The sequence below is a fragment of the Enterococcus sp. DIV0703 genome, assembly GCF_051711065.1.
GTDB lineage: Bacteria > Bacillota > Bacilli > Lactobacillales > Enterococcaceae > Enterococcus_B > Enterococcus_B hirae.
Genome location: NZ_JBIOLX010000001.1, coordinates 345,001 through 402,671, shown reverse-complemented (window position 1 = coordinate 402,671; position 57,671 = coordinate 345,001). Strand labels below are relative to the sequence as shown.

The 57,671-nt window shown below is 38.6% G+C and carries 51 protein-coding genes and 1 pseudogene (2 of these 52 only partly in view); 13 read left to right on the top strand and 39 right to left on the bottom strand.

What is annotated here, in order from left to right; all coding sequences use genetic code 11:
• The 4 genes from recD2 to IGK81_RS01855 all read right to left on the bottom strand — a co-directional run.
• Window positions 1-1,178: the start of an SF1B family DNA helicase RecD2 gene (gene recD2, locus IGK81_RS01870; protein WP_431393519.1), read on the bottom strand. It extends 1,438 nt beyond the left edge of the window; the window shows 1,178 of its 2,616 coding nt (coding positions 1-1,178); the start codon lies at window positions 1,176-1,178; its stop codon lies off the left edge, out of view.
• 19 nt (window positions 1,179-1,197) lie between these two features.
• Complete coding sequence (locus tag IGK81_RS01865; protein WP_034699484.1) at window positions 1,198-1,854, bottom strand: histidine phosphatase family protein; 657 nt, start codon at window positions 1,852-1,854, stop codon at window positions 1,198-1,200.
• Between the two features lie 263 nt (window positions 1,855-2,117).
• Window positions 2,118-2,621 (bottom strand): tRNA (uridine(34)/cytosine(34)/5-carboxymethylaminomethyluridine(34)-2'-O)-methyltransferase TrmL, encoded by a 504-nt coding sequence (trmL, locus tag IGK81_RS01860; RefSeq protein ID WP_034699481.1) that lies wholly within the window; start codon window positions 2,619-2,621, stop codon window positions 2,118-2,120.
• Window positions 2,622-2,842: 221 nt separating this feature from the next.
• Window positions 2,843-3,700, bottom strand: coding sequence for a methyltransferase domain-containing protein (locus tag IGK81_RS01855; protein ID WP_034699479.1), 858 nt, complete (start codon window positions 3,698-3,700; stop codon window positions 2,843-2,845).
• A 140-nt stretch (window positions 3,701-3,840) separates the two neighbouring features.
• On the opposite strand from IGK81_RS01855, the gene IGK81_RS01850 reads away from it, so the two are divergent.
• On the top strand, window positions 3,841-4,479 hold the full coding sequence (locus IGK81_RS01850; RefSeq protein WP_010720166.1) for a copper homeostasis protein CutC: 639 nt from the start codon (window positions 3,841-3,843) through the stop codon (window positions 4,477-4,479).
• A gap of 103 nt (window positions 4,480-4,582) precedes the next feature.
• Here the strand turns inward: IGK81_RS01850 and mgtE are convergent, their stop codons facing one another.
• The 4 genes from mgtE to IGK81_RS01830 are packed head-to-tail and all read right to left on the bottom strand — an operon-like array spanning window position 4,583 to window position 8,339.
• Window positions 4,583-5,944: a magnesium transporter gene (gene mgtE / locus IGK81_RS01845; protein ID WP_034699476.1), complete on the bottom strand. Its 1,362-nt coding sequence runs from the start codon at window positions 5,942-5,944 to the stop codon at window positions 4,583-4,585.
• A 17-nt stretch (window positions 5,945-5,961) separates the two neighbouring features.
• Window positions 5,962-6,861, bottom strand: a complete 900-nt coding sequence (locus tag IGK81_RS01840; protein WP_034699473.1) for an RluA family pseudouridine synthase — start codon at window positions 6,859-6,861, stop codon at window positions 5,962-5,964.
• 1 nt (window position 6,862) lies between these two features.
• Complete coding sequence (locus IGK81_RS01835) at window positions 6,863-7,660, bottom strand: NAD kinase (RefSeq protein WP_010720169.1); 798 nt, start codon at window positions 7,658-7,660, stop codon at window positions 6,863-6,865.
• Window positions 7,638-8,339: a GTP pyrophosphokinase gene (locus IGK81_RS01830; RefSeq protein WP_010720170.1), complete on the bottom strand. Its 702-nt coding sequence runs from the start codon at window positions 8,337-8,339 to the stop codon at window positions 7,638-7,640. Before IGK81_RS01830 ends, IGK81_RS01835 begins: the two co-directional genes overlap by 23 nt.
• A 130-nt stretch (window positions 8,340-8,469) precedes the next feature.
• Between IGK81_RS01830 and IGK81_RS01825 the strand changes: the two genes are divergently transcribed.
• Both IGK81_RS01825 and IGK81_RS01820 read left to right on the top strand, forming a co-directional pair.
• Entirely contained in the window at window positions 8,470-9,045 is a 576-nt protein-coding gene (locus tag IGK81_RS01825) for a CYTH domain-containing protein (protein WP_034699471.1), read from the top strand.
• A 117-nt stretch (window positions 9,046-9,162) separates the two neighbouring features.
• Entirely contained in the window at window positions 9,163-9,834 is a 672-nt protein-coding gene (locus IGK81_RS01820; protein ID WP_034699468.1) for a ClpXP adapter SpxH family protein, read from the top strand.
• Between the two features lie 288 nt (window positions 9,835-10,122).
• On the opposite strand, the gene IGK81_RS01815 is transcribed toward IGK81_RS01820, so the two are convergent.
• From IGK81_RS01815 to IGK81_RS01770, 10 genes are all read right to left on the bottom strand, one after another.
• Window positions 10,123-10,635, bottom strand: coding sequence for a type 1 glutamine amidotransferase domain-containing protein (locus IGK81_RS01815; protein ID WP_034699465.1), 513 nt, complete (start codon window positions 10,633-10,635; stop codon window positions 10,123-10,125).
• Window positions 10,636-10,751: 116 nt separating this feature from the next.
• Complete coding sequence (pheA, locus tag IGK81_RS01810) at window positions 10,752-11,597, bottom strand: prephenate dehydratase (RefSeq protein ID WP_034699462.1); 846 nt, start codon at window positions 11,595-11,597, stop codon at window positions 10,752-10,754.
• On the bottom strand, window positions 11,569-12,099 hold the full coding sequence (locus IGK81_RS01805) for a shikimate kinase (RefSeq protein WP_010720175.1): 531 nt from the start codon (window positions 12,097-12,099) through the stop codon (window positions 11,569-11,571). The genes pheA and IGK81_RS01805 overlap by 29 nt, the downstream gene beginning before the upstream one ends.
• A complete protein-coding gene (aroA, locus tag IGK81_RS01800) occupies window positions 12,096-13,382 on the bottom strand; it encodes a 3-phosphoshikimate 1-carboxyvinyltransferase (protein WP_034699459.1) in 1,287 nt (428 codons plus the stop codon). The genes IGK81_RS01805 and aroA overlap by 4 nt, the downstream gene beginning before the upstream one ends.
• A 4-nt stretch (window positions 13,383-13,386) precedes the next feature.
• Entirely contained in the window at window positions 13,387-14,466 is a 1,080-nt protein-coding gene (locus IGK81_RS01795) for a prephenate dehydrogenase (RefSeq protein ID WP_034699457.1), read from the bottom strand.
• Between the two features lie 12 nt (window positions 14,467-14,478).
• Window positions 14,479-15,642 (bottom strand): chorismate synthase, encoded by a 1,164-nt coding sequence (gene aroC / locus IGK81_RS01790; protein WP_034699454.1) that lies wholly within the window; start codon window positions 15,640-15,642, stop codon window positions 14,479-14,481.
• A complete protein-coding gene (gene aroB / locus IGK81_RS01785; RefSeq protein WP_010738524.1) occupies window positions 15,643-16,707 on the bottom strand; it encodes a 3-dehydroquinate synthase in 1,065 nt (354 codons plus the stop codon).
• A 15-nt stretch (window positions 16,708-16,722) separates the two neighbouring features.
• On the bottom strand, window positions 16,723-17,742 hold the full coding sequence (aroF, locus tag IGK81_RS01780) for a 3-deoxy-7-phosphoheptulonate synthase (protein WP_010738525.1): 1,020 nt from the start codon (window positions 17,740-17,742) through the stop codon (window positions 16,723-16,725).
• 638 nt (window positions 17,743-18,380) lie between these two features.
• Window positions 18,381-19,685: a DUF438 domain-containing protein gene (locus tag IGK81_RS01775; protein ID WP_034699451.1), complete on the bottom strand. Its 1,305-nt coding sequence runs from the start codon at window positions 19,683-19,685 to the stop codon at window positions 18,381-18,383.
• The gene (locus IGK81_RS01770; RefSeq protein ID WP_034699449.1) at window positions 19,682-19,915 is read right to left on the bottom strand and encodes a DUF1858 domain-containing protein; all 234 of its coding nucleotides are present in this window, start codon (window positions 19,913-19,915) and stop codon (window positions 19,682-19,684) included. Before IGK81_RS01770 ends, IGK81_RS01775 begins: the two co-directional genes overlap by 4 nt.
• 384 nt (window positions 19,916-20,299) lie before the next feature.
• On the opposite strand from IGK81_RS01770, the gene IGK81_RS01765 reads away from it, so the two are divergent.
• The 3 genes from IGK81_RS01765 to IGK81_RS01755 are packed head-to-tail and all read left to right on the top strand — an operon-like array spanning window position 20,300 to window position 22,453.
• The gene (locus tag IGK81_RS01765; RefSeq protein ID WP_181914787.1) at window positions 20,300-21,688 is read left to right on the top strand and encodes a Y-family DNA polymerase; all 1,389 of its coding nucleotides are present in this window, start codon (window positions 20,300-20,302) and stop codon (window positions 21,686-21,688) included.
• The gene (locus IGK81_RS01760; protein WP_034699446.1) at window positions 21,651-22,148 is read left to right on the top strand and encodes a hypothetical protein; all 498 of its coding nucleotides are present in this window, start codon (window positions 21,651-21,653) and stop codon (window positions 22,146-22,148) included. Before IGK81_RS01765 ends, IGK81_RS01760 begins: the two co-directional genes overlap by 38 nt.
• A gap of 59 nt (window positions 22,149-22,207) precedes the next feature.
• Entirely contained in the window at window positions 22,208-22,453 is a 246-nt protein-coding gene (locus IGK81_RS01755) for a hypothetical protein (protein ID WP_034699443.1), read from the top strand.
• 184 nt (window positions 22,454-22,637) lie between these two features.
• Here IGK81_RS01755 and IGK81_RS01750 read toward each other — a convergent pair whose 3' ends face one another.
• The 5 genes from IGK81_RS01750 to IGK81_RS01730 all read right to left on the bottom strand — a co-directional run bounded on the left by IGK81_RS01750 (window position 22,638) and on the right by IGK81_RS01730 (window position 30,303).
• Entirely contained in the window at window positions 22,638-24,218 is a 1,581-nt protein-coding gene (locus IGK81_RS01750) for a family 78 glycoside hydrolase catalytic domain (RefSeq protein ID WP_034699441.1), read from the bottom strand.
• 18 nt (window positions 24,219-24,236) lie between these two features.
• Window positions 24,237-25,568, bottom strand: coding sequence for an MFS transporter (locus IGK81_RS01745; protein ID WP_431393517.1), 1,332 nt, complete (start codon window positions 25,566-25,568; stop codon window positions 24,237-24,239).
• 302 nt (window positions 25,569-25,870) lie between these two features.
• On the bottom strand, window positions 25,871-26,842 hold the full coding sequence (locus IGK81_RS01740) for an AraC family transcriptional regulator (protein ID WP_034699439.1): 972 nt from the start codon (window positions 26,840-26,842) through the stop codon (window positions 25,871-25,873).
• Between the two features lie 111 nt (window positions 26,843-26,953).
• Window positions 26,954-28,294: an MFS transporter gene (locus IGK81_RS01735; protein ID WP_034699437.1), complete on the bottom strand. Its 1,341-nt coding sequence runs from the start codon at window positions 28,292-28,294 to the stop codon at window positions 26,954-26,956.
• Between the two features lie 17 nt (window positions 28,295-28,311).
• Window positions 28,312-30,303: an amylo-alpha-1,6-glucosidase gene (locus IGK81_RS01730; RefSeq protein ID WP_034699434.1), complete on the bottom strand. Its 1,992-nt coding sequence runs from the start codon at window positions 30,301-30,303 to the stop codon at window positions 28,312-28,314.
• A 462-nt stretch (window positions 30,304-30,765) separates the two neighbouring features.
• Between IGK81_RS01730 and IGK81_RS01725 the strand changes: the two genes are divergently transcribed.
• Window positions 30,766-31,746, top strand: a complete 981-nt coding sequence (locus IGK81_RS01725; protein WP_034699431.1) for an AraC family transcriptional regulator — start codon at window positions 30,766-30,768, stop codon at window positions 31,744-31,746.
• A 166-nt stretch (window positions 31,747-31,912) separates the two neighbouring features.
• Here IGK81_RS01725 and IGK81_RS01720 read toward each other — a convergent pair whose 3' ends face one another.
• A complete protein-coding gene (locus IGK81_RS01720) occupies window positions 31,913-33,292 on the bottom strand; it encodes an FAD-dependent oxidoreductase (RefSeq protein WP_010720192.1) in 1,380 nt (459 codons plus the stop codon).
• 459 nt (window positions 33,293-33,751) lie between these two features.
• Between IGK81_RS01720 and mazE the strand changes: the two genes are divergently transcribed.
• Both mazE and IGK81_RS01710 read left to right on the top strand, forming a co-directional pair.
• Window positions 33,752-33,982 carry a type II toxin-antitoxin system PemI/MazE family antitoxin gene (mazE, locus tag IGK81_RS01715; protein ID WP_034699428.1) on the top strand — a complete coding sequence of 77 codons (231 nt, stop codon included), beginning with the start codon at window positions 33,752-33,754 and terminating at the stop codon, window positions 33,980-33,982.
• Window positions 33,982-34,324 (top strand): annotated as a pseudogene (locus tag IGK81_RS01710) (type II toxin-antitoxin system PemK/MazF family toxin). The gene mazE and the pseudogene IGK81_RS01710 overlap by 1 nt, the downstream one beginning before the upstream one ends.
• 163 nt (window positions 34,325-34,487) lie before the next feature.
• Here the strand turns inward: IGK81_RS01710 and IGK81_RS01705 are convergent.
• The 14 genes from IGK81_RS01705 to IGK81_RS01640 all read right to left on the bottom strand — a co-directional run bounded on the left by IGK81_RS01705 (window position 34,488) and on the right by IGK81_RS01640 (window position 52,229).
• Window positions 34,488-35,654, bottom strand: coding sequence for a pyridoxal phosphate-dependent aminotransferase (locus IGK81_RS01705; protein ID WP_034699425.1), 1,167 nt, complete (start codon window positions 35,652-35,654; stop codon window positions 34,488-34,490).
• 29 nt (window positions 35,655-35,683) lie between these two features.
• Window positions 35,684-36,793, bottom strand: coding sequence for a M20 family metallopeptidase (locus tag IGK81_RS01700; protein WP_034699422.1), 1,110 nt, complete (start codon window positions 36,791-36,793; stop codon window positions 35,684-35,686).
• Window positions 36,753-38,102, bottom strand: a complete 1,350-nt coding sequence (locus tag IGK81_RS01695) for an aspartate kinase (RefSeq protein WP_034699419.1) — start codon at window positions 38,100-38,102, stop codon at window positions 36,753-36,755. The genes IGK81_RS01700 and IGK81_RS01695 overlap by 41 nt, the downstream gene beginning before the upstream one ends.
• Window positions 38,099-39,100: an aspartate-semialdehyde dehydrogenase gene (locus IGK81_RS01690; RefSeq protein ID WP_034699417.1), complete on the bottom strand. Its 1,002-nt coding sequence runs from the start codon at window positions 39,098-39,100 to the stop codon at window positions 38,099-38,101. Before IGK81_RS01690 ends, IGK81_RS01695 begins: the two co-directional genes overlap by 4 nt.
• 14 nt (window positions 39,101-39,114) lie before the next feature.
• A complete protein-coding gene (gene dapD / locus IGK81_RS01685; protein ID WP_034699414.1) occupies window positions 39,115-39,810 on the bottom strand; it encodes a 2,3,4,5-tetrahydropyridine-2,6-dicarboxylate N-acetyltransferase in 696 nt (231 codons plus the stop codon).
• A gap of 14 nt (window positions 39,811-39,824) precedes the next feature.
• On the bottom strand, window positions 39,825-40,532 hold the full coding sequence (gene dapB, locus IGK81_RS01680) for a 4-hydroxy-tetrahydrodipicolinate reductase (RefSeq protein ID WP_034699411.1): 708 nt from the start codon (window positions 40,530-40,532) through the stop codon (window positions 39,825-39,827).
• The gene (gene dapA / locus IGK81_RS01675; protein WP_034699408.1) at window positions 40,529-41,410 is read right to left on the bottom strand and encodes a 4-hydroxy-tetrahydrodipicolinate synthase; all 882 of its coding nucleotides are present in this window, start codon (window positions 41,408-41,410) and stop codon (window positions 40,529-40,531) included. Before dapA ends, dapB begins: the two co-directional genes overlap by 4 nt.
• The gene (dapF, locus tag IGK81_RS01670) at window positions 41,403-42,209 is read right to left on the bottom strand and encodes a diaminopimelate epimerase (protein ID WP_034699405.1); all 807 of its coding nucleotides are present in this window, start codon (window positions 42,207-42,209) and stop codon (window positions 41,403-41,405) included. Before dapF ends, dapA begins: the two co-directional genes overlap by 8 nt.
• On the bottom strand, window positions 42,206-43,453 hold the full coding sequence (lysA, locus tag IGK81_RS01665) for a diaminopimelate decarboxylase (protein ID WP_010738544.1): 1,248 nt from the start codon (window positions 43,451-43,453) through the stop codon (window positions 42,206-42,208). Before lysA ends, dapF begins: the two co-directional genes overlap by 4 nt.
• Window positions 43,454-43,823: 370 nt before the next feature.
• The gene (trhA, locus tag IGK81_RS01660; RefSeq protein ID WP_025480259.1) at window positions 43,824-44,471 is read right to left on the bottom strand and encodes a PAQR family membrane homeostasis protein TrhA; all 648 of its coding nucleotides are present in this window, start codon (window positions 44,469-44,471) and stop codon (window positions 43,824-43,826) included.
• 98 nt (window positions 44,472-44,569) lie between these two features.
• Window positions 44,570-45,397: a class C sortase gene (locus IGK81_RS01655; RefSeq protein WP_034699403.1), complete on the bottom strand. Its 828-nt coding sequence runs from the start codon at window positions 45,395-45,397 to the stop codon at window positions 44,570-44,572.
• A 33-nt stretch (window positions 45,398-45,430) separates the two neighbouring features.
• Window positions 45,431-47,317 (bottom strand): SpaH/EbpB family LPXTG-anchored major pilin, encoded by a 1,887-nt coding sequence (locus IGK81_RS01650; protein WP_438757414.1) that lies wholly within the window; start codon window positions 47,315-47,317, stop codon window positions 45,431-45,433.
• Entirely contained in the window at window positions 47,314-48,723 is a 1,410-nt protein-coding gene (locus tag IGK81_RS01645) for a SpaH/EbpB family LPXTG-anchored major pilin (protein ID WP_034699399.1), read from the bottom strand. The genes IGK81_RS01650 and IGK81_RS01645 overlap by 4 nt, the downstream gene beginning before the upstream one ends.
• Window positions 48,723-52,229, bottom strand: coding sequence for a vWA domain-containing protein (locus IGK81_RS01640; RefSeq protein WP_034699397.1), 3,507 nt, complete (start codon window positions 52,227-52,229; stop codon window positions 48,723-48,725). The genes IGK81_RS01645 and IGK81_RS01640 overlap by 1 nt, the downstream gene beginning before the upstream one ends.
• 354 nt (window positions 52,230-52,583) lie before the next feature.
• On the opposite strand from IGK81_RS01640, the gene IGK81_RS01635 reads away from it, so the two are divergent.
• Window positions 52,584-54,074 (top strand): helix-turn-helix domain-containing protein, encoded by a 1,491-nt coding sequence (locus IGK81_RS01635; RefSeq protein WP_412003935.1) that lies wholly within the window; start codon window positions 52,584-52,586, stop codon window positions 54,072-54,074.
• Between the two features lie 53 nt (window positions 54,075-54,127).
• Here IGK81_RS01635 and efp read toward each other — a convergent pair whose 3' ends face one another.
• On the bottom strand, window positions 54,128-54,691 hold the full coding sequence (efp, locus tag IGK81_RS01630; RefSeq protein ID WP_010720208.1) for an elongation factor P: 564 nt from the start codon (window positions 54,689-54,691) through the stop codon (window positions 54,128-54,130).
• Between the two features lie 357 nt (window positions 54,692-55,048).
• Here efp and IGK81_RS01625 point away from each other — a divergent pair, with 357 nt between their 5' ends.
• The 3 genes from IGK81_RS01625 to IGK81_RS01615 all read left to right on the top strand — a co-directional run.
• Entirely contained in the window at window positions 55,049-55,966 is a 918-nt protein-coding gene (locus tag IGK81_RS01625; RefSeq protein ID WP_010720209.1) for a PLP-dependent cysteine synthase family protein, read from the top strand.
• Window positions 55,967-56,021: 55 nt separating this feature from the next.
• A complete protein-coding gene (locus IGK81_RS01620; RefSeq protein WP_034699393.1) occupies window positions 56,022-57,170 on the top strand; it encodes a cystathionine gamma-synthase in 1,149 nt (382 codons plus the stop codon).
• Between the two features lie 163 nt (window positions 57,171-57,333).
• Window positions 57,334-57,671, top strand: partial view of an S-ribosylhomocysteine lyase gene (locus tag IGK81_RS01615; protein WP_010720211.1) — the 5' portion only. The gene runs 121 nt beyond the window's last position; the window shows 338 of its 459 coding nt (coding positions 1-338); it begins with the start codon at window positions 57,334-57,336; the stop codon falls past the right edge of the window.

Below are 57,671 nucleotides of genomic sequence, written 5' to 3'. Positions count from 1 at the left end.
GGAAAAATTTCTTGGGTATATTTGTTTGGATCTAATTCTAAGCCATTTAATTCTGCAAACAAGTTGACGATCCCATTGATAACTGTTGTTTTCCCTGTGCCGGGACCCCCAGTTAAAATAAATAAAGGTGATCGGATTGCTTCCGAAATTGCTTTTTCTTGCGATTCTCCATATTGGATACCAAATATTTTTTCAATTCGCCGAATGTTTTTCTGCACTTCTTTTTCGTCATAGTTGATTTCTTTTTTTCGACTAAGTAACCGTTGAATCGAGTTACCGATCCCCCATTCTGAGAAATACAGACTATTTTCATAGAGATTGGTTTCTTCTTGTTGGATCTTACCTTCTTCCACAAGTTGAATAATGACCGTCGCCACTTGATCAGGTTGGATCTCGATTGGTCGACTGGTTTCCAAAATTTTGATTGTTTGATGAAGAAGCGTTTCAGCTGGTACATATGTATCGCCAGTTTGAACAGCATGTTGAAAAATCTGATGTAAAACTGCAGCTCGAATCCGTCTTGGTGAATCAGCCGCGATCCCTAATTGTTCTGCAAGATTATCTGCTCTTTTAAATCCGATCCCTTCCACATCTTCGACTAACTGATAGGGATTTTCCTGGATGATATCTAAAGCTTCATTTTTATATGCTTGATAGATACTAAAAGCTAACTGACTACCAAAGCCATAACGATTCAAGCCCATGATCACTTGATCCATCCCATGGTTCAAACGAATCGTCTCAACGATCATATCTCTTTTGGCCTGATTCAAGCCTGCGATTTGTTCTAATACGGACGGCTCTTCGATGATTTTTTCAATCGCTTCTTCACCTAGTTGCTCCACGATCTTCTCAGCTGTTTTCTTGCCAATCCCAGGAAATTTTTCACTGGATAGATAACCCACGATCCCGTTGACTGTTGTTGGTTTCTCCTGCTCATAGCGTTCAACCTTTAACTGTCGCCCATATTTAGGATGATCGACTAATTCGCCGTAAAAACGATAAAGCTCATTTTCTTGGATCTCACCAAAGCTTCCAGTGACCACAATTTCTTTTTCACGATAGTCAGCTGTTGTTTCAGTGAGCCGAACCAACAGTACTTTATAAAAATTACTTGGATTTTGAAAAAAGATTGCGGCAACTGTACCAACAAAATAAGGCATTTCTTCTGGCTGCATCTTGCCGCCTCCTTTCCAATTAGAGTAATGGTTCTGGTTTTGTCTCTTTTCCTAAAAAGTCAATTTCGTTCCAAACTTTTAATTCATAAGGCAACAAATTGTTGGGTTCTCCTGTTTCTAAAATCGTCAAACTACTATTATATAAGCCACCCATTTCTCTTAGTTGACTCAGTTTTTTTCCTGTCAACCATTGGATCGCCGCAGTTAATGATGCCCCATGTCCAACAAACAAGATCGGTCCATCATGTAAAGCAACGGCATCAGCCACAGCTGTTTCAATACGAGTAATGGCACATTCGATCGCTTCTCCTTTAAAAGGTGTCGGATCATAACGATCTAAGTGGTTACGTAGATTGGGAAGGTTTTCCGGATAGCGTTCGTACATTTCATCAATTGATTGACCTTCTAATTCTCCTAAACCCAATTCTCTTAATTTATCAGTATAAATAATTTCGACTGGATGCGCTAATTCTTGGTTGATCCCTTCGGCTGTGTCACGGGCACGCTTAGCGGTACTTGAATAGATTGCTTTAAATGGTACATACTTCACTTTTTTACCAAATGCTTTGATTTCCTCATAGCTTTCAGGTAAAAGTGGTGAGTCGCCTTGGCTTCCTTGAAAACGGCGTTCGAGATTCCATTGTGTTTTTCCATGTCGGGTAAAATATAATTCCATTTATATCGGACTCCTTATAGGCTCATTTAGACAAAGATGATGCTACTATTTTATAAAATTTGTTCCTTAAAAACAAAGAACTCCTTCAATAAAAAGTCCTTGTGATTATTCGTATTGAATCAGAATACTTGATAAATGACCTCTTGATAAACGGTATTTTCCAAGTTGATTCTGTGCATTAAGTCTAAACCAAGTAAAACATGAAAAGCTGTTTTTCTTTGTTTCTCCTTAATGCTTGAATCAGAGCACTTGGAAAATGACCTCTAGTCTAGTTTATCATTTTCATAATGGTGCGTTAACTCTAAATTAGGAAATCCTTGTTGGCGCAATGCTTCATAGACGATCATTGCAGCCGTATTTGAGAGATTCAATGAACGGACATGTTCGTCATTCATTGGGATTCTTAAACATTTTTCTTCATTTTCACGCATAAATTCTTCAGGTAATCCTGTTGTTTCCTTGCCGAATAAAAAGAAATGGTCTTCTCCATCAGCAAAATTTTCGTCACTATATACTTTATGGGCAAACTTCGATACCAAATGAAGTTTACGTTCCCCTAAATAAGCCATATAAGCATCTAAATTTTGATGATAGGTAATATTGACATCGTTCCAATAATCCAATCCTGCACGTTTTAGATGTTTATCATCTGTTGAAAATCCTAACGGTTCAATCAAGTGCAAGGGCGTGTTGGTTGCTGCACAAGTTCGGGCAATGTTTCCAGTATTTGCTGGAATCAATGGTTCAAATAAAACGATATGGTTCATTAAGATCCATCCTCTCATCTATATGTTAACTAACTAGTAGTGATTTTGGCATAAAAAAAAACGTATCAACTCGGTGTCAGTCACTGCGAGTCGTTACGTTAGTGAAGCTCTTCTCACTAACTTTTATCAGAACAGGAACCTGATAAAAACCAATGAAAAAACAACTTGTCGTTACTATATCATCAACAAACTCTTTTTGCAACCTTTAGAAATGAATAATTTCATTGCAATCGTTTTCTCTTATTTCCTTTTAATAATTCTACGTCAATTGTAATCTTTTTCAAAGGATTCTGGTACACACGCTCTTTGACGTCTTGACTGACTTGCCATTCGAGCGGAGACATCGCTAACAAATCTTGCCGATTTTTTTCTGGGATATCAAATTCGTAGGTAACACGTTGACGTTCAGTCAATTCTAGGGACTCCGCAAACTTAGCCACCACTCGTTCATTTGAATACTGTTGTTTCTCAGGCTGGTCTGGATAAAACGCTTGGCGTAATTCTTTTAAATAATCTTGTTGCGGAACGATTTTCAAGACTTCCCCATCATCGGTTAGCACACGTTGAAATTCTTTATAGTGAGAAGGCGAAAAAATATTTAGAATCGTAGTAAATGTTTGGTCTTCAAAAGGAAGATTGGTTAAATCTGCTACACACCAAAACGCCTCGACCGGCTGAGCAGTAGCCGCATAAATACCTTCTTTAGAAAGATCAAAACCTACGGCCTTTTTCAATGGTTGCAGTCGTGCTAATTCATTTAAAAAGCTTCCTTCGCCACAGCCAACATCTAAGACCTCTGATCCCTGCGATACTTGTTGTGCTAACAAGTCGATCACAGGCTGATACATCCCTGCTTGGATCATTCTACGTCTGGGATCAAACATACTCTGATCATATTCCGTTTTTACCCCATGAGATAAAAAGTAAAGCGTGCCTTTTTTGGATAAGTCGAAGCGATGGTTCTGATGACAAACCAAACCGTTCTCAGTGACTGCTACTCCAGCATGGCAAAGTGGGCATCGGAACAGCTGTTGATTTCCCTTTAAAAATTGGCGACCTTGATCAATTTTTTTTAACATTTTTTTTGCTCATTTCTTGTTTTAATCGTTGAATATTGCTTTATTCCCTTTTCATCTTACCGTTAGAAGAAAACTTTAGCAACTACAAAAAATATGGTACAATTTTAGAAGAAGAAGGCGAATGATAAAGGAGCAGGCAAATGATCAAAGAATTTTGTGCAGAAAATTATACTTCCATTCCTCTAGCAATTGCTAAGGGAGCGAACCGGATCGAATTATGCGATAACTTAGCTGCTGGCGGAACCACACCTAGCACCGGAGTGATCGAAGAAGTTTTAAGCTATGCCAATGAAAAAGAAGTACCTGTAATGACAATTATCCGACCACGAGGTGGCGATTTTGTCTATAATGATATTGAATTAAAGATCATGCATACTGATTTAATCGAAGCGAAGAAATTAGGTACAGATGGCGTAGTTATAGGCTGTTTGACTCCTTCAAATTGGATCGATGAAGAGGCAATGGAATTATTGATCGAAACCTCAGAAGGTCTACAAATCACGTTCCACATGGCTTTTGATTGTATCCCGCAAGAACGACAATTTGAAGCAATTGATTGGCTGGTTGAACACGGTGTAGACCGTATTTTAACTCATGGTGGAGATGCGAACGCACCAATTGAAGCCAATTTTGACCATTTAAAAAAATTGATTGCTTATGCTGACGGACGTCTGATCATCTTACCTGGTGGCAAGATCGATTACAAAAATGCAGAACATGTTGCCAAAGAACTAGGCGTGAATGAAGTTCATGGAACAAAAATCGTTTCATTCGACTAAATTTTTTTAGTAATAATAAAAACGTAAGAAGCAAGTTGATTACTTTGCTCCTTACGTTTTTTATTTTTATCACAGACTTGTTGCACCATCTCAAAAGGAATGGCTACATAAAATACCCCATAAACAATGAAGCGATGTTGAAATAGATCAAGACACTAGTCAAATCACTCAAGGTGGTAATAAAAGGACCACTAGCCACGGCAGGATCAAATCCTAAGCGATCCATCAACATCGGAATCAAGCTTCCTGCCAAGTTGGCTACAGTAATCGCAAATAACATGGCAATCCCAATCACAAAGCCTAAAATAAAGTTATGCTTCCAAATTCCTACAATCAAAAAGATCGTCAAGCCAGTGATTGCCCCTGTCACAAGTCCTGTGAGTACTTCAGCTAGAATCAAACGGACAAAACCAGCATCTTTGTCGTCAGAAACAGCCAAACGGCGAACTGCAACCGCCAATGATTGGGTGCCAGCATTCCCCGCAGTTCCGGTGATCAACGAAATGAAGACGGCTAAAATACTTGCTTCACTCACCAGTTCTTCGTAATGGCTGATCAACGAAGCCGTAGACATCCCTAAAAATAATAAGGTGATCAACCAAGGAAGACGTCTAGCAGCTGACTTCACGGGATTTTCATTGATTTCCTCAACATTGACCCCTGCCAAACCAGAGTAATCACTTGCAGCCTCATCATCAATAACATCAATAATATCATCAACTGTTACGATCCCAAGTAGATGGTCATCGTAATCTGTTACGGGTAATGCTAGAAAGTCATAATCACGAAAGGTTTGCGCGACATCTTCTTGGTCATCCCCCACATGGACGGATAACACACGTTCGCTCATCAAGTCAGAGATCATTGCATCATCATCATTAACGATCAAATCCCGCAATGAAATAACTCCAACCAATTGTTCTTCTTGATTGACGACATAGATATAGTAAATGGTTTCAGCTACATCTGCTTCGTTTTTTAAGACATACATCGCAGAACGAACCGTTTGATTCGCCACGATCGAAACAAATTCTGTCGTCATGATCGCGCCAGCTGTTTCATCTTCATAGTGTAACAACTCTTTGATTTCACTAGCATCGTCAGCAGTCATTAAACTTAAATATTTAGCGACTTGTTTTTTATCTAAGGTATTTAGCAAATCTACCGCATTATCGGTATACATTTCTGAAAGCATTTCTGCAGCATAACTCGGACGCATTTCAGCTAAATACTCTTTCATATATTCATTGTCTTCTTCAATCACATCAAACATATCTGCCAATTCTTTAGGAGATAAGTAGGAATAGATCAGTTGACGATCCTCTTCGTTCAGAGATTGATAGAATTGCCCCTGCTCGTAAATATGCATTTCCAGGAAACTGTTTCTAAATTCCTGTAGGTTATTTTCTCTTAAATCCTGGAGTAACTGGGCAAATCGTTCCTCTAGTTCTTGATTTTCATCCAACTCTATCTCACCTCACCCTAACTTTCAAAATGCTGGAGAACAGTCGCCATATCTTTAGCCAAAGGCTGTTTAAATTCCAATCGTTCCTGTGTAAAAGGATGATCAAAACGCAGGTCGTAACAATGTAAAGCTTGTCTTGCTATTCCAAGATCCATACGCCCACCATACATTTCATCTCCTAATAGCGCACAGCCAATTTCTGAAAAATGAACTCTGATTTGATGGGTTCTCCCCGTATGCAGTTGGATATCTACCAAAGCAACCTCTGCGGTGTTTTTCGTTAACCAATATTCGGTTTGTGCGCTTCGCCCAGCTGTCGAAACCATCCGTTTCAGTAAAGAAGATTGGTCTCTCGCAATTGGAAGGTCAATCCAGCCGTGAGGTGCCAATTTAGTTATTTCGCCACTCACAAGTGCTTGGTATTTCTTCACAAATCGTTTTTCTCGAAGCTGTACATCTAACTTTGCATGAGCAAAGCCATGTTTGGCAAACAACATCAACCCAGAAGTATCCCGATCTAGTCTTGTCACCACATGAATGACTTGATTTTCGTAACCTTGTCGTTTGTAATAAGCTTTTACTCGATTAGCCATCGTATAGTTTGGATGATATTGTGCTGGAATCGAAGAGACGCCAGCTGGTTTATTCACAACTAAAAGATGTTCATCTTCGTAAACGATCTCGATCGGTGTTTCATCTAAAAGCACCGTTTCATGTTCGCCTTCTGCTGGAATGACAATCGTTACCTTATCATTGTACGATAGAGAAAACAAGACATTTTCAGTTTGACCATTTACTTTGATCTCGCCACCTTGAAATTTGATTTTCGCTAACAAACCTTTAGAAATTCCCTTTTCTTTTAAAAAATATTTTATCTGCTGCGGATGATTTTTTCCATACGTCCACACAAATTCCATGTTATCCCTCACCAATAAAGGAATCTTTTACACGATGCCAAAAATGCATATGGCGATAAGAAGCAAAATGAATTCGCTCTTTTGCAATGCGATAATAGATGGAACGAATATTCGATTCCTTAATATCCAATTGGTCGACTGTAACAAGATAATCCTCTGTATTTTCTAATTTGATTTCCAGCCATTCGTCTTGTGCGATGACCATAGGCGAACCGAGTGTACGAAAGACTCGATTATTTAATGAAGCAATTTCAGTTAACTGAAAGGCATTGATACTCGGATGAATAACTGCCCCGCCGATACTTTTATTATAAGCGGTTGAACCTGTTGGCGTAGACACAGCCAATCCGTCCCCTCTGAAACTTTCAAACAATTCATTTTTGATATATACATCGGCAACCATCGTCCGATTTGATCGTTTAATCGTGGATTCATTCAAAGCCAAGAAATGTTTTGCCGGCTTATCATCTAAATAACTGATCTTTATATCGAGCAAAGGATAACTTACACTTTGTTCTTGATTGGTCTGTAAGCTATTGACTAATTCTTCCAATTCATAGTCACGCCAATCCGTATAAAAACCTAAGTGCCCTGTATGGACCCCTAAAAAACGAACTTCATTTAATAGATGGCTATACTTGTGAAAAGCGGACAATAACGTCCCATCACCACCTACGGAAATCACTAAATCGGGGCGTTGTCCGTCGATTTGAATAGCCGATTGTGTCAAAAGAGCTTTCAATCGTTCGGTAACTTCAATTGTTTTCGCTTCTTGGTTATGAACGATCGCTACTTTCATCCGTGACCTCCTCTTTTTTCTCTCGATTTAATACGGTACGATAGTAAACGTCATCTCGTTTTCCTCTTCCATGGGAAAATAGACGTTGAGCTTCTTGGATTTCTTCCCGAATATTGGACATTTCTTCGTCCAATTGATAAGCCGCTTCTGCCGCACGTTGGAGTCTTTCACTCATTTCTTCAGGAAACACGCCTTGATATTTATAGTTCAATGAGTGTTCGATTGTTGCCCAAAAGTTCATAGCTAACGTCCGGATTTGAATTTCAGCTAAAATTTTCTTTTCGCCACTGATCAATTGAACAGGATATTCAATCACTAAATGATACGAACGGTACCCACTAGCTTTTTTATTTGTAATATAATCTCTTTCTTGAATCACTTTCATATCTTTTCTTTTACGAATGATATCTACTACTTGGTGGATATCTTCTACAAACTGACACATGATTCGTAATCCAGCAATATCAGACATTTCTTCTTCTAAACGACTCATCGGAATATGACGCAGCTGTGATTTTGTCACAATGCTATCGACTGGTTTGACTCGTCCAGTAACAAACTCAATCGGAACATGTCGGTTTTGTTCTCTGAATTGCTTACGGATCCCGCGTAACTTTACTTTTAATTCTGATACTGTTTGTTCATACGGTGCTAAAAACTCTTCCCAATCTCGTTCCATCGCTGATCCCTCTACTTCGTTAACATTCTTTTCTATTTTAACATATAAATGAAGTTTTTTTGTACCTCTCGGCTTTTTGTATTGACCAAAAAGGAAAAATTAGGCAGAATGAATGAAAGGGGCGATCATTATGTCTGAAATGTTAGAAATTGAATACAAGTCCATGCTGACGCAACAAGAATATAGTCAATTGATCCAGTATTATCAACTAAAACCAGAAGATTTTACGGTTCAAACGAATATCTATTTTGATACACCAGATGGACAGCTAGCACAAAAAAATTGTGGATTACGCATCCGATTACTTGAAGATCGGGCAGAATATACACTAAAAACACCTGCAAAAGAAGGAAAACTTGAAACCACTGATACTTTAAGCAAAGAGAAAGCACTCTCTTTCATTGAGCAACGTCAATTGCCACGTCAGGGTGCTGTTTTTCAAAAAATGTTAGAATTAGCTGTTCCTTCGGATGAATTGGGCAAGATTGGAGACATTACTACCAAACGTGCGGAATTTCACATTGAGGAAGGTCTTTTAGCGATTGATGAAAGTTTTGGAGAACAATTACATGATTTTGAACTGGAGTTAGAAGTATCTGATGCTACTCTTGGTAAATCTGCCTTTTTAGCGTTTTTGGAAAGACATTCTTTCCCTTATCGACCAGCTAAAAATAAAATTCAACGGATGCTAGCAGCGAAAAATTAAAGTTCTATCATTTTCACAAGGCACTTGAGTTCATTTTTTATCATTTTTCTGTTAAGTTATACGTTGTGAATAAAAGAATTCACGAGTTGTATAGAATCTATTTTGGGGGAGATTCATATGATCGAAATTTATTTATTTGTTAATCCTTTGGGGAAACATTGTTTTACACTAGAACAACAGTTATTACAATTTATTGAAGAAGAGTACGGAAAAACATCCAAAGAAAAGATGCAATTTCGTTTTCTGCCTTTAGTTAATTTGCAGACAATTGGGGATGTCATGCAACGTAACGGAATTTCTCAAAACGACCTCGTTACGCGTAACCACTTATTTTCAACTACCTATTCTGCTGCGTTAGACTGTAAAGCGGCACAGTTTCAAGGTAAGAAAAAAGGACGTCAATTTTTGATCAAAATGCAAGAAGCTGTAGGTTGTAATAAAGTACCGTATTCTCCAGAACTTGCTGAATCACTTTTTGCAGAAGTCGGCGGCGATATCGAGATGTTCAAAGAAGATCGTCAATCCGAGTTTGTTAAAGAAGTTTTTTTCTCTGATCAAAAAATTGCTCGAGAAATGGGCATCACCAAACATCCTTCTGCTGTAGTGTATAACTACTCCTGTGAACAAGACTTTGGTGTCTTAATTGAAGGCACAAATACAGTCCGAAAAATAAAAGAACTTTGTAAGACTAAAAATGATTCTTATCAAATTTTTGATGGTGAACATTTACATACAAATGATTCTCGCTTACAACCAGGAAGTAGCCATTTATATTTACTCTCTAACTAATCATGTCAAGAACCATTCGTTTCACTAACTAACCGTTTTTCAAGTACTTAGATCGCTAAGTATTCGAAAAACGGTTATTTGGTGCTTGTAGAAAAATATGGGAATCTTTACCAACATGGACTAATAGCATCGCATCGTCTGAGGTTGAGATAAAAGTGTGTAGCATCAAGAAATAAGAAAGAGTTTTTCGAAAAACGACAAAAAGCAATCGCATCCTTCAGAAAATAGCTGATGCCATTTTCGACCGATACGACTGCTTTTTTAATGTTTAGGACTAAACTTTTCAAATTAGCTTCCTAGTGCTTCAACGATTGCTTCGTTAAATGCTGGAATATCATCAGGATTTCGGCTAGTAATCAAGCCTCGATCAATTACCACTGGCTCATCCTTCACGACGGCACCGGCATATTCGATATCTGGACGTACCGTATCATAAGCTGTCATTGTCCGTCCTTCAGTTAAACCTGTTTGAATAAATAATTGTGGACCGTGACAAATTGCAAATAACGGTTGATCATTTTTTAAAAAGTAAGAAACAAAATCAACGAATCGTTGATCTGCTCGTAATTGATCCGGTGAAAATCCCCCTGGTATCAATAGCGCATCGAAGTCTTCAGGAGAAACATCTGCAATACTTTGTTCGACTGTGAATTCTGCGCCTTTTTTTCCTTTGATTGTTTGATTTCCTTCAAACCCAATCAAAGTCACTGTATGTCCAGCTTTTTCTAGTGCTTCTTTCGGTGACGTTAGTTCCACATCTTCAACTAAATCTGTAACGATTGCTGCAACTTTTTTTGCCATTTGTTCTCTTCCTTTCTTATCGCTTAATTCAAGCCTAAAGGAATTTATTCAAGTGTGCAAATCATCTGTTTGGACTAAAGATCGGTTTTTGTCTCCGTCCATCTTGTTTCTTTTAGTCATTCATCGATGTGATAAACCGGATAACAACCAACCAAATGCGTAGGATAGCCTTGCTCTTTTAGCACTTCAATCAGCTCATTCACCTTGTCGATCTTGTCATCGATAGCAACATCGATAACAAAAAAGTATTCGCCTAACCTCGTTTTTTGTGGGCGTGATTCGATTTTTGTTAAATTCACTTGATTATTAGCAAAGACCGAAAGAACTTGATAAAGCGCCCCTGGTTTATTTTCTGGCAAATCCACAAAGAATGTCGCTTTATGACTGTTTTTTTGTAATTTTGCATCAACAGGCGCGGCACTTAGAACCCAAAAACGGGTCTCATTAGTTGCAATGGACTGGATATCTGATTGCACGATGGTCAACCCAAATTCGTTTGCAGCTTCTTTGGAGCCAATCGCACCTAGACATTCTTCTGGATGGGTTGCTACTTGCTGGGCTCCTTGGGCAGTGGAACCTACTTGTTCAATCTCGACCTTTGGAAAATTTGCCCGTAGAAAAAGTTGTGATTGGGCTAATGCTTGCGGATGACTACAAATCTTTGTGATATTTCGCCAGTTGGCTTGTTGTGTTGGATGGACCATCAATTGTTGTCGGATCGGCAGAACGATTTCTCCTTGAATAGAAGGTAATGTCTCATACACATGATCAAGTGTTGGCAAAACAGAACCTTCAATCGTATTTTCGATTGGCACCATTGCATAAGTAATCTCTTTTTCTAATTGTGCATCGATCAAATCAATCAAGGAATCATAAGAAAGAAAAGTACCTTGTTTGAAATAACGTGTGGCTGCACTATAAGTAAAGGAACCTTTAGGACCTAGATACCCAATTTTCATCATTATTTTCTACCCACTTTATGATTTCTGTGATAATTTCGTCTGGCGATTTCTTAGACGTATCTATCGTGATTTTTGCTAAACTTTTGTATATTTTTTCCCGTTCCCACATGATCTCACGTAGTTTTGTGTCACTATTCTTTAACGCTAACGGTCGAATATTTGTTTGATCTTGTCGTATCCGTTCGATCAAGATATCGGCTTCTCCTTTTAAATAAATGACTTGTTGCTGTTTTAATAGTTCCTGATTTTCTTTCTGTAAGACAACCCCGCCACCAGTAGCGATCACTGCCTTTTTTTGTAAAATTGTTTTTAAAAGAGCGGTTTCGTGGTCGCGAAACGCGGCTTCTCCGAAGGTAGCAAAGTATTGCTCAATGGAACAGCCTAATTGTTGAACTAAATAGTCATCCATATCGATGACTGGTTGATCCAATCGAGCCGCTAATTTTTTACTGATCGTCGTCTTACCAGCGCCCATAAAACCGATCAATACAAGTGACGTCATGATGGGTCCTCCTGAACCAATTTGGCTAGATCCGTAAAAAATTCAGGATATGAAATATTGACTGCTTCAGGATTGAGTAATTCGACAGGTTCTGCGGTTAGTAAAGCGGCGATTTGTAACATCATCCCAATTCGATGGTCCCCATGGCTATCCACTGTCGCTCCATGTAAAGGTGTTGGTCCGTGAATAATCAAACCATCTTCTGTCGGTTCAATGTTCGCACCCATTTTCGTTAATTCTTCCGCAGTTGCATCAATCCGATTTGTTTCTTTGACTTTTAATTCCTGAGCATCACGAATGATGGTTGTGCCTGTTGCTTGAGTAGCAGCTAATGCAATGATCGGTAACTCATCAATCAAGCGTGGGATGATTTCTCCTTGGATCTCACAAGCATGGAGTTGCGCAGAACGGACAATCAAATCTGCTGCTTGATTTTGCTCATCCAGCTGTCTTTCTTCAATATTAGCACCCATTTGCATCAGCACATCGAGAATCCCTGTCCGTGTCGGATTGATTCCTACTTGTTTTAAGAGGACTTCACTGTTTGCTAAAATACTTGCTGCGACGAGATAAAACGCAGCCGAAGAAATATCCCCTGGGACAGTGACTTCTTGTCCGATCAACTGCTGCGGTCCAGTGACTATAATTTCTTTTCCTTCCACTTGGATCTTCCCACCGAATTGCTTGATCATCTCTTCGGTATGGTTCCTTGACTGTTCTTTCTCGATGATTTTAGTGGTCCCTTCGGCTTGTAAAGCTGCAAAAAGGATAGCAGACTTCACTTGCGCACTAGCAATGGGCATGTGATACTCGATCCCGTGCAATGTATTTCCAGTTACTTTTAGTGGAGGAAATTCAGCTTCGGCCGTTCCTTGTAAATCAGCACCCATCTCACGCAATGGCTTCATCACACGTTCCATCGGACGGCGATTCAAAGAAGCATCCCCTGCAATCTCAGAAGTAAATGGACAGCCTGCCAAAATTCCTAATACTAAGCGCATCGTTGTGCCAGAATTTCCTGCATCTAGCCTAGAAGATGGTGCTGTTAATCCTTCAAATCCTTTTCCTTCAATCATGATTTGTTCATTTTTTTCGGTAATACGTACCCCTAATTGCTTAAAAACTGCAATCGTACTTAAACAATCTTCAGCTTTTAAAAAATTGTTGACGATCGTAGTTCCTTTGCTGATAGCACCAAACATGATGCTGCGATGGGAAATCGATTTATCAGCAGGAATCACTAATTCTCCATTGATCCCATTTTTAGCTGTCAATAGTTTCATGACTTCAACTCCTTATCCAACAATGAAATTTTTCGGCTTCGATCAGCTTCTGTCCTTTAAGTAAATCCGCTTGATTTTTAAAAGACAACTCTAACACACCAAAAATATCTTCTCTTGTTTCTTGGATGCTCAAGTTAATAATGGAAAGATTTGCCTGACTTAGTACGTTAGTAACTTTTGCGACAGCACCAGCGATATCGGGAATATCGACATATAAATCATAAAAAGCTGGAATCGCCCCTTGTTTTTTCCGGGGCAACTGATCCCGTGTTTGTTTTGCCTGCACAAAGAACTCTTGAATTGCCGATTGATTTTTATCAATCAGTTCCTGTTTTAACGTTTCCATTGCGACTTGCCAGTCTTCCATCAACTGAATCATCATTTCTTGGTTCGTCATTAAAATATCCGTCCACATTTGGGGATCTGATGAAGCAATCCGTGTAATATCCCGGAATCCGCCAGCAGCTAATTGTGAGGCACGTGGATATTTTTGATTCAGCTGCTCACTGATTTGTACTAATCCTGAAGCGACAATATGTGGCAAATGACTTAGCACCCCAACGATCTCATCGTGATCTTTGGCAGTTAAGCGAACAAACTTTGCTCGAGTAGGACGTAGTAAAGCGATCAGTTCTTCCGTACGTTCACTTTGGCAGTCATCCGTTACGATATAATACGCTTCTTCAAATAAATAGGGATTGCCTGCTTTTACTCCTGATTTATGTGAACCAGCCATCGGATGCCCACCAATAAAATCAAACGGGAGTTGCTTCGCTAGCGCCATTATCGTCGCTTTCGTACTTCCGGTATCACTTACTAATACTGTTTCTTTCAAGGGAAGTGTCGCCAAACAGTTGAGATACTCCAAGCTGACTTGAACTGGAACGGCAAGGATAATCACATCCATTTGACTAGCTGCCTCGATCCCTGTGACAACCTGATCGACTAACTGTGTTTTTTCCGCTATTTCTCTTGTTTCTTCTGAATGATCCCAGCCATAAAGGGTAATTGCTGACCCTTTGATCGCTCGGCATAAGGAAGCGCCAATCAGACCCAATCCTATGACAAACACCTTTTTTTTCATCGCTACCTCCGATTAGAATTCTTGGGTCATTTGGCGGTGATTTGCAACGGCTTTTTTTAATTCTTGCATATTATCTGCTGGAAAATGCTCAAGTATCTCGCAAACAAGAGTGGTCGCAATCACATGCTCTGCGACGACTGAAGCTGCTGGAACTGCCGTACTATCGGAACGTTCCACACTAGCTTTATAAGGTTCTTTAGTATCGATGTTCACGCTCATGAGAGGTTTATATAAAGTAGGAATTGGTTTCATCACGCCCCGAACAATAATCTGTTCTCCGTTGGTCATTCCACCTTCAAAGCCACCTAAATGATTACTTGCTCGGTGATAGCCGCTTTCGTCCCAAGTGATTTCATCCATCACCTGTGATCCTGGTAACGAAGCAGCTTCAAACCCAATTCCAAATTCGACTCCCTTAAAAGCATTGATGCTTAACATCGCTTGAGCTAACTTACCGTCTAATTTTTTATCCCACTGTACATAGCTCCCTAACCCTGCTGGCACATTTTCGACCCGAACTTCCACTACACCTCCCAAAGTGTCTCCTGCTTTTTTAGTAGCATCGATCAAGGCTTTTACTTCCTCTTCAATCATTAGATCTACCATGTTCACTTCGGAGATAGTCGTCTTTTCTTTGATTTCTGTCACGGTCAAATTCTCTGGCACATTCGCTTTGATTCCTCCAAGAATCGCTACATGACTAGCAATCTCTATATCTAAAGCAGCTAAAATCTGTTTTGCTAGTGCCCCGATTGCTACTCGCATCGTCGTTTCTCTTGCGGAAGAACGCTCTAATACATTTCTAAGATCATGGTGTTGATACTTCATACCACCAACTAAATCGGCATGACCTGGTCTTGGTTTAGCCACTCGTCGTAGATTTTCTTCTTTTTCAGAAACCGGAGTAACTGACATCACCGTTTGCCAGTTCTTCCAATCTTTGTTCGTGACAGTCATTGTGATCGGTGAGCCTAATGTTTTGCCGTGACGAATACCCGACGTGATTGTCACTTGATCTTTTTCAATCTTCATGCGCCCACCTCGACCATAACCACCTTGTCGTCTAGCTAATTCTTGATTGATTGCCTCAATCGATAAGGTTAAGCCTGCTGGAACTCCTTCAATAATCGCTGTCAAATTAGGCCCATGTGATTCTCCTGCTGTTAAGTAACGCATTTACTCACCTTCTTCTAAATAATTTTTGATTGCTTCAATTGGGATCGATTGGATTTTTGCCTGACCGATTTTTTCTAATAAAATAATTTTCAACTGTTTTCCCCGGGCTTTTTTATCATGAGTGATCGCCTGGAACAACGCCTGTTCATCCCATGGTTCGTAAGAAATGGGCAACTGATACTTTTGGATCATCTTGATAAGTTGTTGCGTCGTTCCTTCAGGTGTTTCTTTCCTTTTTTCAGCATTCCGACTGATTTGTACCATGCCGATCGCCACTGCTTCTCCATGACTAATCTGTCCATATCCCGCTGTTTGCTCGATAGCGTGTCCGATCGTGTGACCAAAGTTGAGGAACAAACGACTGCCTTGATCAAATTGATCTTCTTCTACTACTTCTTTTTTTACACGTAAAGCTTTTTCGATCACTAGCTCGCTATGTGCTACTAAATCAGCTACATCAATAAAACGAGCTAACTCTCTCCAAAGACTTTCATCCTTGATCGCACCACACTTGATGATTTCTGCAATTCCTTCTTGGATCCTTTTTACTGGTAATGTCGTCAGCGTTTCTGGATCAATCAACACACCGTCTGGCTGTGCAAATGTGCCAATCATATTTTTGGCGTTTGGTGCATTGACTGCTGTTTTGCCACCTATGCTTGAGTCTACTTGTGCCAATAAGGAGGTAGGAATCTGTACAAAAGAAATTCCTCTCATGTAAGTTGATGCCACAAAACCAGCTAAATCGCCTACAACACCGCCACCTAGAGCAATAATGCCATCACTTCTCGTCAATTGTTCAGTGGCTAGAAAATCATATAATTTAGCAGCCATCGACAGTGATTTACTTTCTTCGCCAGCCGGAATAACATAATTCACAACCTCATACCGATCGGCTAATTGTTGTTGTATCTTTTGACCATAAAGCGGAAAGACATTTTCATCACTAATGATCGCAATTTTCTTTTCTTGCCATAAACCGGAAAGCCAATCTGCGACTTGATCTAGTGCGTTTCGCTGGATGATGATCTCATAGCTTTTTTCGGGTAAGACAACTTCTAACATCCGTGTTTCTCCTCTCTATAAAGCGTTGATTTTCTTCATCGCTTCTACTAAGATGTCCACTTCATTCATCATTTTCAGGTAGTTTTTCTCATTCAACGACTGCTGTCCATCAGACCAAGCATGAATCGGATCAGGATGGATCTCTACAATCATTCCATCTGCCCCACTAGCAACACCTGCTCGTGCCATTGGTGTCACTAAGTCCCAGACACCCGTTCCATGACTTGGGTCAACGATGATCGGGAAATGACTTAATTTTTTGATCAGTGGTACGGCACTTAGATCGAATGTATTTCTAGTAGCTGTTTCGTAAGTGCGGATTCCGCGTTCAATGAAGATGATGTTTGAATTGTTTTGAACTGCAATGTATTCAGCGGCATTTAACCACTCTTCGATCGTACCTGAGATGCCACGTTTTAAGCCAATTGGTTTTCCTGTTCGTCCTACAGCTTCTAATAAACGGAAATTTTGCATATTTCGTGCGCCGATTTGAATGATATCTGCGTATTCACTGACCACATCGATATGCGCTTCATCCATCACTTCGGTAATCACTTTCAAGTCATAATGATCCGCAGCTTTACGCATCATTTTCAACCCTTCTTCACCTAATCCTTGGAAAGCGTATGGTGACGTTCTTGGTTTGTAGGCACCACCACGTAAGATTTTAGCACCACCAGCCTTAGCCATTCGTGCTGTCTCCATGATTTGTTCTTCCCCTTCGACAGAACAAGGACCAGCCATTGTCACAAAACTCCCATCACCGATTTTCACTCCAGCTACATCAACGATCGTATCTTGAGGATGAAATTCTCGTGACGTCAATTTGTACGTATTGGTAATCGGTACGGCACGTTCTACGATATCGTAGCGTTCAAACGGAACATCCCGAATTACCTTTGGATCTCCTAAAAGCCCTAAGACAAAACGATCTTTACCATGGTTGATCTGTACATCTAGCCCTTCTTCTTTAATACGTTCAATTACTTGTGTTAACTCACTTTCTTGGATACCTGGTTTAATGATTAGAATCATACAATAACTCCCTTTGTTTTTTATTTTGTGTTTCGCTTCATCGATTTCCTCGCTGTTTGATTGGATTACATAAATTCTTGCAAATCAATCGTTACTTTGCTTATACCTTGTTTGAATGCGTTTAGTTCCCCCTTTATGTAACAAAAAAAGCCCACCGTAGAAAATCCATCTACAGTGAGCCCCTGAATCAATCAAATAAAAAAGCCACTATAGATTTTTCATCTATGCGGCGAGCAAGTCATCTCAAACATCCTTAGCCATCATAGATACAAACAAACGCTGATGTTTGCACCCATAATCGTATGAATACAAACTTATCTAAAATAGCTAAAGTAATAATTATTCAGTTGTGAACTATGTGTGATTTTCATAATAATCGCTCCAAACTGATATAAGATTGAGTTTAAGTATAGAGATGTTTTTGAAAGAAGTCAAACAATTTCTTGAATAAAATGATCAAAGGGTATGAAAAAAGGGCTTTTACCTGATAAAAACTCCAATTTACCCACTAAATAGTCGCAGGAGAATGCTGAAAATACCATAGAAAAGTATCAACAGCATGTCCGGCTTCTACTTCTATAATCAAACGAGCCCAAAAGTGAGCTGAAATTGTTCTTTATTTTGAAATTTGTCCGCTCTTACAATCGTTTTTGTCCGTCTAACTTTTGGATCTCAGTAATATCTTGCGTGACTTCTAAGCACCCAAGATAATCACCTGTCTCATTTTTTAAAGCAAAGTAGCGAATATAAATTTTCCGTCCTCTCATATCAATCCAAAATTCTGCTGAATCCCTTGTTCCTGTACGGAAATCGTCAAGGATTTGTTGGACTAGATGCATGCTTTTTGGTGGATGACAGTTGACGACTTCACGACCAATGACAGAAGTAGTTCTTGGAAAGACCCGTTTCTTTCCTTCTGAGAAGAAACGAACCCGATCCTCATGATCAACAAATGTCAAATCCACAGGCAACACTTGAAACAAGGCAACTAATTGCTCCAACTGTAACGCTCCTGTCGGAAATTGCACAACTAAATCAGTCATAGGTGCTGTTTCGTCTTGAACTGCCTCTGACGTAAACTCTTCGATCCCAAGACCAGCAGCAATACCATCGGTCGTTTCTTTAGCTTTTTTAATGGCTAATTGACGAGCTGGTTCCCGTTCGCTTTCTTTTTCGAGTGATTCTTGGCTTGGCTTCCATGGAAGTGGTTCAGGGATAAACGCAAAACCGATATCAAAGCTGTCATGAGCGATTTGTTCCCAATCTTTAAGGCTAAACACATCTAAGGTCATGGGTACCATGATCTCCTCTTCCTTAAAAATCATCTCTTCAATTTCTGTTTTTACTGCTTCCCATTTTTCGGATAGCGGATTATAAGCCGCTTTGTCTGTAGCTAAATAAACATTCAGCGCTTTGATCATTTCACGGATATCATCATCTACGCCCCACATTACTTTAGGTGGAGCTGAGATTCCGTATTTTTCCATATAAGAAAAGATCAACGTTTCTTTTCGTGCATAATGCTTGTCGATTTGTAGTAAGTCAGTTAAAGCGTGTTGCAATCGTTCCTTTTGTGACCAATCTCCTTTAGCCATTTTTGCCAATAATCCGTCAATTTCATCTGTCAATAATGATTGCAACACTTGATTTTCTAACTTTAAGGTATGGATCGGGTGTCCTGGTTGTGCATGTTCATAATTGGAATGATGGATCTCATTGATCGCTCCTTTAAAAACAGCAGCATGGATATTACATAACTTTTGAATTTCTGACGGATCGAGACCGCTTTGGATCAATGCTTTTTCCGCAGCAGTGATTTCTGTAACATCGACTCCCTCAAATTCTTCATTGAACAATCGTTTTGCTTCTTCAAAAGAACCACCTTTATGTAAAAGTGACAGGATTTCAACAATCCGTTCTTGTCGTTGATTCGTGGGTTTCATTTTACCAATCCTTTCACAATAAATCCTGATGTTTCAAAGGCCGTAACAATTTGTTCTAAAGGAATTTTTTTCATTTGAGCCCCTTTAGGAATCGTCATATAGCGACCAGCAGTTTGCAACATCCCAGGTTGGTTGATGGCATTAAATCCTAGCTCTGCCATGATTTGTTTGACTTCTGGATATTCAGTAACTAATTCAAATAATGTTTTGGAAAAATCGATCTCTCTCATTTTACTTCCTCCTTCATTGAGAATCGTTCTCATTCAATCGGATTCATTATAAACGATTTTGTGCACTTTTACACGATAATTTCAAAGCAAATCTTTTTTTACCATTCTAATGATGAGTATATCTAGGCTCATTCTTTTTTCAGTGTAAAACTTCCTAATGACTTTCTGATCAGCAAAAAATAAAATAACTTTTTTTATTAACTAATGAGGTCATCCAGCTGTTTTTTCTTTCAATTTAATTTTGCTTCAGATACTACCCATTTCTCTAAACGATAAAAAGACAAAAATCTTCTTCTCCACTGTTTTTTTACCCATTCCATCACGTTTTTTTCATTGACACAAAACACGAACATGTGTTCTAATCAATAAGAAGAGGTGACGAATATGATTCGAAATCAAAATCCAGTCTTTGATTACACAAAAGAACCTTCGAGAGATATTCTTTGCATCGATTGTAAGTCGTTTTATGCTTCTGTTGAGTGTGCCGAACGTCATTTAGATCCTCTAACAACCAAACTCGTCGTCATGTCCTATCCGTCAGGGAAAACCGATGAACGTGGGAGTGGCTTGATCTTAGCTGCTAGTCCAGCCGCAAAAAAAGCCTATCATATTACAAATATCAGTCGAGCAAGAGATTTACCCTTTCCCTATCCCGACGATCTTTATATGGTCCCTCCACGAATGGCTTACTACATGAAAAAAAATACCGAGATCAATGCTATTTATAAAAAGTACGTGGATGAAGAGAATCACCATGTCTATTCTGTCGATGAAAGCTTTCTTGATGTCACCAACAGTTTGAAACTTTTTAAAGTCAAAAGTGCTTGGGATCTAGCTGAAATCATCTATCAGGATGTCTACCAACAAACAGGAATCCATACAACTATTGGGATTGGTGATAATCCACTACTAGCTAAGTTAGCGTTGGATAACGGTTCTAAAGGAAAAGAGCGAAAGGCCGAATGGCGCTATGCAGATGTGGCAAACAACGTTTGGCGTATTCCTTCTCTCACCGATTTTTGGGGAATTGGACATCGGACAGCCAAACGGCTCAAACGACTGGGGATTCATTCTGTTCATGATTTAGCTCATGCGGATTATTACCAACTAAAAGAAAAATTTGGAGTGATTGGCACCCAGCTTTTTGCCCATGCTTGGGGAATTGATCGAAGCTTTTTGGGAGAAGACTATACCCCCAAATCAAAAAGTATTGGGAATAGTCAAATTTTGAATCGTGATTATACAAGGCGTGAAGAACTTGAAATCGTTCTTAAAGAAATGGCTGATCAAGTCGGAACTCGTCTGCGGCGTGAACATGCGAAAGCGCAAGTTGTTAGCTTGTGGATGGGCTACTCTTTAGGTTATCGAGATCGTCTAGGGAAAACTGGATTTCATCAACAACTAAAAGTTGAGCCGACAAATTCTAGTCATGAACTCAGTCTCATTTTATTGAATCTTTTTCGTAAACATTACCAGCATCAAGACATTCGCAGTGTCGGTGTCAACTGCTCCAAACTAATTTACACAGACAGTCTGCAATTGAATCTATTTACAGATCCCGATGAACAAGTCAACGATGCCAAAATCGATTTTGTCGTTGATCGTATTCGCCAAAAATATGGGTTCAGTGCAATTGTCCATGCCCATAGCTTATTAGAAGGTGGCCGTGCGATCGCAAGGAGTTCACTCGTTGGCGGACACGCTGGTGGTCATGCCGGTATTGAAGGTGAGGGCTATGCGTCGAACAAAAAAAGAATTTCTCGACTACAATGAATACCGAGATCGCCCATTCGGATTAAAATGGGGCACCGCATTCGCTATGGAAGAGCTAGTCACTGGGATCAAAAAAAATGAAGCGTGGGCAGTGAGAGAGATTCGTCCGTTGGAACAAATGTCTCGAGAAGAAATGGATAGTGTTTTATTAGAGGCTTTTCTTTACCATAAAAAAGTAAGTCTGCAATTAAATACCAAGGATGAATTTGGCCGCTACTTAGAAAGCATCGAGGGTTTCTTTACTGGTGAAGCTTATCACGACTATTTTATCCTTGAAGAACAGACCGTTCACTGGTGTGACGTCCGACATGTTCAAATAAAACAGGAAGATAAGTGGTTTGATGTTTCCTATTTTCCCCAGTCAGTCACACAACATGAAACGTTAAGTAACCGAAGTCTTAACGAAGAGATCGTTCCGATCAAAGATGAATTTTACCAAAGTTTTCCTGAAGAAGAGTAGCGTTTTGCCATTGATCAGCATAAAATGCCTATTTCACTAAACTAGAAAGAAGTGATTTTTTGAAAACAGTCCATCAACATTTTGAAACGATCGCTATCACTGCGTTTATTGCCAAACAAGAAATCATTGTCCGCTGCAAGGATAACAACTCTTATCGAGGATTTGTCCAACGAGACATGACAGAAAAAGGATTTTCCTTAGATGAGCAATTGATTCATTGGGTGGACATCGTTGAAATCCAATTGACCGATCAATACTTTCACTTTTGGGAAGATATTTTACATCTAAAGGAACCGACATCCTAACAAAGCCATATAATTGGAACACCTAATCCTATTATATGGAACGCATGGACTCCCCCCAAAAAACGTACAAGTCTTCTCGTAAGTGATAAACCTTTGCTTATGTCTAGGATGAATCAGTGAATCATTACTTAACGATCCAACTGTCTTTTTTTCAGTTGACAATGTAAAGTAACTGACTGCTTTTTCAATTTAGATATTTTTCGATCAAGTACGCTGGCGTACAGCTCCACGCATGGCAATAACTACTGATGATCGGGCTGCCATAAGGAGAAAAATCTGGTTCTTCTGGTTTAAAAGCTTCCCAAAAAGTGTCTGCTCCCAGCTGAATCATTTTGCCCCAATAGTTTTTCATTAACTGGATAGCTTCTTCTTGAAGTCCAGCTACAAATAACGCTTCGACTACATGATGATACATATAAGGTGTAGCAATCCCTGTGATCGGAAAATGATGCGCAATCATCGTCTCCAAAATTTCTCGATTCATTGGTTGATCAAAGACCTCTGCTAAAACCATCCAAACTTGACTCGCCACATTGATTTCTCCGGTTGTTTCAATAATAAACTGCTTTTGTTCTTCATCAAATAATTGTTGCTTCGCAAACGCAATCAGTTTCTCTGTTGTTTCTTGGTAATGACTCAGTTGTGGATCTTTCACTTGTTCTGCCAACTGGTTGAATCGTTTCATCGCATAGATCAACACTGCTTGCCCTGCTGTACTCTTTTCAAACTCATTCGACCAGTCGATAAATACTGGCCACTCTTCTAACAAATTCAGGCGTCCCTCTTCATCGACACATGTCAGTGCTAGTTCCATCTGCTTTTTCGCTACTGGATATAAATCCTGCAAGACAACTGAATCTTTCGTCTGTTGATAAAAATCAGCTAAGATCACTGCAAAAAACAAACTATAGTCGAATAAAAACGTATCATCTGGTGTCAATTGCGGGGCTGTGAAAACATTGGCTGGAATCTTCCCTTCACTGGTCGTCATCCCACCAAATAAATAAAGGCAACGTTTCGTTAAAGCTAAATCACCGAAAGTCGCATAATTCGCTAACGCTTGTAAACGTAAATCACCAATCCATAATCGGCGATCTCGTTTGGGCCCATCTTCAAAGACTTCTTGCATGCAATCAAATAATGTTTTAACAGAAACTTGGTAGATGGAAGCAAGTTCTTCATCAGCAATCACAGGCTTTGGTAATTGGTCGAGTGACACACAACTTTCTGCGATAAAAAGCGGATCAGAAAAACTAGCTTGCCACTTGGGTGAAGTATCCAACACCTTTAGCTCAATATAACGACAGCTATATCTTCTTGGTAATTCTAAACGTGCCGGCAAAACATCAAGATGAATAAATTCTTCTTGGATCCAAGACCTTGACAACCAACCATCATACGCACTAGAATCTGCCGCAAGTTCAGCGGGTACTTCCGCAAATTTCAGTTGTAAATATAAAGGGGCATCCATTGGCGAACCAACCGAGTCAATGGACAGACTAAAATGCCCAACATAATGATCCCCTAAATCTAAGATAATCGCTTCATCCCTTTTTAAGGTATAATCAGCTAGTTGTTTGATTTCTTTGTCACTGTTAATTGCTGAATACCCATTCAAACCATGTGGGTCTTCAACGACTTCAGTGATTGCTACTGGTTCGATCTTCGTTTTCAAAAGCTTTGGTACATGTTGTTGTGCTTTGGCCAGCAGTGTCTCGTCTTTCTTCCAACGCACATCTTGATTGATTTGAAAAGTAAATGCCATCTTGCTTTCTCCTCTTCTTTACTTGGTGAACGATGCAGTCATTTTTCCTTCAGCCAGCTCTTTATCCACCGGATCAATCACTGGGTATTTTTTCTGTAGACGCATCATGATTACTCCAGCAATTGTTGCTACTAAAACGATTCCCGCAAAGCCAAACATAGACGTCTGGATACGATCAGGAGCAACTAAGTAAGGGGTAACAAAAGCAAATAATCCACAACACATTCTTGAAAAACCATTGATGAACCCTTGAAGTGAAGCTCGTGTTTCTGCTGGGAAAGATTCTTGTGTCCACACTTTGTAGATTGCCTCTCCGGCTAGTGGATTCCCAAAATTATAAAAAGCAATTGTGATCGCTAATGCAATAAATCCTGCACCGCCACCGATCAATGCCATGCCTAACATTGCGCCAAATTGAACGACTGCCCCAATAAAGAAAGCTTTGTTTCTAAATTTACCACCTGCAACAGAGGCAAATGCAATCGTTGTTGCTAAAGAAATCACATTCAACCCGATCCCTAATCCTGTAGCTTGTGCTTGACTAGCTCCGGCATTTGTCAAAGCATAGGTTTGAAATTGTCCCCAAGTATTCGCTAAGAGGTTCCAACACACATAAAAAATCAAGATAGCGGCGAAAAAGCCAAGGTATTTTTGTTTGTTTTCCCCAAATAGTACTGTCTTGAAAGAAACTTCTTTCGAGTCGCTTGTCACTTTGGTCATTGCTTGTCGAGCAGCTCCGGCTTCATGAAATTGTCTAAACTTAGGTGAAAGTGTTCGCCATAACCAAGTGATCACTGCAAACGTAAATAAGATGGCAAAAACAATTCTTGCTCCTAACACACCTTCGATTCCCGATAAAAGAAACGAACAGATGTAAGAAATGAATATCCCCACTTGCCAAAAAATCTGTGTGGAAGAAATCAAACGAGCAGAAGTATGCTCATCAGGTGCATCATGAGAAACAACGGTCAAACTTAATGGTAAGTCTGCTCCAGATGCTACGCCCATGATAATCACGCCTAATAGGAGCATTGGGAAACTTGTGGCTAGAATACAGACCTCAGCTCCGATCGCGTAAAACAAATTGATCCAGTTAAATGAACGGATCAAGCCAAATGCTTTTGATATCTGTCCAGTAAACAGCGATCCGAAAGCGATTGCAAAAGTTAGCCCGCCAGAAACGATCCCGACTTGTCCAGTTGTCAGCTCTAGTCCCTTTTGCCAAACGGGAATCGTCGCTGAGAGTCCAACAATACAGCCAGATCCAAGCATGGAGCCAATTCCAGCAGCGACAGCTAGAGGCGAATACTCTTTGACCGTGGTAGTAGTTGATGCCTGTTGTTTCTTCATAAAAAACACTCCTTAAAATAAGTTTTATAAGTTCGAACAGTTAGAATTGTAAACGTATGAATTACTCAGGACTATAGCAAAAAAAGTGTTCTTTTTATCCAAATCACATTCGTATGCTTCAGCGAATCAAACAAGCGATTCTTTTTCGAACATTCAGGAAATGAAAAGAAGGTTCACACTTATCCAATACATTTGGAATACGCTTTCGTTAATCTTCGCTTTTCATTGCCAGTTCATGATTGGTCAAATCTTTTTTACAGATCACCTGAGAAAAAGGACTCGTTGCATCACAACTGCCTATTCTATTTTTTTAACAGACTATCTTTGAGTTCTTTAGGTGTCAGTTCTGTGTATTTTCCGACTAATTTATACAAAGAAGCAAGAGTTTCAAAACCAAGTTCATACGAGATTTCTTCAAAAGTTTTATTCGTTTCTCTCATCAACTCGATCATCGTTTTATAACGCAAAGAATTGACCAATTCTTGGAAAGAACTCCCTGTTTCTTTTTTCAATTTATTACTTAAATAATTTGCATTATAACCAAAATGTTTCGCTAGATTTTTCAGTGTCAGTTTTCGAAAATGAAGATCGATATATCGTAAAATCTCTAATAATTCCTGATTCTCACGTTGCGTAACATATTCTTCTAAATCACGGGTAAGTTCGATCAATAGTAAAGACAATCTCAGATTCAGTGCCCGCATATAATAGTCTTGTTTGTTGTAATATTCCAAAATCATTTTGTGCAATAACCCTTGCACTTCTAAGTTATCACCACAATGAAAATGGATAAATTCATCATGTTTTCCTTTTTCCTGCGAAGCATTTAATAGAAATTCATTGACCAATCCACGTGACTTCACCATATTGATCACGATGTCAGTCGTAATCGATTCCCCTTTCAATAAAATATTAATCAAAAGGTCTTCCTCTTCTAAAGGATCGATACGCTGAACGATTTCTTTGTCTAATAACAGCAATTCACCTTCTTTCAAGTGAATTTTCTTATCGTTGACATATTGGACACATGAACCAGACAACATATAGTTAAATTCAACAAATTCATGCGTATGTGCAGGCATTTCAGCGTAACGATGATGTTTATTGATAAAGATATTACCCTCTTTGAAAAATTGGTTTTTGGGCATTTTAGGTACTGCGACTGTCTCATAGGGCAACTGTTGGTCATTGATATTTTGACCATCAATTTGTTGTCGACACTCAATTTCGTTATTTTCCATCAAAAATGTTTTTAGTTGCTCAAAGGTAAACACTGGCATCCTCCCCTTTTTCTTCATTTTCAGTTAGCTTTTCGTCAATAGCAACCAGATCTTTTAGGTAATTAGGTAACTATCTTTCAGTCTAACGAACGAAAAAGCAGCAAATCAACCAATGGAAGGTTTTTCCTTAGTCGTAACAAATAAATAATTCGCTGGATAACCGATTTGGAAAACACTGAGCGTGATTAGGTAAAAAACAAGTGGTACTACAAAAGTAGAGAAAATAATGCCAAATGACGCGCTAGATAATTGCGCCTGATTCGCTACATATCCTGTATAGCTCAAGACAAATCCTGGGATAGCTCCACCAATCGCCATCGCAAACTTCATGATAAAAGAATTCAACGAAGCGATCAGCGCTGCTGTTTCAATTCCCAACTCGTGTTTTATTTGATCCACGTTATCAGCAGATAAACTATATTGCAAAGTATTGGTTAGCCCTAAGCCAACTTGGACAGCAAGATAAGCCCCTAAGAAAATCATTTTCGATTGATGCATGCCGATCATCACGATCATCGCTAAACAGAGTAAAGATAATGCGCCAACATATACTTTTTTCTTCCCCCATCGCTTAGATAAACTAGGAACCAACACACCTGCTCCTAAAGCACCAAACAGTCCTAAAAAACTAGCGAAACTTAGCAATTTTGTGTCATTCAAAATATAGTTCAAATAATACAAAAGCGATCCACTAAAGATATTGCTTGCGGCGGTAATAAAAAGCATACTGATAAATAGGGTCATCACTGGTCGAATTTTTAAGATAGCAAGCGCTTCTTTATAAGAATAGCCGCGCTCTTGCGATAATTCAGCGGGCTCTTCATTCCCTCTTTCTTTCAGTGCTAATGTACCAAAAATCGTGAAGAACAAGACGACTAGTACCGTTCCGACAATCAACAAGGTATACCCAGAAAGCCCATTATTGTAAGCGGAAAGGATCAACGGTGCCAAAATATTCAAACAAGTAGGTCCTACTGTATACGACACACCTTTTATGGACGACAAGATGTTTCGATCGGCTTCTTGATCGGTTAATACGGGGATCAAACTATTTAATGGGATATCCATTAAATCAAAAGTGATACCTAATAAAATATAAGAAATATAGATAACGACGATTTTTTGACTAGTAAAAAGTAACGGTGCAAACCAAACAAGTAAATAGTTGATACAACAAATTACTGTTCCCAGCACCAAAATCGGGCGATATTTGCCAAAGCGTGTCACTGGGAAACGATCGATCAAAAAACCTAATAAAGGATCACTGAAACCATCAAGTAGTCTGGAGACCAGAAAAAGCGTACTAACTACAGCAGGATTAATGCCAATTACATCGGTATAAAAAATCAAAAGGTACGTATTCAACAACGTCATCACTGGGATATTTCCGAGATTTGTTAAAGCAAAACCAATTTTTTCCTTTACACTGATTCGTGTTTGTTGCATTTCAATCCTCTCCTTTTTCAAATCAGTTGTTTGCTCTTAGTTGTTTCAAGGGAGATATCATAATTTTTTCCTGGCTCTAAATGAACCTCTTGCTGGTTGATACGGAGAATCCCTCCTTCTCGTGTCGTTGAAATGCGTAACTGTTCTTGTTCTTTATTAATTGTGACAAGTCCATTTTTGATTGGTATTTGCATGTTTAGACTTTCAAAGGCATCTAGATTAGGTTCAACGACGAAAGTTTGATATCCTGGTGAAAGTGGTCGGACACCTGCGAAATATCTGCCTAATAGATAGATTGGGCTTGCTCCCCAAGCATGGCATAAGCTTTTGCCAAAAGGATCCCCATACATTTCATACACTTGTTCGCCCGTTTCCTCAGGGATATATTCTTCCCAGAATGTCACTGCCCCTCTTTCAACCATTCCGCCCCAGTAATCACAGATGATTTGATACACTTGGTCTGTTTGACCCATTTTACATAGAGCATCTTGCTCGAAAAATTTGAAATAAGGTGTCGTGATCTGGGTAATTTCAGGGTTTAACAATACATGGGTTAAAATCTGTTCTTTCTTTTCTTGTTCCACTAAATCGAATAAAATGGCAAAAATATTGGCATGACGAGTTACGTGGCGCTTTTTCGATTCATAGGAATCAATAAATGCCTGCTTTTCTTCGTCCCAGAAATAGCTCATGACGTTTTCTTTTAGTTGTTGATACTTCTGTTCATAGTCATCTACTTCACCCAAAACAGCTCCACAAGTCATCATCGTTTGGTAAGCTTTAAGCAATAGAATTTGTTCTGCTGCCAAGGTTCCTTCTCGATCCATCTCCGTCCAATCAATAAACAACCAATCTTTTTCTCGCCCATAAATAAAGCCAAGTTCATTCGTTTGTGCTTGGAGATAGTCCATCATCGTCTTCATCTTAGGATAGATTTGTTTCAAGAAAACCGTGTCGCCCGTCATTAAATAGTGATTCTCAACAGCGATGATCCATAAAATCGAGTAGTCAACGATCGTATTCATATGTTGCTTGATTTCATTTTGCCCACGAAGCGCTAACATCGTTCGAGTATTGATTTCTTCATCGAAAAAGAGGTATTGATTGATAAAATAGCTTTGGTAAGCATCGCCTGACCAGATCCACCGATCTCGCTTGATCCCATCGATAAAGAACAACCCGCTACATAGGGTAAATGTTTCCACAGATACTTCCCAAATCTTATTTAAAAGGACATTGTCTGAAGAAAAAGCAGCATGATTGGTTAAAGGAAGGGATTCATGGATCGCCTCGATCTCAATTTCCTCCTTCGCAACATTTGGAACAAACAAATAGCGAAAAGCGCGCTTTCTTGGGATTGTTTCAACAGTAGCTGCTTTTTCCTTGTAATAGCACATCTCCACATCCAATGCTTCTGATGCAGATTCACCGTAGCAAATCATGATCGGTTGCCCATGTGTCATTTTTTTGATTGCCAGTGTTCCGTAAACCGCACGACCATAATCGATCAATACCCCATCATTCTGTTCGTTGATTGAAACAGGTGTAACCACTTTTTTTTCAAAATAGACATGATTTGGATCGTTTGCTTTATCCAAATAAAGTGAGCTCCAACCAGCTGGTAGTTCTTCAATAAAGTTACTTGCTCGCCAACCTAAATCACTCTTAATAACCTCTCCTTCGACAAAGACAGCGGGTAATCCAGTTGCGTTGCCTACAAAAATCCTGATTTTATTCTTTCCAGGCTGACAATTGATTGTTTCTTTAAGTGGATACTTTTTCCCATTCACTTCCACATAGCCAATCCCTGTTGCATAAACAATAAAAGAAGTTGGTTCTGTCAGTTCGTAGTAACGTTTGAATTTCACATTTTTATGACAATCATCAACGTTCCAATAAGCAGGCCAGTCATAACCTCTTTCTTCTCTTGAAAAATTTTGTAATAATCCTTGTCTGATTTCAAAATCTCCTGGGTACCATAACCATCTTGTTTGTTTTTCACTATTCATCTTCCACACTCCTTGGTTTTGGATCGTAGCAATGGTAATCATGCACGATTCTTTTTTCTCATTGTCAATAACTGATAGTCTAAGCCTTTTGAACACATTGATTAATAACAAATGAAACAGCCCCGTACGTCTCACCCAAACTAGCGAAAGTTAAGCCAAATGAACACATTTGTTTAGTCATTTTGATAGCTCACTCTACTTCAAAAATAAAGTTAGAGATTTCCATTTTGTACTTTCCATCACTTAAAAAAACAGAAACAGCCGTTATCAATCAACAGCTAAAAGATTTAAGTTCTCCTTCCTAAACACTTATGCTTTTTCTCCCTCTACATATTAACCGCTTTCATATTCAGGGAACAATTTCCAAAATCCAGAATGTTTATATCAAATCTACAGGTTTTTTGGTTAAGAAGTTGTGTTACATTAATAGCAAGGTAAGATGACCATCAAGAGGTGAAGTTCATGGAGAAATGGATCGCAGAGTTATTCAAAGAAACGGAAATCGAAAAATTGCAAAAAAAATCAGGTAAAAATATTAATACGATGAACCTCAACTATCATCGTTCGATCGTTCCAGAAATTCCTAAAAGTAAGTTCTTTGAGTTTGGATCAATCGCAATTAACAAACATCCAAGATTTTCTTACACACCCGCGCATACCCATCATTTTATTGAGTTGAATTTTTTATTCAATGGGCAGTGCACCCAGCGTTTGAACGGTGACGTTTTTCATTTAGAAAAAGGACAGTTACTTCTGTTAGATAGTAAGGTTATCCAACAAATCGATTATGTAGGAGCAGAGGATATCTTGATCAATTTCCTCCTTGATATTCCAGCTATTCAAAATATTCTATTGCCTAATCTACCAAAATCCAATAATCTAATCACAGATTTTTTCTTTCAAGCAACCCGTTCGCCTACTGAACATACTAGTTATATCCTACTAGACTTATCAATGAGTCCCTTAGCGTATCAGCTAATTAAAAGTCTGATGATGACCACTTATCAAAAAGAGTCTGTGCATAAGCAACTTTTGCTGAATTTATTATTTTCTTCACTGATGGTAGAAAGCGCCCAAGCACCAGTGATTATCACGAATAAAAAAACGATTCGTAATGAGCCGCTGATTCAAATCTTAGATTATATCAATGATCACTATGCAGAAATCACCTTACAGCAATTAGGAGAAACTTTTGGCTATAACAAAAACTATTTAAGCAACTTGTTAAAAAATAAAACCGGTAGTAGTTTCCAAGAGTTGATCGATCAAAAACGCTTATCTGAAGCAAAGCGACTCATGCTAGAAACAAACGATAGTTTAAGTACGATTGCCTTAAAAATCGGCTATAAAAGTGTCCCTTCGATTTTCAAACTTTTCCAAAAAGAAACCGGAAAAACACCTGATTATTTCCGAAAAAAAACGGATGTAAAAAGAGTAGTTTAAACATGAATGGTGCATCTTACTAATTCTAGCTGTAAAATAGTAAATAAAAGTTATTAACACAAAAAAATAACAAAAACCGCCTGAAACAATTGAAGTGTTTCAGGCGGTTCATTTATATTTTACGTAAAATACAACATGTCTAATGAATGTCTCTAATTGTTTGATTTTATTCTACAAATGGTTCTTCTCCCAATGCTTGTTGCGCGGCTAGATTGATCATATTCCATTGGCGATCAAAACCTGGTTGGAAGAAAAAGTCAGCTTCTGCTAAATCTTCAATCGTCAGTTTTTGTTGGATCGCTAGCGCTAGTACGTTGCCTTGAGCAGTCACATCATAAGTAGATAAAACAGCTCCGCCAAGGACTTGATGTGTCATTGGGTCAAAGAATAATTGGATTGAAACTTTCGTGTTCCCATATTCTTCAGGTACATATTTAGGACGAATAGTATCTTCATAATAAGCTGTGCGAATGGCTACGCCTGCTTTTCCTGCTGTAAAACTATTCAAACCACTAGCTGCAAAGTGATAATCAAAAACACTTAATGCCGAAGAACCTACAACGCCTCCAAATGGTTGGCTTGGTGTATCCTCAAATAGATGTTTGACTACATATCGTGCTTCTCTTCTTGCCACTGTTGCTAGTGCAATCGGCATTTTTGAGCGGGCAGGTATCGAATAAGCAAGGGTTGCATCCCCTACTGCATACACATCAGGTAAATTGGTTTGCAAATATTCATCGGTAACGATCCAACCACGATCATCTAAATCTACGACTCCTTTTAGCCATTCCGTATTCGCTTTGACTCCAGCTGCTTGAATCACAAGATCTGTCGCGATTTCTTCATCTGCTGTTTGAATCGCAGCGACTTGTTGTTCACCAGTGAAAGCAGTGATTTTCGCACCCGTCACGACTTTGATACCCTTTTCTTTTAAATGTTCGGTTAAAATATCCGTCATTTCCGGATCTAAATAAGTGCCTAATGGTCGATCAATCACGTCTAATAACGTCACTTCTTTCCCTGCTTTTTGAAAAGCTTCAGCGGCTTCGATCCCGATATAGCCTGCACCGATAACAGCTACATTTTTGATTGCTGGATCAGTTAATTTATCTTTGATTCTAGTAGCCCAATCGTACCCACGCATCAAATAAACGTTCTCTAAATCTGTTCCTGGTACTGGCAATGAATTTGGTTTTACTCCTGAGCTTAAGATCAATTTATCATATTCATACTCTTTGGTACTCTTATCTAAGATACTAGTCACCGTTACTGTCTTTTGGTCTGCATGAATCGCTTTTACTTCATGATTGTTTAAAATGTGAACATTGGGTTGTGGAAAGTTTTCTGGTCTGAAATTTCGTACATCATTAACATCTGTCACTTGGTCCTCTAAATATAATTCCATGCCACATGACATGAACGAAACATAATCCCCTGCTTCAAATAAGGTGATATCGACATTTTCACCATATCTAGATAGCAATTCTAAAATCGATTGATGTCCGCCATGAGATGCGCCGACAATAATAACCTTTGTTTTCTCCATTGATGAAACCTCCTTGTTCAATTATTTAGAATAACTCTAAACAATTCAAACATAACACTCGATTTTTTATAAATCAAAAGAAATGCCCAAATATTGGACAGAAAAAACAAGACTTTCTCTATTAAGTTTTTGACTTAAATGTTTATCAACTTTTTTTTAGATTGCAATATTTTTTATAAGAAATAACCGTACAGAAAAATAAAACGGTTATGCTATTATTTGTCAATTATATCACTTGACTTAACTTGTAAAATTTATATAAAAGACATTTTCCATACTAATAAAGTTAGTTGGTACTATAGACCTCCTCAACCATGAAATTAGAAAAAAAAACATACCAAAAATAATAATTGTACAAAAAAGATCGTTTCAGGACACTTAACATTTATAAATAAATATAGGAAAAAATTTTCGTTACTTAATGTTGTATAGTACTATAAGAGTAAAGAGGTGGTATATGTGCTCATTACAAAATCTAGATTACAAGGTGGTTCTGTAGTAATTACTCTACCATCTGACAATGGTAAAAAACCTTCAGAAAATCAAGAATATATTGTTGTCTACTCTGAAGATGGGACAATCACATTAGTTCCTAAAATCGAAGATCCATTTAGTGCTGGACAAGAAGCTGAGTATTACGAAAAAGATGAATGGAAAGACTTAACTCCTAAAGGGGGAGAAATTTTATAGTGCCTAAAGCTAGAAATTATATTCCTAAAAAAGGGGATATTGTTTGGATCGATTTTGATCCATCCACAGGCAAAGAAATTCAAAAAGAGAAGACCAGGCTTGGTTGTATCTCGTTATGAATTTAATTGCACAACAATGTTTGCAATAATCTATCCAATTACTTCTACTATAAAAAATCTACCGACACGCTATTCGCTTCCCAAAGATTTAAATACAAAGGGACAAGTACTTATTTCTCAATTAAAATCACTTGATTTCAAGGAAAGAAAACTCAAAAAGGTCGAAAATTTACCTTTACAAGATATGGCTAAAATTGATCAGATTATCCAGTATATATTTTAAGCACCTTAAATTGGATCATAATCTTTCGTTATGCCAAATAAAACTAAAAAATGTACACCATTAAAAAAGAAAAATGACAAATGTTCCTCTTTCAATCAACAAAGCAAACAAAAAATGAAAAACTTCGTTCAATAAAATGAACGTAGCTTTTCATTTTTTTTGATTATATATCAGCTAAAAAAAGGCGAATCCGTTGGCAAGCTTCCGTAAGTTCTGCCAAACTACTTGCATAAGAAATCCGAATATAGCCTTCACCCTCTGGTCCAAAAGCTGAACCAGGGATACAGGCGACTCTGCCTTGTTCTGCTAACTGTAAGCAAAACTCCCAAGAATTCAAGGTAACTTCTTTTGGCAGTTTACAAAACAGGTAAAAGGCGCCATCAGGTGGTATGACTTCAAACCCTAACTCACTTAATTGACCTAAAAGATAATCTCTTCTCTTCGCATACTGTTCTTTCATTTTTTCCCCATCATACATTCCGGTAGTAAGTGCCTCAACCGCAGCTTTTTGAGCCATTGTGGTGGCTGAAGTGACTAAATATTGATGGACTTTGATGATTTCATCAATCACATATTTTTGAGCAAAAATAAAGCCGATCCGCCAGCCGGTCATCGCATGAGATTTGGATAAACCGCTAATCACAATTGTTTGCTCCGGAAGATAAGACGCTGGCGAGACATGGTCTCCGACATAATTCAACTCTGCATAGACTTCATCGCTGATCACGAAGACCGATCGTTGTTTGATGACTTCAGCTAATTTTGCCATTTGTTCTGAAGTTAACAGTGTTCCTGTTGGATTGCTTGGATAGTTCAAGATAATTGCTTTGATCGAGTCGCCATAAGTAGCAAAGGCTGCTTCTAACTGTTCTGGTTGGCAAATAAAGCCTGTTTCTGACGTATCGATCGTGATCAATTCCGCTCCAGCAAGATCCACTATCGGCTGATAGCCAGGATAAGCAGGCGCAGGAATCAATACTTTGTCGCCTTCTTCTAAAATCGCTAGTAAAGAAGCAGCGATTGCTTCTGTGGCACCAACTGTCGTTAGTACTTCAGTTTGAGGATCGTATACCAACCCATAACGTTCTTTTTGAAATAAACAAGCAGCTTCACAAAGTTCGGGTAGTCCCCTCATCCCCGTATAATGGGAATAATTTTCTTCAATAGCAGTGATCCCCGCCTGTTTAACATGTTCGGGTGTTGGAAAATCAGGCTCTCCTAAGGTTAACTTGATGACATCGGGGATAGCAGAAATTTGTTGGTCAAAACTTCTGATTTGTGACACTGCTATTTTTGCAAGCCTGTGATTAAAACGATTGGTTAAATTCATGTGGTTTTCTCCTTTTTATCACTTCTTTGTCACTGATCCTTTTTTAGCAAAAGTCCTTTTGTATGAAGGATCGTTTGATACCAAGCGACACCCTTTTCTAACACAGCCATATCAAAATCAAATCGTGCATCATGAAGTGCTGGTGTATCACCGACACCGAGAAAGAAAAAAACACATGGATACTTCTGGGTATAAACACCGAAATCCTCTGCTTGCAAGACCGGTTGTTCAAGCTCATGTAATTTTTCTGATTGCTTCAAGGCTGTATATAAGTGAGGATCATTGATGACCGCTGGATATCCATCATTATAACGGAATTGGATCGATACCTGCGAATTTTTTTGAAATTTCTCTGCTAAATCAGCCAGTTGTGCTTTGATCGAATCTTGGATTTGCTGATCATAAGAACGGATGCTGCCTGAGATAGTCACTTCATTTGCTAAAACATTTCGAATCGTACCACCAGTGATCTGTCCAAACTTTATTAAACGTCGCCATTCTTTAGGTAAAGATTGTTCCAACTCGTATACTTCATCCATAAAACCAATGGCTCCTCGGATACTGTCGATCCCTTGTTCACTAGAGGCAATATGGACAGATCTCCCTTTGACAACGATATCTGTCTCACTACTTTGTGCCATAAAGGCGCCCGATCGTGAATAGATCTCGCCTTTGGGAAGACCTGGCCATAAATGAAACCCGAAAATCGCTTGGACTTGATAGTCCTCTAACAAACCTGTTTGAATAACACTTTCCGCTCCGCCAGATATTTCTTCCGAAGGTTGAAAAATCAGAACAACGTTGTACATTAACTGTTCTTTATGATCTGCGATATATTCCGTTAACCCTAATAACATTGCCATATGTCCATCGTGACCACACGCATGCATCATCCCTTCATGAGTAGAAGCAAAGGGAAGATTTGTTTCTTCTTGGATCGGTAAGGCGTCAATATCTGTCCGAAAAGCAATCGTTTCGTTTTGTTGATGATCAAAATAAAGCAATAAACCAGTCTCGCCGATTTCATGCAGGACTCCCCCAAGATCCTTGATTTGTTCATGCAAATACGCTTTGGTTTTAAATTCATGAAAGCCGATTTCAGGAATTTGATGTAACGCCATGCGATGTTTTGCTAACATCGACATTCACCATCCCTTCATAGAGCCCTTTAACGACTGTTTCATATTCTTCATTTTTTACCCCAATGATCAAGTTTAATTCTTGTGCCCCTTGGGATAAGATCGATGTCCGAATCTCTAGTTGATTTAAGATGGATAAGACTTTGCCAGAAAGTCCAATCAGTTCTTTATGTGGTCCGCCAACAACTGAGATCAATGCCAGATTCTCGATAATTTCGACTTCCTCGACACCCAAATTTTCTTTTAACTCTTTGGTAATCAAAAATAATTGATCTGCAATGGCTTCTGCTGAAACGACTACTCCAATATTGTCGATCCCCGAAGGAATGTGTTCGATCGAGATACCATGATTCGCAAAGACACTCATTGCTTTCCAAATAAACCCGATTTCATCAGACATATGTCGTTTAAATAGTGTTAGCGAAAGAAAATCTTTTTTTCCAGCAATCCCTGTTAAGCCATTTTCTTTTTCGACTTCTTTGCTGGAAATTCTAGTGCCTTGCGCCTCTGGATCGTTCGTATTTTTTATTTGAATCGGGATACCTGCTTCTTGTACTGGGAAAATAGCTGATTCATGGAGAACATTTGCCCCCATATACGCCATCTCTCGTAATTCTCTAAATGAAATTTCTTTGATGATTTTTGGCGTGTCAATGATTCGTGGATCAGCCATCATAATCCCGGAAACATCCGTCCAATTCTCATAACAGTCGGCATTCAATAGTTTGGCTAAGATTGCGCCAGTGATGTCGCTCCCACCTCGCCCCATCAATTTTTCTTTTCCAACTGGATTAGCACCATAGAATCCTGGGACTACTAGTGGGCCTTTTTCTTGATAAATAGTTATTATTGCTTGTTTCGTCCGTTCTTCATCGATCTCACCCGTATAATCAAAGAAAATCAGTTCTTTCGCATCTATAAACGTATAACCAACATATTCAGCTAATAACTTCGCAGTGAGATATTCTCCCCGACTGACCAAAAAATCTTGCGAGACTTTTTCTCGCTGTAATTTTTTTTGGATCTCTAACAATTCATCTTCAATCGGAAAAGTCAACGACAAGACATCTCTCACTTGAATGAATCGTTCACAGATCCTTTCCCACAAAGGTGTCCAGTCGACTCCATGATGAAGATAGGCATGAATCAAATACAAGAGATCCGTGACTTTGTCATCTTCTTTTGTTCGTTTTCCTAAAGCGGAAACAACGATCACACTTCGTTCAGGAACAGCTAAAATAATGGATTTTACTTTTTTGAATTGTTCTTCATGAGCCATCGATGAGCCACCAAATTTTGCGACTTTCATTGGATCCCCTCCCTGATTGGTGATAACAAGGCAGAGGCGATTTGTACAGCATTCGCAGCTGCGCCTTTACGGATATTATCCGCTACGGTATACAGCAACAGCCCATTTTCCAATGTAGGATCATGCCGGAGTCTGCCGACGTATACCTCATCTGTTCCTTTAGCAAGGATACTGGTCGGATAACTATGGTTGGGCAAATCATCCACGACTGTTATTCCCGGAAAATGTTGCAAACATTGACGGACTGCTGCAAGCGAAAATGGCTGCGCCAACTGGACTGCGATTAAAACACCATGACCAACTTCGATGGGGACACGTACACAAGTAGCCGAGACAGGTAAGTTAGGCAAATGTAGGATCTTCCTTGTTTCAGCCATCATTTTGTGTTCTTCTTTCGTATACCCATCAACCAACGATGCATCAATTTCGGGGATGACTGTTTGACTGATATCATGCGGATAAAGCGAAGGTTCCTGCCCTTTTTGAGTGGCGTGAAGATCAGTTAGCCCTTGTTGTCCCGAACCAGAGACCGCTTGATAGGTGGAATAGTTCACGCGGTTGACACCAAATGTCTGTTGCAATGCCTTTAACGGTAAAACGGCTTGGATCGTGGAACAGTTTGGATTGGCAATCAATCGGTTCATTTCATGATCTGCTAGATTGACTTCTGGAACGATCAACGGAATCGACGGATCTTCTCGCCAAGCAGAAGAATTATCAATGACGACCAACCCATGTTCTCTAGCAAGTGGCGCAAATTCAAGTGAAATTTCTGCTCCGGCTGAAAAAAGCGCTAAATCATACCCGTCAAATGATGTCTTTGTTAATTCTTCTACTGTGTATTCTTTTCCCTTAAACACACAGATTTTTCCAGCTGAACGCTTGGATGCTAATAATTTCAAACGACCTACTGGAAAATCATATTCTGCTAACACGTTCAACATCGTTTGACCAACTAAACCGGTTGCTCCAACGATACAGGTATCTATTTTGCGCATCTTTTTCATCCTCTCTATAATTCCCGTAATGCAGCGATCAATGCGGTGTTTTCCCTCGTTTGTTCGTCTTTGATCTTTAATACTCGGGCAGGCGTTCCACCCACTACGGTATCAGCGGCTACATCTTCTAAAACAACTGCTCCAGCCGCCACGACTGCATTTTTGCCAATACGGACACCTTCAACAATGACAGCATTCGCCCCCACCAAGACACCGTCTTCAACCACCACTGGTTGAGCGGAAGCCGGTTCGATCACACCCGCCAACACTGCACCCGCACCAATGTGACAATTTTTGCCGACAATCGCTCTTCCGCCTAAGATTGCCCCCATGTCGATCATCGAGTTTTCCCCAATCTCCGCACCGATATTGATGATTGCTCCCATCATGATGACCGCATGATCACCGATCGTTACTTGATCCCGGATAATTGCTCCTGGCTCGATCCGAGCATTGATTTCTTTTAAATCAAGCAGAGGTATGGCACTATTTCTAGCTGTTTCTTCTATTTCGATCTCAATGATTTTAGCGGATTCTTTTGCGAGGATTGGTGCGATTTCTTGGTAATCACCGAAAATAATTTGACTATTCCCCTGACCAAATACTTTACACTTTTCAAATTTAATTGGTTCAGTGACATTTAAATACACTTTAACCGGTGTTTTTTTATCAGCTGTTTGAATCAAACGTATAATTGCTTGTGCGTCCATTTGCTTTCTCTCCTTTATCCACCTAAAGTATCTGCTAATTGATAGTATCCAGCTGGTTGATTGCTTAACCAAAAAGCTGCACTTACTGCTCCTTCTGCAAAAATCTGATTGGAAAACGACTCATGTTTGATTGATAATACTTCATCCGTAGATGCAAATAAAACTTCGTGCTCTCCAGGTACAGAACCAATACGTAAACTGTGTACTCCGATTTCATCGGTTTTTCTAGGTTGATCTTTCCATTGGAAAACAGGAGATAGTTTGCGGACTTCTTGCATACTAGCGAGTAGTGATTGAGCCGTTCCAGAAGGCGCATCTTTTTTTTGGTCATGATGTTTTTCAATCAATTCGATTTGCCATGTTTTCAATAATTCAGCAGCCTGCTTCACTAATTGATTCATGACAAAAATCCCTAAAGAAAAGTTCGCACTGTATAAAATGGGGAAACGTTGCCCAAACGCTTCGATTGCCTGGAATTGTTCCTCACTATAGCCAGTCGTTCCGATCACGACTGGAAGTTGGTGTGCTGCTCCATAATCTAGCACTTTTTCCAAATTATCTGCGTGAGAAAAATCAATAAGGAGTGAGATATTACTCGGAAAAGATAAAGTAGTCGCTTCTTTAAGGGAGACCTTTGGAAAAACGACTTCATGCTCATAAGATTCAATGACTTCTTGGATTTTTTTACCCATTCGTCCATGTCCGACTACACCAATTTTCATACCTGTTCTCGTCCTTTCATAGGTAATAATTCCTGTAATACTCCTCGCTTGTCCTCAGACAGAGGAACAAGTGGTAGCCGTAACGCACCTGAAGGAAGAGCCATCATCTCCATTGCGGCTTTTATTGGGATCGGATTTGTTTCACTAAACAAGGCATGGATCAATGGTAAGGCAGTTAATTGGATTTGCTGCGCTCGTCGAAGATTCCCTTGCTCAAACGTTGCGACTAATTCATGGACTAATCTAGGCTGGATATTGGCCCAAACACTGATAACCCCACTTCCACCCACACTTAATATTGGCAAAATAGCATCATCGTTGCCACTATAAAGGACAAACGAGTCTGTCAAAAGACGACCAATTGCCATCACATAAGCAAGATCACCTGATGCTTCTTTGATCCCGCTGATTTGTGGATGTGTCGCTAATTTTTCCAGGACTGGGATTGGGATCGTCATTCCAGTTCTAGATGGTACATTGTATAAAATGATCGGTCGTGGTGATTGGTCAGCAATTGCAGTAAAATGCGCCAACAAACCTGCATCACTTGTCTTATTATAATAAGGCGTGATCACTAACAATTGATCCGCCCCAATCGCTGCTAAACGTTGGACTCTTTCAATTGTTTTTTTCGTATCGTTTGTTCCTGCGCCTGCGATGACTGGGATTCTTTTATTTACTTTTGCTACTGTAAAACGTAGAATCTCCTCTTCTTCTTCTGGCGTTAACGTCGAAGATTCCCCAGTTGTTCCTAACACTAACAGGCCATCTGTACCTTCTGAAAGATGAAACTCAATTAGTTTCTCTAATCCCTGATAGTCAATTTCGCCAAGCGCATCCATCGGTGTAATCAACGCAACGATCGAACCTTTAATCATACGACATCTCCTTTTGTGACCATTCATGAACAGCTGGTCCCGTCATTTGTATTTGTGTCTCCCCAGTAATCATTAACTCTCCTTGCTCTAAGTGAATCATGGCCTTAGCGCTTGCCAAGTACCCATGATCTCTAGCTACGACATAAGCCGCACAACAGCCAGTACCACAAGCCAATGTCCAACCAACGCCACGTTCATACGTGCGTACGATCAGTTCCTGTTCATTGACTCGTTGGACAAAATTAACATTGGTTTTTTCTGAGAATAATGGATGGTGACAAATCTGTTCCCCTAACGCTTTCATTTGTTGCGCTTTTGCATCCTCTACAAAAACAACAGTATGGATCGTGCCCATAAACAAACTAGTTAGCTGGACATCCACTTGTCCAATACGTACTATTTGATCCACGATGGGTTCTGTTTGATTGACCGCTAACTTTTCTGTTGAATAATCGGGTTGTCCCATCTGAGCGGTACAATAAAAAGGTTCTTTTGTCAAAATTTCAATGGAAATCACACCCGCTAATGTGTGTACGTCGAAAGGTGAAGTTTCTACCATAGCTTTATCCCATACATACCGAGCAAAACAACGAATCCCATTCCCACACATCGGCGCCTGACTGCCATCTTTATTGAAATAAAGCATCGTTAAAGGTTGCTCTCGAACGACAATCAACCCATCTGTATCAAATCGATCCTGTCCACACCACTTGCTGGCTAATTGGTGATAATCGATTCCTTCTTCATAGTCCATTAAGATAAAATCATTGCCGCAACCATTATATTTATGCAGGATCATTGAACTTCACCTCGCAATAAATCCTCATATTCTTGCCTACGTACCACTAATCGAGCAGTTTCACCGTTGACGAATACCACAGCAGGCGTCAAGGCTCGGTTATAGTTGCTACTCATTGAATAACCATAAGCGCCTGTGGCATATACCGCTAATATATCTCCGGGTTCAGCGATAGGCAAAAGAGCTTCTTGAATAACCACATCACCTGACTCACACATTTTCCCAGCGATCGTGACTTTTTCGGTTTTCTTTTCCCTTAATTTGGTTGCCAGATCACATTGATAGCTCGCTTGATAGAGTGCTGGACGGATATTATCGGTCATTCCCCCATCGACAAAATAATACTTTTTATTCGGCGTTTGCTTAATAAATCCTACCGTATAAAGCGTCGTTCCTGCTTCCCCAACGATACTTCTTCCGGGTTCGATCAACAATTCATTGATTACTAATCCTTGTTTTTTTAAAGCTTCTTCCGTAAAACGTACTAATTCTCGAACAGATTCTTCAATGGGTAATGGCTGATCACTTTCGGTATAACGAATACCGAACCCTCCCCCAAGATTTAGCGAAAGTACTTCATCAAAATCTTTAAGATAACCAACCAGTTTATGGATTTCTGCTATCCATGCCGATAGTTCAAAAATCTGCGAACCAATATGTGCATGAAAGCCTTCTAACTGTAAAAATTCACTACCCTGAATAAATTGGATCGCTTTTTGACACTCTTCACTTTCATAGAGTAGACCAAATTTTGAATCAATATGAGCGGTAACGACATATTCATGCGTATGTGCTTCGATCCCTACATTCAACCGGATCATTACCTGGAGTTCTTTTTGATATTCTTGGCTAAGTGCGACTAACAATTCAACTTCCATGAGATTATCCGCTACAAAATGAACAAGTCCATTTTCAATAGCATAACGGATTTCCGCAGGTGTTTTATTGTTTCCATGAAAATAGACCTCTTCCATTGGAAAGTCAGCACACACAGCTGTATAAATCTCGCCACCACTAACTACATCTAAACCTAATCCTTGTGATTGAATCAGTTTTAACATGGCGACGGTCTGAAATGCTTTTGATGCATATAAAATCTTTGTCTTAAAATGATCTGATTGAAATCCTTGTTTAAATGCCTTGATGTTCTCCACCATTTGCTTCTCGTCGTAAACATAAAGGGGTGTTTGATATTGTTTTACTAATTGACTAACAGGAATTTCACCGATCATTAATTCTGACATTCGAGACTACCTCTTTTCCGCAATGTTTTTTAAAATTTCTCTCATTAAGATTTGAATTTTATTTGAATAATATTAAACAAATTCTCAGTGATTGTCTACTATATTCATAAATTTAATAAAAAAAAGTGCATTCATACATTTTTTTGTATAAATACAAAACTAGCGAATAAAAGATTAAAAAACAATGGATATGCTCATAAATCTCACTATTTCAATCATACAATCTAGTGAAAGCAACTGCTCCATCAAATAAAAATACGTTTGGTTGCGATCATTCCATCGAAACCAAACGTATTTTTTTAATCCTTCGTTGTAAAAAAAAGAGCTATTCCTTTGTTCATCAGAAAATTCATTCTTAAATTGATTTTATTTAAACCACATACCCAAAGTAAACGGCTAAAAACATCAATGATGCACCTAACATCACAAATAAGTGCCAAATAACATGTGTGAATCTCTTACTTTTCATGCTATAAAAAATTGAGCCGATCGAGTAAGCTAACCCACCAGCGACCAATAAAAGTAAACCGGTCAAATTGATGTTTTGATAAAGTTTTGGTAAAACAATCACGATTCCCCAGCCCATCACATTATAAATAATCGTTGATACTTTAGAAACCTGACTGGCTTTCGCTAAAGTCAAACACTTGTAAATGATCCCGATAACTGCTGTTGCCCAGATTACACTAAGTAATAGTACACCAGAAAGTCCCTGAACGATTAACAGGCAAAAAGGCGTATAGGTCCCGGCAATCAGTAAATAGATCGAACAATGATCGAATATTTGAAACACTTTTTTTGCTTTTGTAAAAATCAAGCTATGGAACAACGTAGAACTGAAAAAAAGCAAAAACAGCGAACTGCCATAAATGATAAACGCAACATAATCGAGGGTTGAATGAGCTTGTTCCATCAGCAAGTCAAAACAAATGAGACTTAAAAACGCTGCAATTCCATGGGTGACGGCATTCAACACTTCATTCACTATTTGATACTTCCGACTAAATTCTACTTCCATTTTTGTATTTCCTCCAATCATTGATGCCTTCTTCTTATAAACCTATTATATACTGTTTGTAAGACTTTTACATCTAGTTTTCAAAACTATATTAAAACTTAATGTTTAAAATAGCAAATGAAACACACTATCCCGACCACTAGCAATCCAATCAATACGAATCCAAGAATCAAAAGAGATCGTTTTTTTTGGCTATCGATTTTCTTGACTTCTTTTTCAATGTCTTGATCTTCATAGGGAATACGGTGTCCTCGTACCAGCAACCGGTGACTATTGACCATATAAGGGGTACATGTTAATAATGTAACTAAATCCTGCCCTTTTTCAATCATCAGATCATCAAGATCTGTAGGCTCAATAATTTTGATTTGATCCACTTGATACGCTAATTTACCATTCTGACTTTCGATAAAAAACAAATCGTTTTTCTCTAGTTGATCTAAATCCGTAAATAGTTTGGCTTTGGGTAATCCACGATGACTAGAAAGAACGGCATGAGTACTTTCACCTCCAACTGGATAAGAGGTTCCTGCCAATAAAGAGGCACCTTTTTCCAGAAAAAAAGAAGTCGTTTGGTCAAAAATCGGTAGTCGCACATTGATTTTCGGGATTGATAACACACCAATGGTATGTTTTTGGATCGTTGATTGTGTTACCTTCTCCGGTTCTTCTTCGGCGAATGGGTCAGAGCCTGGGGAAGAATTACTTTTTGCAAGTTCTCGATTTTTTTCTAGATATTCTTGTTGGATTTTCTCTAACTCTTCTGTCTTTTGTTGTTGTGCTTGTTGTTGGTATTTTCTAATGATTTGCTGATCCAGGTAATCATTGATACGATCACTAACAAAAGGATACATAAAAATTACGATTCCTGTGATGAATAACAAGGTCATGAAACTATCCAAATATCGCCGCTTTTTGTTACTCATTGATCGTCATCCTTTTTTGACTCGTTTTTCCTTTTATTGATGGGATTTTTTTACTTTTACAAAATAACCAATTCCCATGATTAATAAGACTGTACCAATTGTTAGATAAAGGTAAATCCCTTTGCCACCTGTAGAAGGTAATGTTCCTTTATGCTTGTTTGGTACCTTTTCTGGTGAAATGACTTGTCCAGACAAATGATAAGATTGTTCATCGACTACAAATGAAAGGCGGTTAGTCAACTGTACATAATTTTCTGGTGCCTTGATTTCTTCTAAATAGTAGGTTCCATAAGCTAATCCAATGATGGTAATCAACCCATCTTTTTCAGTAGTAAAAACAGTCGCTTTTCCTTGCTCTTTCGTCCAATTAACGGCTTTCGTTTGAGGATCAATCAACAAATAGTTCGCCTCACTTGAATCTTGGTCTCGAACGACAAAGCTAGCACCTGCTAACGGTTGGTTTGTTGAAACCGCTCCATCAACTTTGATAAACTGCTTACCACCTGTAACTACTTCAACAGTTGGTGGTGTTTGGTCTTTCGTATAGTCGTTTTCTACATTTGCTTCATTTTGGTATCCTGTAGTTGGATTTGCTTGGTCATTCAAATACATATAATAAATAAATTTCAATGTTCCTCCAGGCGTTAAAGAAGGAATGTACGCTGGATCAACTGCCACCGTAAAGCCATTTTCTTGCTCAATCACTGTATAATGACTTGGATCGATTGTTGTTTCTCCATCGTAAAGTGCATAGCCATTGGCGCCATTGGCGCCATTGACTGCATGATGAAAAGTCAATGCTGCATCGTGTTGATCGATTAAATTGAATTTCGTGTATTTGTTCATTGAACCTTCTTTATCAGCAATTCCTTCGGGAAGATTGACCTTGATTTCATACTGGATCATTTCGCCAATTGCTACATCTTTGCCATTTAATTTTGGCGTACTTTTTTCAACTTTTGATGTATCATTTTTAATCGTTTTTTCGACAGGTGTTTGATTATTTTCGGTAATTTCAAATGCTGTTTTCGTTTGACTCTCAATCAATGCGGCGTTATCTGGTGCCTTCACTTCTTCCAAAAGGTAGTGGCCAACTTCTAACCCGTAAATTTCCATCTGACCTTTTTCACTGTTTTCTTCAATGAAGTCAGCTGTTCCGATATGATACGTTTTCCCAGTCAAAAAAGATTTAGCAGCGGTTTGATCAGTTGTCCAAGTATAAAGACCGTCTTTCACACTATGAAGGTATTTTTTTACTGCTCCTTCGGTTTTTGAAATGTTAAAGACTGCGCCATTCAATGGTTCATTTTCGGCTGTCCCCACTTTTTTGACTTGCAATACCCCATTATTAGAAACAAGATTTTTAGGATATAAATGAATCGTGTCTAATTCTTCTGTACCATACTGATAAGAGCCGTCTGGTTGTTTGATCATTTCATAAACAGGAAAAGCCAATACCATATTGCCAGCTGCGACTACCCCTGCTTTCGGTTCTTCTTTGATGACATAAACCGCATCTTTTCCGTTTTGAGATTTTGGCAATTCCAGCGTTACGCTTCCTTGTGCATCTGTCGTTCCCGACGTGATTGGTTCTCCAGGAGTCAGTTCTTGAACTGCTTGTTGCGCTTCTTCGACTGATTTACCATTATTTCGTTGTTCATAAAATTGATTCGTTACATTATAAACAGTAAATGATACATCTCCTAGACCTTGATATTGGTCAAACTCTGTCATCTCTTTCCCACTGTTTTGAATAACATTGGGTAAAGAAAGTGCTTTTTTCTTATGCAAGATCACTTGTGCAACTTCTTGATCGGTAGCTGCAAAGACAGGCGATTGCCCTACCCAGCTACCTAAAACAGCTGATAACACGAATAATATTCCCCAACAAATGTCGATTGCTTTCCACTCTTTTTTCATTTATTTTCACCTTTCTTTCTCCATTTCCACAGACTGATACTAACTAGTATTAGCCCAACGATGACATAAAACTGGCTATTTTTTTCATTTGTTTTAGGCAGCAAACCGAAATCTGCTTTACGATTCTTTACCTTCAAAGGATCCGACTGTTGTCCGTTTTGCTGAAACGAATTTTTTTCAACTACAAAAGGAATTAGCTCTTCACTTTTGATATAACCTTTCGGTGACTGGATCTCTTCAAGGTAATAATTCCCGTCGGTCAACCCTCGAACTGAAAAATTCCCTGATTGGTCGGAAGTTAGTCGATACGCTCCTTCACTACTCATTCGCCAAGTAACGCCTTCCTTCGTTTGATGAAGGTATTTACCTCTTTGATTTCTTACTAGAAATACAGCGCCTTGTAGAGGACTTTGATTTCGACTATCAATTTTCAAAAAATGCTTTCCTCCCGTACGGATGGCAGTTGATCGTTGGAGGTACTCACGTTCTGTAGTGACCGTGACGTTATTCTTCAATTCCTCGTCTGGAATTGCTGTCGCTGATACTTGCATCTGATAGGTAATCGAAAGTGGTTGTCCAACCATTTTTTGGAGTGTCTCTTTAGCCAATGTCAATTCAAAGCCATTTTGATGAGAAACCATCTTATACCCGGAATGTATTTCTTGTCCGCCAATTTTGAGTTTCCATGTATCAGGTAAGAAGAGCAAATGATCATCAGCTTCATCAATGAGTTGATAGCTTTGACAGTCAGAAACAATGGTATCTACTGTATAAGTGACGATTTCACCAAACGAAACACTGGAATCTCCTTGGATCTTTTTTTCCAAAAAAGAAAGTGGAGTCGTTTCTTCGTTCTTAGGATATAAATGAATCGTCTTCAATTCTTGACCTTGCTCATTATTAATTGGGAGTACCACAACTAAATTGGCTGATTTTTCTTTGACGTTTACTGGCGTCTTCGTTTCTTGAAAAAGATACACTTGATCTCTTCCTTGTGCATCTTGCTTTGGTAATTGAAATTGAGCGATACCAGCTTCGTTACCAACGGTTTTGGTGATTTGTTCTGTTACAAACGTTCCGATCTCTTGTCCCTTTTTTGCTAATTGTTGTTGCGCTGTTGTGACATCGATCCCTTGTTCTCTCAATTGATAGAAAGAAGCTGTGACATCATAAACCGAAAAACTCACCTCATTTATCCCCTGAGCTTCTTGGAAGAATACTTGCTCTTCACCCGTATTTTTTTGTGGATCAGGTAAATTCCCTTCCGTAAACAGAAGTTTATGCAAGATAATCTGTACCTGCTCATTCGAAGATTGATTCGGAATATGTTGAGCCGCACTTCTTTGCGATCCAATCGTCAACAACAGCGGAATGAGGAACAAGATATACCAGATTCTTTTTTTCATTACGCCACGCCCTTTCTTTGTTTTTTGAAAAAGGCAACGAAACATGTGCTGCTTATCGCAAGGAAACCAGCTAAATAGAACCAGATACGACCCATTCCGCCAGTCTCAGGTAAAGGAACTTTGACTTGATTGGTAATCGTTAACGTAATTTGATTATTTTCGTCTCCAGCTACTAATCCACTTTCTTGTTTGGACCCATCCACGGTCACTGTTCCATCTTCCTTCACCACGATCAAGACTGGCTTTTTCAATCCTTGATACCCATCTGGTGTTTTGGTTTCCGTTAACGTGTAAGAACCAGGTTGAAGGTTTTCAAATGTAAATGTATCCGTTGATTCACCTGCTTGAGGTAGTTCGACACTTGACCTTTCCCCCTCTAGTTTAAAGCTAGCCCCTTTTAATGATTGCCCGTTATCTTGTTTTTTATAGACCGTAAGATTAAAAGGTTTGAGATGGTTTTGATGCTGTAATGTCCACTGCGGATCTACCTCAACATTTTCATGTTCATAGTGGATCGTGCCATATTGATCAATCGTCCATTCATAATTCCCAACAATCGTATCATAGCCAACGGGTCCCTTCGTCTCTACCATTCGATATTCTCCTGGTTCCTCTACTGTAAATTGAGCCAGTCCCGTTAGTTCCGATACTTTTGTCGCTACTGTTCGATAACTATCAGCAGCATCTTTTTTCTGTAATTCAAAAGTAGCACCTGCTAAGTGGACTTTTTCTGACCCATGAAGCGTATATTTGTGAATCGCCAAAGGAATTTTTTTGAAAGGATTTTCGATCGTTAGAAGAATCGCCTGTTCCTCGATTTTTGCGGATTGTCCGTCGATCGTTACCTTTCCTTCGGCTGATACCGCAATCTTCCAGGTGTTTTTTTGAGCAAGTTCATGTCCGTCTGGTGCCTGTACCTCTGTAAGCGTATAGGTTTCCCCTTTCATTAGTCGAACATCAGCAGGCAAGTGATAACTGCCATCTTTGTTATCGATCAAGCGGATCGTTTTAGATTGACCAGTTAATTCGAAAACTGCTCCTACAAGATTTTTTGCTCCAGATGAAGAATGTTTGGTGATGTTCAAATCAAATGGTGTAAACTTTTTAGTATTTTTCCAAGTCGTATCGTTGACTTTAGCAGCCTCATAGCCTTCAACGGTCATTTCGTTACTTGCTTGATAGTTAAACGCTTGTCCTTGGTTATTAAATTTTGGCAACATCATGTTTTCTTGATAGTCAGTGCCATTACTTGCTGAGAGTAACTTGATGTTTTCACGTCTCCAAGTTCCCTCAGTATCATTAGTTGGTTTATTTAACTGGATAAATCCCGTTTGCCAACTATTTTTATCTGTTGTTGGCGTTCGTTTTATTTCATAAGTGATGTGATCTGGTCGTAGGCTAGTATCATGATCATATTCTTCCCATTCTTTTGTGAAAGACAATGTTACGCCTGGTGCTTTTGCGGAAGGAACGCCAAATTCAACAATTGTTGAAGCATCCGCCGTCGGTTGCAAGGTTGTTTTTTCATTCATTTGGTACCATACATCGGGTTTAAACGTTTTACTTTCAGTTTGGATTCGTACCTGATAATGGATTTGGATTTCCTGATCTTTCCCTAAATATAGTTGATTGCTTTGGATCGTTGAACCAGAAATACCAATCGTAGGCATTACTGCGACAGCATTTTTCCCTACATCTTTGATCGTGAGGGTATTTTCTTCGTAAACAAAGGGTTGAGCAATCGGATCAATCACTTTTCCATTACTGATGGTTCCAGCAATATGGACCGCTTTTTTCGCTAAATAATCAGAAATATCTGTGGCACGATCAGCCGATTCGTAATAGAATTGACCAGATTCATCCGTTGATACCATTTTCTTCATATTTGTTTCCACATCAGCTTTTGATAAGCCAGCTGGAATATCTGATTGCAATTGGATTCCTAAGCCATGGATCTTGATTCCTCGTTCTTTCAACGCTAATGCTTCGCCGATCGTTGCTGTAAACGTGCTCCGAATTTGCTTCTCTCGATTGTTTTGATCTGGAACATTGTAATATCTACTTAAAAGAGAAGTATTTCCGGCTCCTTCTCGTACATCGCTAAATTCAGTTCCATAATAACTACCATCTTGTTCTGTAAACACTTTGTTCACGTGATAGGAGTAGGTTGGCACACCATCCGTTAATAAAACAATCACTTTTTCATGATTATTTTGTTCAGCCAACATCTCACCAGCTTCTCTCAACGCTTTTTGAGTAAAGGTTCCCCCTTGTGTCGTTGAAGGAGTGATCGCTTTAATCTGATTTTTTACAGAATTGAATGAACTTAGTGGGATTGAACCGTTGTTATAACCCACACTAGAATACCCAATATAGCCAAGATTGATTTTTTCAGCTATACCACTATGGTCAAGGGTATCTACAAAACTATTGACCCCTCGTTTCACTTCGGCTAAACGATTGTCTTCATTCATACTGCCTGACCAATCGACTACTAATACAACGTCTACAGGTGAAAACTCTTTTTGAACGTTCCCACGTACATTTAAAAAAACATCGTATAATCCTGGTGTAGTCGTTTCTCGTGCATATTTACGAATAGCATAAGAGGATTCTTCTCCTGTTCCCCCGTATTCAATATAAGAATTTGACCGATTAGATGGGTCGCCATTCCATGACGTCACACCATCCCACTGACCATTTTGATTTCCTTGATGATTGAGAACCGTTTCGTTTCCTGTCGGCTGCCACGCTGCTTGTGGGTAGACCCCAGTAGAATCGTTGGTATAATTTGGTACGATAGGTGTGACAATTTGTTTATTATTTCCAGCAGAAAAGAAAGCGGGAAATTCAAACGGACGTACAACCTCTTCTTTTGTCTCTTCTTCAAGATCTTGTTCCTTTGCTTGCTGTTCTTCATTTCCTCTTTCTGTTGATTCCTTTGTATCTGCTTCGTTAGATTTAGTCGATTGCTCCGTTGTTTCCAGCGAAGTTTCCTTATTAATTTGTTGCTCTAAGGTATTATTTTCCAGAAACTTAAATGATTCCTTCACAATCGGCGTGAGTGCTTTTCCTTGCTCATTATCTGCCGTTTGTTGTTCCACTAAAACTTCTACGTCAACTGACTGATTCTGCTTGATGCCTGCAAAAATCCACTTCTCGTGATACTCTTGCTTGAAAAATTGGCTAGTTGTGAGCCATTTCCCACTAGTGTCATTAAGATATTCCGTATATTCAGTTGTTGGAATTGGTAGAAGCATTTCTTTTGTTTCTGAATCAATAACCCGTACCAAGTATCTATGTCCTTGGTCATTCTCAGAAAGCCCTAATTCGACGGTCAATTGTTCCGCAGATTGATGAGCTTGGACTTGGCCATATTCATTAGCCATTATTTCCATAGTAGCCTCATTACTTGCTTCGACAAGTTTCCTATTCTGAAAGAAAAAATTGAGTACAACAATGATTCCTAAAGACCCTAACAAAAAGAATAATTGTTTCTTTCTCATAGATATCCTCCTTAAAAATTATTTAAAATTCAGTTAGATAATATAAAAAAAGAGAAAAAACCTCTATTTTTTCTCTTTTTATTCTCATTCAATTTTTAAGTGGATTTTTTAGTTATATTAAATCTATAGAAGATATGTAAATAATAAATATATCTATAAACGTTCTGTTATTTTTATATAATGATGTAGTTTATATTTTCAAAATAACTGATCGAATAGACTTGGATTTGAAACACTGACTTTATTTTCATTTCTACAATTATTGAAAAAATATAAAAATCTGAGATACATATTTACAAGATGATAAAGATAAGTTAATAATAATAATACTAAATTAGAAAAGATGGTGATTTATTGATCGAGCAATTATTGTTAGATGATCATTCGCGAGGAAAATTAGCTGTTTATGGTCAACTATTGACGTTATCTCCAGGAGAGCACTTGATCGATAACCTAAGAGAAAACTTAGAAACAACAATCAGTATGGTTAAACTAAAAAAAATCCTTGTTTCTATTCAAGAAGACTTGGAAAAGATAAGTAATAAACAATTATTAACGGCTAAAAATAAGTTGATCATTCGTGAAAGAATGATCCATTACAATCAATATCAAAATTTTTTAACCACACAAAGTATCCCTTATCAGTTATTGCTTAGTATCATCAAGAAGCAAGATGAAGATCTTGCTTCTTTTTGTCAACGCAACTATATTAGCCGTTCCACTTGTTTTCGCCAAACCAAAAAATTAGCGCAGTATTTTAAAGACTATCATATCACTTTGAACTTAACGAACTTAACACTAACAGGTTCGGAAATGCTGATCCGGATTATGTTTTTTAACTTTTTTTGGTTTGTTTCATTAGGTGAAAGTCTAGATGATCTCTATTTTAGCGATGATTTAAAAGCACTATTTGAATTATACGAAGCGGAACATCTGAAAAATAAATATGCAATCGGCAAGAAGCAAGCTATGCTCCATTGTAAAATCAATCTTTTACGAATTAAAGAGGGTCATTTCACTGATATTTATGAATTAACTCCCACTTCTTTTATCCCTAGTGGAACAGATCTTGAATTTTTTTATGATTTCTTTCAACTTTCTAATTTGAAGCTCGATATTTTAGAAATCAATTCCCTTTTTTATTTGTTCTATTATTGGCCTTTTCTAAATTCCAAATCAGATGTCCAATTACCAATCGTGGAACATTCTTATCTGCAGGCGAACAACCATTTAAAAAAAGTCTTGGAAGAGTTTGAAACGCATTGTCAAAAATATATTAGTAATTTCAACTTTCATGAAGAGCCTTCCCTTCATGCGAATATCTACCTTTCATTGTTGAATTTTACTGTATTCAAACAAAAAATCCCTTTAACAACCTTTTTTATTTCTACGTATATCCAAAAGAAATATCCTATGATCCAAATTTTAGCTACTAAAATCGAAAGTTATTGGAAAAAGATTGCGAATCGTAAAAACTTCCTTTGGTTAAAAAATTGTAGTAGTGAATTAGCTTTCATCCAAGCTTGTTTACTTTATCCGTATTATACCAAGCTGGAAGAAGACTATAAATTGAAAGTTGGCTTTATCAACGTTTCAGAATACTTGATCACTTATGAGATATTTAATCTAGGTGAAAAGATTCCTTTTATCGAGATTGAAAAAGCCCATCTGCCACTCACGAAACAGTATGATTTTTATATTATTGGTTCACCCTTGCTTATTCCTCCAGAGCTAGACCCAGCAAAATATGCGGTTATTGATTTTTGTCGTTACAATGATTTTGAAACGGCATTGTATCAACGACTTTCACATGCCCACCATGAAAAATTAAAAAAACAGCTATAAATAAAGGCTTTTGCTCAAGTATCCTACTGGATCTTGAACAAAAGCCTTTATTGTTATTTTGATGCACGTTTTACGTATGTGCCTTCTGTTGTATTGATTTCAAGTAGTTCATCTGTTTCGATGAAGTCTGGAACGTTAACGACTAAACCTGTTTCCATTGTAGCTGGTTTACCAGAACCAGTCACGGTTGCTCCTTTAATTGAAGGTTGTGTTTCAACTACACGCAAAACAACAGTTGTTGGAAGTTGAACACCAATCACTTCGCTGCCGAAGAATTGAATTTTTACTTCCATGTTTTCTAAAATATATTTCATTTCTTCTTCTACAGTCTCTACTGGAATTTCATATTGTTCATATGTTTCAAGATCCATAAAGAATGCTGTGTCGTCCATTGTATATAAATATTGTACTGGTTTCGTATCAATATGTGCTTTTTCAAACTTTTCTTCTGGTCGGAAAGTTGTGTCATATGTTGCTCCTGAACGAACATCTTTTAGTTTCATACGCATCACAGTGTTTCCTTTACCAGGTTTGTGGTGGCTTGCGTCTAAAACTTTAATTAATTTACCGTCTTGAACAAATGTCATACCGGCTCTTAAATCACTTGCTGAGATCATTATTTTTGCTCCTTCTTAACTTAATCATAATCAACTTTATTGTATCAGACAACCGCTTAGAAAACTAGGGAATTATCTATTTTTAAGTTTTACTCTTTGACTTTCTCGTTTAATCATGCTATTTTTAATGAAATTCATTTTTGGAGGGACTTCACATGACAAACAGCAAATCAAAACAAATGAATATTTGTTGTTGTATGGTGCATAAAAGCAGCATACGATTTGTCATGTCTATTAATAGCCCTTCATAAATTGGTATTGCCTTCTTCCGTTTTCCAATACTTATTTCATGATTTTTTCAAGGAGCTGATTTAATAGTCAGCTCCTTTTTATATTCTATTTTTTTAGGAGGGAATTATGATCATTACAACAATCACCGAAGCAATTGGTTCCACCCCGTTTTTTAAATTTACTGCTAAAGATTATCCTATGCCCCAACATTCAGCTATTTATGCAAAATTAGAGTATCTGAACCCCGGCGGAAGTATCAAAGATCGACTCGGTCATTATCTGATCCAACAAGGGATTCAAACCGGACAGATCACAAAAGAGACAACAATTATTGAACCTACTGCTGGTAATACTGGAATTGGTTTAGCATTAACTGCTTTAAGTTATTCTATCAAAACAATCTTTGTTGTTCCTGAAAAATTCAGTATGGAAAAACAACAAGTGATGAAAGCATTAGGCGCAACAATCATCCACACACCAAGTGAACTGGGCATCGTTGGTGCGATTGAAAAAAGTAAAGAATTAGCGAAAACCATTCCTCACAGCTTTCTACCAATGCAATTTGAGAATTGGGCGAATCCCATGGCCTATTATCAGACGATCGGACCGGAAATTAGTCAAGAACTTACAGAACCAATCACTAGCTTTGTAGCGGGGATTGGTAGTGGCGGTACGTTTGCGGGCACCGCTAAATATTTAAAGGAACAAAATGCAGACATTCGTTTAATTGGTGTCGAACCAGAAGGCTCAATTTTGAATGGTGGTACTGCTCATAGTCACAAGATCGAGGGAATTGGCGTTGAATTTACCCCACCATTTCTTTCTGGAATCACCATAGATGGTTTTGAAACGATTTCTGATCAAGAAGGCTTTGCTTACACAAAGCAACTAGCCAAGCAACAAGGTCTATTAGTTGGTAGTTCTAGCGGCGCTGCTTTTGCGGCAGCCTTACATGAAGTCCAGCGATTACCTTTAGGAAGTTCAGTGGTAACTATTTTCCCAGATGGAGCAGACCGTTATTTATCAAAAGGAATCTATTCATAAAACAAATAGTCGTTTTGACCGAAATACAGATATAAAAAATTAGGAGGAACAAATAATGCATATTCAAACAAAACTAATACATGGCGGAATCAGTGAAGACCCTACTACTGGAGCAGTTAGTGTTCCGATCTATCAAACATCCACTTATCGACAAAATAGCGTGGGAAATCCCAAGCAATATGAATATTCTCGTTCTGGGAATCCCACACGTTTTGCCCTTGAAGAATTGATTGCTGAGTTGGAAGGTGGAATCAAAGGATTTGCTTTTGCCTCTGGTTTAGCCGGTATTCATGCAGTCTTCTCTCTTTTTCAATCAGGAGACCACATTTTATTAGGCGATGATGTTTATGGTGGTACTTTTCGACTCTTTGATCAAGTCCTAACCAAAAGTGGTCTGGAATATACAATTGTCAATACGAGTGATTTGGCACAAGTAGAGCAAGCCATTCAACCCAATACAAAAGCACTTTATTTAGAAACACCAAGTAACCCGTTATTAAAAATCACTGATCTCCAAAAAAATAGTCAACTAGCAAAAAAACACCAACTGATAACAATCGTTGATAATACTTTTGCCACTCCTTATTTCCAGAGACCACTTGACTTAGGGGCAGATATCGTCTTACACAGCGGGACAAAATATCTCGGAGGACACAGTGATCTCGTCGCAGGTTTGGTTACTACAAATAATGAAACCTTAGCGGATGCTATCGGCTATTATCAAAATGCCATTGGCGGTGTATTAGGGCCACAAGACAGCTGGCTACTTCAAAGAGGAATCAAAACATTAAGTGTACGAATGGCAGAACATCAAAAAAATGCTTTTGCGGTCGCACACTTTTTAAAAGGACGTCCTGAAGTTGAACAAGTCTTTTATCCTGGTTTGGTCACTCATAAAAATCATGAAATTGCGCAAGCACAAATGAGTGGTTATAGTGGCATGGTTTCTTTTACACTAAAAAATGAACAGGCTGCGATTCCTTTCGTTGAATCTCTCCGATTGTTTATTTTGGCAGAAAGCTTAGGTGGTGTGGAAAGTTTAGTCGAACTTCCCGCAGTGATGACTCATGCTTCCGTTCCTAAAGAAAAAAGGGAAAAAGCAGGTATCAAAGATGGATTGATCCGCTTATCCGTGGGAATTGAGTATGAGGATGATCTTATTGAAGATTTAACTCAAGCATTTCAGCAATTAAAAGAAAATTAGCGAATGAAAGAAAAGATAAATTTCATTTCAGATTGCTACACCTACAAAGCAATAAGTGTTAGAATCTAATTGGAAGCACTGTGTTTATCGAAGTTTCTTCTAGTAGATGTGTACTTGATTCCGATAAACAAAAATGATTACCAATAGTTAGGAGCCTTAAGTCATGAAAATGAACGTAGAAAGTTTTAATCTTGATCACACAAAAGTAAAAGCACCTTATATCAGAGTAGCTGATAAAAAAACTGGGGAACACGGCGATGTCATTATCAAATATGATGTTCGCTTCAAACAACCGAATAAAGAGCATATGGATATGCCAAGTTTACATTCTTTAGAGCATTTAACTGCAGAATTGATCCGTAACCATGCTGATTATATTGTTGACTGGTCACCAATGGGTTGCCAAACAGGTTTTTACTTAACTGTTTTGAACCATGAAAGTTACGAAGATATTTTAGATGTTTTAGAACAAACAATGAAAGATGTACTTGAAGCGACGGA

Coding starts and splice junctions, on each gene's coding strand:
- IGK81_RS01865 (WP_034699484.1), bottom strand. CDS start 1,854: ATGGAATTATATTTTACCCGACATGGAAAAACACAATGGAATCTCGAA.
- trmL (WP_034699481.1), bottom strand. CDS start 2,621: ATGAACCATATCGTTTTATTTGAACCATTGATTCCAGCAAATACTGGA.
- IGK81_RS01855 (WP_034699479.1), bottom strand. CDS start 3,700: ATGTTAAAAAAAATTGATCAAGGTCGCCAATTTTTAAAGGGAAATCAA.
- IGK81_RS01850 (WP_010720166.1), top strand. CDS start 3,841: ATGATCAAAGAATTTTGTGCAGAAAATTATACTTCCATTCCTCTAGCA.
- IGK81_RS01840 (WP_034699473.1), bottom strand. CDS start 6,861: ATGGAATTTGTGTGGACGTATGGAAAAAATCATCCGCAGCAGATAAAA.
- IGK81_RS01835 (WP_010720169.1), bottom strand. CDS start 7,660: ATGAAAGTAGCGATCGTTCATAACCAAGAAGCGAAAACAATTGAAGTT.
- IGK81_RS01830 (WP_010720170.1), bottom strand. CDS start 8,339: ATGGAACGAGATTGGGAAGAGTTTTTAGCACCGTATGAACAAACAGTA.
- IGK81_RS01825 (WP_034699471.1), top strand. CDS start 8,470: ATGTCTGAAATGTTAGAAATTGAATACAAGTCCATGCTGACGCAACAA.
- IGK81_RS01820 (WP_034699468.1), top strand. CDS start 9,163: ATGATCGAAATTTATTTATTTGTTAATCCTTTGGGGAAACATTGTTTT.
- IGK81_RS01815 (WP_034699465.1), bottom strand. CDS start 10,635: ATGGCAAAAAAAGTTGCAGCAATCGTTACAGATTTAGTTGAAGATGTG.
- pheA (WP_034699462.1), bottom strand. CDS start 11,597: ATGATGAAAATTGGGTATCTAGGTCCTAAAGGTTCCTTTACTTATAGT.
- IGK81_RS01805 (WP_010720175.1), bottom strand. CDS start 12,099: ATGACGTCACTTGTATTGATCGGTTTTATGGGCGCTGGTAAGACGACG.
- aroA (WP_034699459.1), bottom strand. CDS start 13,382: ATGAAACTATTGACAGCTAAAAATGGGATCAATGGAGAATTAGTGATT.
- IGK81_RS01795 (WP_034699457.1), bottom strand. CDS start 14,466: ATGAAAAAAAAGGTGTTTGTCATAGGATTGGGTCTGATTGGCGCTTCC.
- aroC (WP_034699454.1), bottom strand. CDS start 15,642: ATGCGTTACTTAACAGCAGGAGAATCACATGGGCCTAATTTGACAGCG.
- aroB (WP_010738524.1), bottom strand. CDS start 16,707: ATGTTAGAAGTTGTCTTACCCGAAAAAAGCTATGAGATCATCATCCAG.
- aroF (WP_010738525.1), bottom strand. CDS start 17,742: ATGATTCTAATCATTAAACCAGGTATCCAAGAAAGTGAGTTAACACAA.
- IGK81_RS01775 (WP_034699451.1), bottom strand. CDS start 19,685: ATGAAACCCACGAATCAACGACAAGAACGGATTGTTGAAATCCTGTCA.
- IGK81_RS01770 (WP_034699449.1), bottom strand. CDS start 19,915: ATGAGAGAGATCGATTTTTCCAAAACATTATTTGAATTAGTTACTGAA.
- IGK81_RS01765 (WP_181914787.1), top strand. CDS start 20,300: ATGATTCGAAATCAAAATCCAGTCTTTGATTACACAAAAGAACCTTCG.
- IGK81_RS01760 (WP_034699446.1), top strand. CDS start 21,651: ATGCGTCGAACAAAAAAAGAATTTCTCGACTACAATGAATACCGAGAT.
- IGK81_RS01750 (WP_034699441.1), bottom strand. CDS start 24,218: ATGGCATTTACTTTTCAAATCAATCAAGATGTGCGTTGGAAGAAAGAC.
- IGK81_RS01745 (WP_431393517.1), bottom strand. CDS start 25,568: ATGAAGAAACAACAGGCATCAACTACTACCACGGTCAAAGAGTATTCG.
- IGK81_RS01735 (WP_034699437.1), bottom strand. CDS start 28,294: ATGCAACAAACACGAATCAGTGTAAAGGAAAAAATTGGTTTTGCTTTA.
- IGK81_RS01730 (WP_034699434.1), bottom strand. CDS start 30,303: ATGAATAGTGAAAAACAAACAAGATGGTTATGGTACCCAGGAGATTTT.
- IGK81_RS01725 (WP_034699431.1), top strand. CDS start 30,766: ATGGAGAAATGGATCGCAGAGTTATTCAAAGAAACGGAAATCGAAAAA.
- IGK81_RS01720 (WP_010720192.1), bottom strand. CDS start 33,292: ATGGAGAAAACAAAGGTTATTATTGTCGGCGCATCTCATGGCGGACAT.
- IGK81_RS01705 (WP_034699425.1), bottom strand. CDS start 35,654: ATGAATTTAACCAATCGTTTTAATCACAGGCTTGCAAAAATAGCAGTG.
- IGK81_RS01700 (WP_034699422.1), bottom strand. CDS start 36,793: ATGTTAGCAAAACATCGCATGGCGTTACATCAAATTCCTGAAATCGGC.
- IGK81_RS01695 (WP_034699419.1), bottom strand. CDS start 38,102: ATGAAAGTCGCAAAATTTGGTGGCTCATCGATGGCTCATGAAGAACAA.
- IGK81_RS01690 (WP_034699417.1), bottom strand. CDS start 39,100: ATGCGCAAAATAGATACCTGTATCGTTGGAGCAACCGGTTTAGTTGGT.
- dapD (WP_034699414.1), bottom strand. CDS start 39,810: ATGGACGCACAAGCAATTATACGTTTGATTCAAACAGCTGATAAAAAA.
- dapB (WP_034699411.1), bottom strand. CDS start 40,532: ATGAAAATTGGTGTAGTCGGACATGGACGAATGGGTAAAAAAATCCAA.
- dapA (WP_034699408.1), bottom strand. CDS start 41,410: ATGATTAAAGGTTCGATCGTTGCGTTGATTACACCGATGGATGCGCTT.
- dapF (WP_034699405.1), bottom strand. CDS start 42,209: ATGATCCTGCATAAATATAATGGTTGCGGCAATGATTTTATCTTAATG.
- lysA (WP_010738544.1), bottom strand. CDS start 43,453: ATGTCAGAATTAATGATCGGTGAAATTCCTGTTAGTCAATTAGTAAAA.
- trhA (WP_025480259.1), bottom strand. CDS start 44,471: ATGGAAGTAGAATTTAGTCGGAAGTATCAAATAGTGAATGAAGTGTTG.
- IGK81_RS01655 (WP_034699403.1), bottom strand. CDS start 45,397: ATGAGTAACAAAAAGCGGCGATATTTGGATAGTTTCATGACCTTGTTA.
- IGK81_RS01650 (WP_438757414.1), bottom strand. CDS start 47,317: ATGAAAAAAGAGTGGAAAGCAATCGACATTTGTTGGGGAATATTATTC.
- IGK81_RS01645 (WP_034699399.1), bottom strand. CDS start 48,723: ATGAAAAAAAGAATCTGGTATATCTTGTTCCTCATTCCGCTGTTGTTG.
- IGK81_RS01640 (WP_034699397.1), bottom strand. CDS start 52,229: ATGAGAAAGAAACAATTATTCTTTTTGTTAGGGTCTTTAGGAATCATT.
- efp (WP_010720208.1), bottom strand. CDS start 54,691: ATGATCTCAGCAAGTGATTTAAGAGCCGGTATGACATTTGTTCAAGAC.
- IGK81_RS01625 (WP_010720209.1), top strand. CDS start 55,049: ATGATCATTACAACAATCACCGAAGCAATTGGTTCCACCCCGTTTTTT.
- IGK81_RS01620 (WP_034699393.1), top strand. CDS start 56,022: ATGCATATTCAAACAAAACTAATACATGGCGGAATCAGTGAAGACCCT.